The organism is Mesorhizobium wenxiniae (genome assembly GCF_002284535.1).
GTDB classification, from domain to species: domain Bacteria; phylum Pseudomonadota; class Alphaproteobacteria; order Rhizobiales; family Rhizobiaceae; genus Mesorhizobium; species Mesorhizobium wenxiniae.
Window position 1 is genome coordinate 442,778 of the sequence record NZ_NPKH01000023.1, and the last position, 57,671, is coordinate 500,448.

The 57,671-nt window shown below is 58.2% G+C and carries 47 protein-coding genes and 5 pseudogenes (2 of these 52 running past the window's edge); 24 read left to right on the forward strand and 28 right to left on the reverse strand.

Translation table 11 applies throughout. The features are described from left to right. The 9 genes from CIT31_RS18605 to CIT31_RS18640 all read left to right on the forward strand — a co-directional run. Nucleotides 1-97 carry the 3' end of a nucleotidyltransferase family protein gene (locus CIT31_RS18605; protein ID WP_165778493.1) on the forward strand. Its footprint begins 710 nt before the window's first position, so the window shows 97 of its 807 coding nt (coding positions 711-807); the start codon falls outside the window, past its left edge; it ends in the stop codon at nucleotides 95-97. 2 nt (nucleotides 98-99) lie between these two features. Continuing rightward, nucleotides 100-861 carry a TIGR04290 family methyltransferase gene (locus tag CIT31_RS18610; RefSeq protein WP_065006874.1) on the forward strand — a complete coding sequence of 254 codons (762 nt, stop codon included), beginning with the start codon at nucleotides 100-102 and terminating at the stop codon, nucleotides 859-861. Next, on the forward strand, nucleotides 854-1,786 hold the full coding sequence (locus tag CIT31_RS18615) for a glycoside hydrolase 5 family protein (RefSeq protein WP_095519791.1): 933 nt from the start codon (nucleotides 854-856) through the stop codon (nucleotides 1,784-1,786). Before CIT31_RS18610 ends, CIT31_RS18615 begins: the two co-directional genes overlap by 8 nt. A gap of 7 nt (nucleotides 1,787-1,793) precedes the next feature. Beyond that, nucleotides 1,794-2,645 (forward strand): PIG-L deacetylase family protein, encoded by an 852-nt coding sequence (locus CIT31_RS18620; protein WP_095519792.1) that lies wholly within the window; start codon nucleotides 1,794-1,796, stop codon nucleotides 2,643-2,645. Continuing rightward, complete coding sequence (locus CIT31_RS18625; RefSeq protein ID WP_095519793.1) at nucleotides 2,642-3,706, forward strand: glycosyltransferase; 1,065 nt, start codon at nucleotides 2,642-2,644, stop codon at nucleotides 3,704-3,706. Before CIT31_RS18620 ends, CIT31_RS18625 begins: the two co-directional genes overlap by 4 nt. A gap of 9 nt (nucleotides 3,707-3,715) precedes the next feature. Then, nucleotides 3,716-4,705, forward strand: coding sequence for a GNAT family N-acetyltransferase (locus CIT31_RS18630; RefSeq protein ID WP_095519794.1), 990 nt, complete (start codon nucleotides 3,716-3,718; stop codon nucleotides 4,703-4,705). Then, nucleotides 4,702-5,658, forward strand: a complete 957-nt coding sequence (locus CIT31_RS18635; protein WP_095519795.1) for a class I SAM-dependent methyltransferase — start codon at nucleotides 4,702-4,704, stop codon at nucleotides 5,656-5,658. The genes CIT31_RS18630 and CIT31_RS18635 overlap by 4 nt, the downstream gene beginning before the upstream one ends. A gap of 94 nt (nucleotides 5,659-5,752) precedes the next feature. Next, nucleotides 5,753-5,887, forward strand: coding sequence for a hypothetical protein (locus tag CIT31_RS35755; RefSeq protein ID WP_280950342.1), 135 nt, complete (start codon nucleotides 5,753-5,755; stop codon nucleotides 5,885-5,887). Between the two features lie 255 nt (nucleotides 5,888-6,142). After that, nucleotides 6,143-6,325, forward strand: a complete 183-nt coding sequence (locus CIT31_RS18640) for a hypothetical protein (RefSeq protein ID WP_095519796.1) — start codon at nucleotides 6,143-6,145, stop codon at nucleotides 6,323-6,325. Here CIT31_RS18640 and CIT31_RS18645 read toward each other — a convergent pair whose 3' ends face one another. Further along, entirely contained in the window at nucleotides 6,326-6,889 is a 564-nt protein-coding gene (locus CIT31_RS18645; protein ID WP_095519945.1) for a sigma-70 family RNA polymerase sigma factor, read from the reverse strand. A gap of 350 nt (nucleotides 6,890-7,239) precedes the next feature. Here CIT31_RS18645 and katE point away from each other — a divergent pair. Next, nucleotides 7,240-9,350, forward strand: a pseudogene (gene katE / locus CIT31_RS18650) (catalase). Between the two features lie 92 nt (nucleotides 9,351-9,442). On the opposite strand, the gene CIT31_RS18655 reads toward katE, so the two are convergent. From CIT31_RS18655 to CIT31_RS34305, 4 genes and pseudogenes are all read right to left on the reverse strand, one after another. Continuing rightward, entirely contained in the window at nucleotides 9,443-9,937 is a 495-nt protein-coding gene (locus CIT31_RS18655) for a hypothetical protein (protein WP_095519797.1), read from the reverse strand. Nucleotides 9,938-10,064: 127 nt separating this feature from the next. Further along, on the reverse strand, nucleotides 10,065-10,409 hold the full coding sequence (locus CIT31_RS18660) for an ATP-binding cassette domain-containing protein (RefSeq protein ID WP_245316368.1): 345 nt from the start codon (nucleotides 10,407-10,409) through the stop codon (nucleotides 10,065-10,067). A gap of 46 nt (nucleotides 10,410-10,455) precedes the next feature. Further along, nucleotides 10,456-10,698 (reverse strand): annotated as a pseudogene (locus CIT31_RS35235) (ATP-binding cassette domain-containing protein); the annotation flags it as partial. Beyond that, nucleotides 10,667-10,861, reverse strand: coding sequence for a 4'-phosphopantetheinyl transferase family protein (locus CIT31_RS34305; RefSeq protein WP_165778472.1), 195 nt, complete (start codon nucleotides 10,859-10,861; stop codon nucleotides 10,667-10,669). The gene CIT31_RS34305 and the pseudogene CIT31_RS35235, both read right to left, overlap by 32 nt. 269 nt (nucleotides 10,862-11,130) lie before the next feature. On the opposite strand from CIT31_RS34305, the gene CIT31_RS18665 reads away from it, so the two are divergent. After that, nucleotides 11,131-11,442 (forward strand): hypothetical protein, encoded by a 312-nt coding sequence (locus CIT31_RS18665; RefSeq protein WP_095519798.1) that lies wholly within the window; start codon nucleotides 11,131-11,133, stop codon nucleotides 11,440-11,442. A 416-nt stretch (nucleotides 11,443-11,858) separates the two neighbouring features. Here CIT31_RS18665 and CIT31_RS18670 read toward each other — a convergent pair whose 3' ends face one another. Both CIT31_RS18670 and CIT31_RS18675 read right to left on the reverse strand, forming a co-directional pair. Next, the gene (locus CIT31_RS18670; protein ID WP_065006888.1) at nucleotides 11,859-12,386 is read right to left on the reverse strand and encodes a YciE/YciF ferroxidase family protein; all 528 of its coding nucleotides are present in this window, start codon (nucleotides 12,384-12,386) and stop codon (nucleotides 11,859-11,861) included. A gap of 543 nt (nucleotides 12,387-12,929) precedes the next feature. Then, on the reverse strand, nucleotides 12,930-14,078 hold the full coding sequence (locus CIT31_RS18675; protein ID WP_095519799.1) for a DUF3182 family protein: 1,149 nt from the start codon (nucleotides 14,076-14,078) through the stop codon (nucleotides 12,930-12,932). Nucleotides 14,079-14,343: 265 nt separating this feature from the next. Here CIT31_RS18675 and CIT31_RS18680 point away from each other — a divergent pair, with 265 nt between their 5' ends. Then, nucleotides 14,344-15,333 carry a ribonuclease Z gene (locus CIT31_RS18680; RefSeq protein WP_095519946.1) on the forward strand — a complete coding sequence of 330 codons (990 nt, stop codon included), beginning with the start codon at nucleotides 14,344-14,346 and terminating at the stop codon, nucleotides 15,331-15,333. 67 nt (nucleotides 15,334-15,400) lie between these two features. Here CIT31_RS18680 and CIT31_RS18685 read toward each other — a convergent pair whose 3' ends face one another. Beyond that, on the reverse strand, nucleotides 15,401-15,925 hold the full coding sequence (locus CIT31_RS18685) for a metallophosphoesterase family protein (RefSeq protein ID WP_095519800.1): 525 nt from the start codon (nucleotides 15,923-15,925) through the stop codon (nucleotides 15,401-15,403). A gap of 209 nt (nucleotides 15,926-16,134) precedes the next feature. Here CIT31_RS18685 and CIT31_RS18690 point away from each other — a divergent pair. Then, nucleotides 16,135-16,248, forward strand: a pseudogene (locus tag CIT31_RS18690) (DUF982 domain-containing protein); the annotation flags it as partial. 92 nt (nucleotides 16,249-16,340) lie between these two features. On the opposite strand, the pseudogene CIT31_RS18695 reads toward CIT31_RS18690, so the two are convergent. The 5 genes and pseudogenes from CIT31_RS18695 to eglC form a co-directional block, all read right to left on the reverse strand. Beyond that, nucleotides 16,341-18,862: pseudogene (locus tag CIT31_RS18695) on the reverse strand (vitamin K epoxide reductase family protein). A gap of 424 nt (nucleotides 18,863-19,286) precedes the next feature. After that, nucleotides 19,287-19,559, reverse strand: coding sequence for a hypothetical protein (locus CIT31_RS18700; protein ID WP_095519801.1), 273 nt, complete (start codon nucleotides 19,557-19,559; stop codon nucleotides 19,287-19,289). 85 nt (nucleotides 19,560-19,644) lie between these two features. Next, nucleotides 19,645-20,955: an HlyD family type I secretion periplasmic adaptor subunit gene (locus CIT31_RS18705; protein ID WP_095519802.1), complete on the reverse strand. Its 1,311-nt coding sequence runs from the start codon at nucleotides 20,953-20,955 to the stop codon at nucleotides 19,645-19,647. Beyond that, on the reverse strand, nucleotides 20,955-22,697 hold the full coding sequence (locus CIT31_RS18710; RefSeq protein WP_095519948.1) for a type I secretion system permease/ATPase: 1,743 nt from the start codon (nucleotides 22,695-22,697) through the stop codon (nucleotides 20,955-20,957). Before CIT31_RS18710 ends, CIT31_RS18705 begins: the two co-directional genes overlap by 1 nt. A 105-nt stretch (nucleotides 22,698-22,802) precedes the next feature. Next, nucleotides 22,803-24,194, reverse strand: coding sequence for an endo-1,3-1,4-beta-glycanase EglC (gene eglC / locus CIT31_RS18715; RefSeq protein WP_095519803.1), 1,392 nt, complete (start codon nucleotides 24,192-24,194; stop codon nucleotides 22,803-22,805). Between the two features lie 185 nt (nucleotides 24,195-24,379). Between eglC and CIT31_RS18720 the strand changes: the two genes are divergently transcribed. Further along, entirely contained in the window at nucleotides 24,380-24,724 is a 345-nt protein-coding gene (locus CIT31_RS18720) for an EscU/YscU/HrcU family type III secretion system export apparatus switch protein (RefSeq protein ID WP_280950343.1), read from the forward strand. A gap of 61 nt (nucleotides 24,725-24,785) precedes the next feature. Here CIT31_RS18720 and CIT31_RS18725 read toward each other — a convergent pair whose 3' ends face one another. From CIT31_RS18725 to CIT31_RS18740, 3 genes are all read right to left on the reverse strand, one after another. Further along, complete coding sequence (locus tag CIT31_RS18725; protein WP_245316370.1) at nucleotides 24,786-26,021, reverse strand: SGNH/GDSL hydrolase family protein; 1,236 nt, start codon at nucleotides 26,019-26,021, stop codon at nucleotides 24,786-24,788. A gap of 367 nt (nucleotides 26,022-26,388) precedes the next feature. Beyond that, nucleotides 26,389-26,682: a hypothetical protein gene (locus CIT31_RS18730; RefSeq protein ID WP_095519805.1), complete on the reverse strand. Its 294-nt coding sequence runs from the start codon at nucleotides 26,680-26,682 to the stop codon at nucleotides 26,389-26,391. A gap of 684 nt (nucleotides 26,683-27,366) precedes the next feature. After that, a complete protein-coding gene (locus CIT31_RS18740; protein ID WP_095519806.1) occupies nucleotides 27,367-28,089 on the reverse strand; it encodes a Crp/Fnr family transcriptional regulator in 723 nt (240 codons plus the stop codon). A gap of 386 nt (nucleotides 28,090-28,475) precedes the next feature. Between CIT31_RS18740 and CIT31_RS18745 the strand changes: the two genes are divergently transcribed. Continuing rightward, nucleotides 28,476-29,843, forward strand: coding sequence for an exopolysaccharide biosynthesis polyprenyl glycosylphosphotransferase (locus CIT31_RS18745; protein WP_165778494.1), 1,368 nt, complete (start codon nucleotides 28,476-28,478; stop codon nucleotides 29,841-29,843). A 370-nt stretch (nucleotides 29,844-30,213) separates the two neighbouring features. On the opposite strand, the gene CIT31_RS18750 is transcribed toward CIT31_RS18745, so the two are convergent. The 7 genes from CIT31_RS18750 to CIT31_RS18785 all read right to left on the reverse strand — a co-directional run bounded on the left by CIT31_RS18750 (nucleotide 30,214) and on the right by CIT31_RS18785 (nucleotide 40,553). After that, a complete protein-coding gene (locus tag CIT31_RS18750) occupies nucleotides 30,214-31,365 on the reverse strand; it encodes a glycosyltransferase (protein WP_095519808.1) in 1,152 nt (383 codons plus the stop codon). A gap of 261 nt (nucleotides 31,366-31,626) precedes the next feature. After that, nucleotides 31,627-32,775 carry an acyl-CoA dehydrogenase family protein gene (locus CIT31_RS18755; protein WP_029356095.1) on the reverse strand — a complete coding sequence of 383 codons (1,149 nt, stop codon included), beginning with the start codon at nucleotides 32,773-32,775 and terminating at the stop codon, nucleotides 31,627-31,629. Then, nucleotides 32,775-34,337 (reverse strand): amino acid adenylation domain-containing protein, encoded by a 1,563-nt coding sequence (locus CIT31_RS18760; protein ID WP_095519809.1) that lies wholly within the window; start codon nucleotides 34,335-34,337, stop codon nucleotides 32,775-32,777. The genes CIT31_RS18755 and CIT31_RS18760 overlap by 1 nt, the downstream gene beginning before the upstream one ends. A gap of 8 nt (nucleotides 34,338-34,345) precedes the next feature. Next, nucleotides 34,346-34,606: an acyl carrier protein gene (locus CIT31_RS18765; RefSeq protein ID WP_029356091.1), complete on the reverse strand. Its 261-nt coding sequence runs from the start codon at nucleotides 34,604-34,606 to the stop codon at nucleotides 34,346-34,348. Then, nucleotides 34,603-37,176 carry an SGNH/GDSL hydrolase family protein gene (locus tag CIT31_RS18770; RefSeq protein WP_133116183.1) on the reverse strand — a complete coding sequence of 858 codons (2,574 nt, stop codon included), beginning with the start codon at nucleotides 37,174-37,176 and terminating at the stop codon, nucleotides 34,603-34,605. Before CIT31_RS18770 ends, CIT31_RS18765 begins: the two co-directional genes overlap by 4 nt. 1,064 nt (nucleotides 37,177-38,240) lie before the next feature. Then, nucleotides 38,241-38,978: a class I SAM-dependent methyltransferase gene (locus CIT31_RS18780; RefSeq protein ID WP_095519812.1), complete on the reverse strand. Its 738-nt coding sequence runs from the start codon at nucleotides 38,976-38,978 to the stop codon at nucleotides 38,241-38,243. Between the two features lie 477 nt (nucleotides 38,979-39,455). Then, complete coding sequence (locus CIT31_RS18785; RefSeq protein WP_095519813.1) at nucleotides 39,456-40,553, reverse strand: polysaccharide pyruvyl transferase family protein; 1,098 nt, start codon at nucleotides 40,551-40,553, stop codon at nucleotides 39,456-39,458. Nucleotides 40,554-40,990: 437 nt separating this feature from the next. On the opposite strand from CIT31_RS18785, the gene CIT31_RS18790 reads away from it, so the two are divergent. From CIT31_RS18790 to CIT31_RS18805, 4 genes are all read left to right on the forward strand, one after another. Continuing rightward, nucleotides 40,991-42,241: a glycosyltransferase gene (locus CIT31_RS18790; protein ID WP_095519814.1), complete on the forward strand. Its 1,251-nt coding sequence runs from the start codon at nucleotides 40,991-40,993 to the stop codon at nucleotides 42,239-42,241. Next, entirely contained in the window at nucleotides 42,238-42,423 is a 186-nt protein-coding gene (locus tag CIT31_RS18795; RefSeq protein ID WP_095519815.1) for a hypothetical protein, read from the forward strand. The genes CIT31_RS18790 and CIT31_RS18795 overlap by 4 nt, the downstream gene beginning before the upstream one ends. A 46-nt stretch (nucleotides 42,424-42,469) precedes the next feature. Next, entirely contained in the window at nucleotides 42,470-43,699 is a 1,230-nt protein-coding gene (locus CIT31_RS18800) for a glycosyltransferase (RefSeq protein WP_165778496.1), read from the forward strand. Between the two features lie 327 nt (nucleotides 43,700-44,026). Further along, entirely contained in the window at nucleotides 44,027-45,523 is a 1,497-nt protein-coding gene (locus CIT31_RS18805) for a lipopolysaccharide biosynthesis protein (RefSeq protein ID WP_165778497.1), read from the forward strand. Between the two features lie 194 nt (nucleotides 45,524-45,717). Here CIT31_RS18805 and CIT31_RS18810 read toward each other — a convergent pair whose 3' ends face one another. Further along, nucleotides 45,718-46,569 carry a sulfotransferase gene (locus CIT31_RS18810; RefSeq protein WP_095519818.1) on the reverse strand — a complete coding sequence of 284 codons (852 nt, stop codon included), beginning with the start codon at nucleotides 46,567-46,569 and terminating at the stop codon, nucleotides 45,718-45,720. Nucleotides 46,570-46,722: 153 nt separating this feature from the next. Between CIT31_RS18810 and CIT31_RS18815 the strand changes: the two genes are divergently transcribed. The 4 genes from CIT31_RS18815 (at nucleotide 46,723) to CIT31_RS18830 (ending at nucleotide 51,494) form a co-directional block, all read left to right on the forward strand. Next, nucleotides 46,723-48,777: a hypothetical protein gene (locus tag CIT31_RS18815; RefSeq protein ID WP_095519819.1), complete on the forward strand. Its 2,055-nt coding sequence runs from the start codon at nucleotides 46,723-46,725 to the stop codon at nucleotides 48,775-48,777. A gap of 277 nt (nucleotides 48,778-49,054) precedes the next feature. Next, nucleotides 49,055-50,335: an O-antigen ligase family protein gene (locus tag CIT31_RS18820; RefSeq protein WP_095519820.1), complete on the forward strand. Its 1,281-nt coding sequence runs from the start codon at nucleotides 49,055-49,057 to the stop codon at nucleotides 50,333-50,335. Next, nucleotides 50,332-51,297, forward strand: a complete 966-nt coding sequence (locus CIT31_RS18825) for a glycosyltransferase family 2 protein (protein ID WP_095519821.1) — start codon at nucleotides 50,332-50,334, stop codon at nucleotides 51,295-51,297. The genes CIT31_RS18820 and CIT31_RS18825 overlap by 4 nt, the downstream gene beginning before the upstream one ends. A 2-nt stretch (nucleotides 51,298-51,299) precedes the next feature. Continuing rightward, nucleotides 51,300-51,494: a hypothetical protein gene (locus CIT31_RS18830; protein ID WP_095519822.1), complete on the forward strand. Its 195-nt coding sequence runs from the start codon at nucleotides 51,300-51,302 to the stop codon at nucleotides 51,492-51,494. A 109-nt stretch (nucleotides 51,495-51,603) separates the two neighbouring features. On the opposite strand, the gene CIT31_RS18835 is transcribed toward CIT31_RS18830, so the two are convergent. The 4 genes and pseudogenes from CIT31_RS18835 to CIT31_RS35240 all read right to left on the reverse strand — a co-directional run. After that, nucleotides 51,604-52,740: a glycosyltransferase family 4 protein gene (locus tag CIT31_RS18835; protein ID WP_095519823.1), complete on the reverse strand. Its 1,137-nt coding sequence runs from the start codon at nucleotides 52,738-52,740 to the stop codon at nucleotides 51,604-51,606. Between the two features lie 403 nt (nucleotides 52,741-53,143). Next, a complete protein-coding gene (locus CIT31_RS18840) occupies nucleotides 53,144-55,018 on the reverse strand; it encodes a Wzz/FepE/Etk N-terminal domain-containing protein (RefSeq protein WP_095519824.1) in 1,875 nt (624 codons plus the stop codon). Between the two features lie 532 nt (nucleotides 55,019-55,550). Continuing rightward, on the reverse strand, nucleotides 55,551-55,802 hold the full coding sequence (locus tag CIT31_RS18845; protein ID WP_095519825.1) for an exopolysaccharide production repressor protein: 252 nt from the start codon (nucleotides 55,800-55,802) through the stop codon (nucleotides 55,551-55,553). A gap of 472 nt (nucleotides 55,803-56,274) precedes the next feature. Further along, nucleotides 56,275-56,425, reverse strand: a pseudogene (locus tag CIT31_RS35240) (molybdate ABC transporter permease subunit); the annotation flags it as partial. A 111-nt stretch (nucleotides 56,426-56,536) separates the two neighbouring features. Here CIT31_RS35240 and CIT31_RS18855 point away from each other — a divergent pair. After that, nucleotides 56,537-57,671, forward strand: the 5' portion of a protein-coding gene (locus CIT31_RS18855; protein ID WP_095519826.1) for a polysaccharide biosynthesis/export family protein. It continues 161 nt past the right edge of the window; the window shows 1,135 of its 1,296 coding nt (coding positions 1-1,135); the start codon lies at nucleotides 56,537-56,539; its stop codon lies off the right edge, out of view.

Genomic DNA, 57,671 nt, shown 5'->3' on the forward strand with positions numbered 1-57,671 from the left:
TGAGAACAACGACCCTACGTTGGAGGACCCGAAAAACCTCATGTTCGCGCTGCGAGGGCAGTCGCAGATACCAAGCCATCCAGGCGAAGGAGGCTAGCCATGTTGCATTCGAACGCGGAAATCCGTCGCCGCATCGATGCCCTTGGCCCGTGGTTTCACAACATGGAGCTGGCAGGCGTCGAAACCGCCCCCGACCATTTCCTCGGCAACTACCCGCTGATCAAATGGCGCAAGTTCGCCGACGCCATTCCTGCCGATCTGTCCGGCAAGGCCGTGCTCGACATAGGCTGCAACGCCGGCTTCTACTCGATCGAGATGAAACGACGCGGCGCCGGCCGCGTCCTCGGCATCGATTTCGATGAAGCCTATCTGGCGCAGGCGCGCTTCGCCGCCGAGATCGCGGACTGCGACATCGAATTCCAGCAACTGTCGGTCTACGACGTCGGCGCGCTGCGGGAGAAATTCGACATCGTCCTGTTCATGGGTGTGCTGTATCACCTGCGCCACCCCCTGCTCGCTCTCGATCTGATCCGGGAGCATGTCGCCGGCGACCTGATGATCTTCCAGTCCATGCAGCGCGGCAGCACCGAACTGCCTGCACTCGATGAGAATTATCCTTTCTCGACACACGATCTGTTCGACCGGCCCGAGTTTCCCAAGCTGCATTTCGTCGAGCATCGCTATGCCGACGACCCGACCAACTGGTGGATTCCCAATCGCGCCTGCACCGAAGCGATGCTGCGCAGCGCCGGCTTCGAGACCGTGCTGCACCCGGAGCAAGAGGTTTATTTCTGCCGCGCCGCCAACGAACCGGCCGGTGGAGGCGCCGTCTACCCGTCGAAAGGACAACTGCATGATTGAAGCTGCGATGATCTGGAACGAGCCGAACAACAAGTCCCATTGGGATCCCGAACTCGACCCCGACTGGAGCCGCTTCGCCACTATGGCAATGCTGGCCGCCGATGCGATCGCATCGGAAAACCCCACCGTGACCAAGATCCTGGGCGGCATTTCGCCGATCGATGCCGATTTCATGGCGCTCATGAAGCAGTACGGCGCGCTGGATCATGTCGATGCCGTCGCCGTGCACGGCTTTCCGCTCGACTGGAACCTCTGGCAGATTCAGGAGTGGCCCCAGAAGATCGGCGAGATTTCGACCGTCACCGATCTTCCTGTATGGGTCAGCGAAGTTGGTGTGTCGAGCTTCGGTGCCGAGGAGGTGCAGCTATGGGGCTTGCGCCGGACCGCCGAACTGCTGCTCGGCAACGCCTCGCGCATACAATGGTACAGCCTCTACGATCTTCCGCGCGAATGGGGGGCAACGACACGCCATCGCGAGGCGGAAGGCTCCTCCTACTATCGTCACTTCTACATGGGCCTGCTACGCGAAGACGGTACGCCCAAACCCGCGCTCGAGGAATTCCTGCGTTACACGCCCGAAATGGGACTGGTGCAATGGTTCCACTTTGAAGATCCCCGGCTGGATGACGCCGTCGCCTGGATGAAGCGGCTGGGCGTCACCAATGTGCGCACCGGACTTTCCTGGGCCGATAGTTTTAGGCCGAATGCGCTGGACTGGTACGACCGGCAGATGGAAGCGCTTGCCGACTTCGACGTGACCATCACCTTCTGCTTCACTCCCGAGCACCGCGGAGTGATGCCGCATCACACCAGTCCGCCGCTAGTGCCGGAGGAATTTGCCGAGTTTTGCGCGACGATGACCCGCCGCTACGCTCCCGCCATGGCTGCCTCGCCAGTCAGAGCGGTGCGGGCTTCGGCAGCGTGAGTGAGCAATGCAACACGCACCTGACAGATCCGGAACGCTTGCCGAATTCGCGGCCCTGCTGACAGGCGCTGCCCCGCACGGCTCTGACGGTGCTGAAATCATGATCGTTGTCGCGCATCCGGATGACGAGACCATCGGCATCGGCGGACATCTTGCCGGATTGCGCGGATCTCGCATCGTGCATGTCACTGACGGCGCGCCGCGAGACCTTGATGACGCGCGAGCGTACGGCTTCGAGACTTGGCAGGACTACGCCGAGGCCCGCCATAGGGAGTTGGAGACAGCGCTGGCGGCAGCGGAATTGCCGTCGACGACCATGATCAGCCTCGGTTATCCCGACAAACAAGCCGCCGGGAATCTTGGCGCGCTCGCACGGGAGCTGACCGGCCTTTTGGCCGATCGCGATGTCAGTTTCGTCTGTACGCATCCTTATGAAGGCGGTCACCCCGATCATGACGCGACCGCCTTTGCCGTACATGCGGCTTGCCATTTGCTGCGCCGCGATGGACGCCCGGCGCCGGCCATCGTCGAAATGGCGTTCTATTGCGCCGGACCTGAGGGCGCAGTCCTCCAGGACTTCAACAGCGTTCCCGGCGGTGAGTGCATCGAACTCCACCTTACGGAAGCGGCCTTCGAACGGAAGCAGTGCATGCTGGCCTGCCACCGGACACAGCAACGGACGCTGGCGCCGTTTACGGCGCGCGTCGAACGTTTCCGGGTGGCGCCCACCTATGATTTCCTGGCGCTGCCGAACAACGGCAAGCTTTATTACGAGGCGCTGCCGCTCGGCTTGGAACCGGCGGTTTGGCTCCACGCCGCCGCCGCTGCACATGAGGAGCTTGGGCTCGGCCGGCCATGACCCTCACCGTCCTGAACGTCGCCTACCCTCTCGCGCCAGTCGGCCCCGATGCGGTTGGCGGTGCCGAGCAGGTGCTGTCGATGCTCGACCAGGCACTCGTGCGCGCGGGACACGGCTCCATCGTGATCGGTTGCCAGGGCTCCAAAGCAGCGGGCGTCCTCATCGAGACACCTGCTGAACCAGGCGTGCTCGACGATGCGGCGAAAAAACGGGCACAGCGCTCCCACCGCGCAGCGATAGACGTCGCACGCGCCCGTTGGCCGATCGACGTGGTTCATCTGCACGGCATCGATTTCGATGCCTATCTGCCTGGCCATGGCCCGACGCTTGTAAGCCTGCACCTGCCGCTCGATTGGTATCCGTCCGATGCTTTGCGCCCAATCCGTGACGATCTATGGCTGCACGCCGTCTCGGCGGCCCAACAGAGGACCGCGCCGCCGGGTGCCAAACTGGTTGCGCCCATTCCAAACGGCGTCGATATCGACGCGCTGAGCGGTCGGCAGTCCAAGCGCAACTTCGCGCTGGTGCTCAGCCGCATCTGCCCGGAAAAGGGCATCCATCTTGCACTGGATGCGGCCAAACAGGCTGGTGTGCCGCTGGTCATCGGCGGCAAGGTCTACCCCTATGAAACGCACACTCTCTACTTTCGTGACGAAGTCCAGCCGCGCCTCGACAAGCAGCGCCGCTTCCTCGGTCCGCTCGGCTTCACCGCCAAACGGCGCTTTCTCAATGCCGCCCGGTGCCTGGTCATTCCCAGCCTTGCCGCAGAAACCAGCTCGCTTGTCGCGATGGAGGCGATGGCCTGCGGCACGCCGGTTGTCGCCTTTCCAAACGGCGCGCTGCCGGGCGTGGTCGAACACGGCAGGACGGGCTTTCTGGTCAATGACGTCCATGAGATGGCGGGAGCCATAGTCGCAGCATCCCGCCTGGATGCCGAGATATGCCGGGCCGAGGCGCGGCGGCGCTTTTCGCTCGACCAAATGATTTCGTCTTACATGAACGCGTACCATGCGCTGGCAGAGCTTGGTGCCGGCCGCAGGCGCCTCGCGCCGGTGCAGTGAGCGGTTTTCATGCTCCGCTCCGAGACCATCGACGATCCGGCCGCCCTTGAGGCCCTGGCGCCGCGCTGGCGGGAGCTCTGGGCGCACAGCCGGACGGCGACGCCGTTTCAATGCCCCGCCTGGCTGGTGCCGTGGTGGCGCACATTCGCGCCCGGAGAACTGGCGACGATCGCCGTCTGGCGTGGCGACGATCTGGTGGGATTGGCGCCGCTTTATCTAGAACACACAACTTCCGGTTCGAAATTGCTTCCGGTCGGGATTTCATTGAGCGACTATCTGGATGTCCTGTGTTTCCCCGGCATCGAAGCGGCTGTCGCCGCCGTCATCGCCGACCGGGCTCTTGCGATCAATTGGTCGCAATGGATTTTGCCGGATCTACCGGCGGGTGCCGCGGGTCTCGCCATAACGCACCCTGCACTGGAGGCGGGTCAACTCGTCGATCACGCTGCTTGTCCCGTGCTCTCGATTGCCGGGGACGAGGCGCTGGCGGTCCGCGTTCCGGCGCGGCGAAGACGCCAGTTGCGCCGCGCACATAAAGCCGCATGCAGGCGCGGCTGCGTTTCCATCATGTCGGCGCAAGCCGATCCCAAAACATTCTTCGATCAACTGGTCCGCCTTCACGGCGCGCGTTGGGCCGGACATGGCGACGGCGTGCTGGCCGACCCGGCTGCGGAAGAATTCCATCGACAGGCGCTTCCACTGCTTGCCGCGCAGGGCCTTGTGCGATGCTGGCTTGTTGCTATCGATGATGCGGTCGTCGGGGCCTATTACGGATTTCACCATCGCCACCGCGCCTACGCTTATCTTGGCGGTTTCGATCCGGCCTACGCCGATGAAAGTCCCGGCGCAATCCTCATTGGTCACGCGATTGCCGAGGCGGCTCGTGAAGGGGCGCGGGAGTTCGACTTTCTGCGCGGCCAGGAAACCTATAAGTATGGCTGGGGCGCCGTCGACCAATGGACAATGCGAAAGGTCTGGACGCGGAGCATCGCTCAATGAGCACGACCGGACGAAAATCATCGTCACAGGCCTCGACAGCAAGAATGGTGCTCGATGAGTGCATTGCCGACGGCGCCTGCGTCGAAGCCATCATCGCCAGACTGGCGCTTCGCTTCGCGACGGGGATCGATGCCGCAGAATTGGCTGATTTGGCGCTGGATATGCATTCGGCCGACCTTCGAAAACGAGACAGACTGGAGCGGATCGCCGACCTGCTTCGTCACCGGCCTGACATCTTTGCCATGCTGCGTGAAACAGGTGCGGCCGTTCGCCACGAGCGTAATCAGGAGGAAACGGATGCCGCTGTCGTCAAGCGGCTGGCCGCCGGGTTCGATGCGGCGGCGATGATTTCCCTGCCTGCAAGCGTGCAACTGTCCTCCCTGGGCGACGAGGAGAGGCTTTCAGCCGCTACCGATGAGATCGTCGAATGGCTGGAAAGGCATGGCTTCACCGGCGCCGATCGGGACATACTGGACATTGGTTGTGGCATCGGCCGATTCGAAAGCGCGCTCTCCAGCGCGGCGCACCGGGTCGTCGGCATCGACATATCTTCGAAGATGATTTCGATCGCTCGAGAGCGATGTGCCAAGCTGCGCAATGTGGAACTTCGGCCGACCTCTGGTCTCGATCTTGCCGATTTTGGCAACGCAAGCTTCGATTGCGTGCTGGCTGTCGACAGTTTCCCCTATCTGGTACTGGCTGGCCTGGCGGAGCGGCATTTCAAGGAAATTGCGCGTGTTCTGAGAACGTCAGGCATGGCAGCACTTCTGAATTACTCCTATCGCGGATCGCCGGCGCTGGATCGTGCCGATGTTCACCGCCTCGCCGAAGCCCACGGCATGCAGGTCGTGGTTGCCGGCGAGAAGCCGTTCCGGCTGTGGGATGGCAATGCCTTTCTTCTTTCTGCATCCGACGGAACATTACGGCCCAATGATTGTTCGGGCGTCAAATAGAAAAGGCACCTGTGAGTGCCCACAATCCGAAGGAGGACTAGATGGCATCCGGCGGTAGACATCACCTCTGCCGTCAGGGTAAGGCGCCGGCGCGATGACCGATTTGGCCAAGGACAAGGTCGAGGAAACGCGGCTTTGTCAGAACAGAGCCTCGCACACCGAGCGACGCCGGCTCGACGGCAATCGGATCAATTCCGATCAGTATCACGCCGCGGATCGGCTCTCTTAAGACTGACTGTTGCAACCGCTAACGCGAATCATAACCAGTGGCAGCAGAGGTCGCGAGAGTCGAATTATCGAGCGCACCCGGCAACATTGCCGGGGGAGAGGGAGGGGAAAGCATAGGCTTCCCCGACGAGATTAGCGGCTTCGAAACAATGCTGTGCAAGGGACGGCGCTGACGGCGAGGACGGCGCGTGAATCCTTGCAAACGCTGATTGCTGTCACCACACTGGTGAAGGGACCAATTCGTTAAGAGAACACTATGTCTCGCTCGAGCGACGATACCATCAGCCCGCAACTCCGGCTGGCAATAGACCGGAAGATTGCATCTCTGCTGACTGCCATCGAGCAGGAAAAGGTCCCCGGCCGTCTGACCAACCTTGCGATCCAACTGCAGAACGCGCTTGTCGAGAAGCGTCGATGCAAAGCAAAGAAAGTGGAATAGCTATCGACGCCTGTCGACTGCCAAGTTTCCCTGTGCTTCGGACAGGTGATTGCGTCTTTCTACCAATGTCTGCAACGAACTTTCGCCGAGGTGTTCCAGCACGCTGGCGCGCGCTCGGTTAAGGCGGCTTTTTACCGTTCCCACGGCGCAACCGCATATCTCGGCAGTTTCTTCATAGCTGACGCCAAGCACCCCGATCAGCATCAGGACCTCGCGCTGATGTTCCGGCAGCTTCTGGACTGCGCTAGAGACTTCCTTGCTCTGAACGGACCACTCCTGCGTCGCTTCCGAAATTGGGATTAGGGAGGCGCAGTCAAGCAGGCCGGGTTTTTCCCTGTCGGCGGCCTTAATGCGCGTATAATAGGTGTTGCGCATGATGGTGAAGAGCCATGACTTCATACGCGTTCCGGGCTCGAACTTATCGATGTTGGCGAGCCCTTTGGTCAACGTCTCCTGGACCAGGTCATCAGCATCGTCAGGAACACGGCAGAAGGTGCGGGCGAAGGCTCGCAAGGCAGGTATCAGGTCAACGATGGAAACGTCATCCGTCTCCTGGTTTGCCAAGGCGTAGCCCCTCGAGGACAATGGTCCAGCTCCCAGCAAGAATAAGTTGATGCACGCAGACCTAGCTAAATGCATGAAGGTTGGGTTCGTTCCGGACGTCGAAATAAGTCGCTAGAAAATCTTGGATTGGGCGAACGCACACCCGTCTCTGTGCGTTCGAGTTCTGTTGCGGTGAGGCCGCCCGATTAGAACACGGCCAGGGTCCGCCCGCAGTGGGCAGCCAGCGACGTCGATTCGCCATTGTTCCGCAAGCAAAGGCGCCAGTCTTTTACTGGAACAAAGCTGCGCATCGGCAGTTCGACGCCCTGAGCCGGTGGTTCCGGCCTTCATCCATCGAGGAGCGATAAACCATGGCCCAGTCCCGGCAGCGTTCAGAAACTCAGCCTGCAAGCAGTCGCGACCAAAATGTCGAGCGTGGAAACGGCGGTGAGTTTCACCAAACGGCGGAAGGCGAGACCCCTGTCCTCACCACTGCGCTCGGAACGCCTGTCTCGGACGATCAGAACACTCTGAAGATCGGCGAGCGTGGGCCATCGCTGATCGAGGATTTCCGCTTCCGTGACAAGATCTTCCATTTCGATCACGAGCGGATACCCGAGCGGGTCGTGCATGCTCGCGGCTACGGGGCACACGGCTATTTCGAAACCTATGAATCGCTCGCTAAATACACGCGCGCCGACATTTTTCAGCGTGCTGGCGAAAAGACGCCGGTTTTCGTGCGCTTCTCGACAGTCGCCGGCAACAAGGGCTCGTTCGACCTGGCCCGCGACGTGCGCGGTTTCGCGGTCAAGCTTTACACCAAGGAAGGCAATTGGGATCTGGTCGGCAACAACATCCCGGTTTTCTTCATCCAGGACGCGATCAAGTTTCCCGATCTGATCCATGCCGCCAAGCAGGAACCGGACCGCGATTCCCGCAGGCCCAAACTGCGCATGACAATTTCTGGGACTTCATCAGCCTGATGCCGGAATCGATGCACATGATCATGTGGATCATGTCGGATCGTGCGATCCCGCGCTCCTTCCGCTTCATGCAAGGCTTCGGCGTCCACACCTTCCGCTTCGTCAACGCGGACGACGAATCCACCTTTGTCAAATTCATCTGGAAACCAAAGCTTGGCATGCAGTCGGTAGTCTGGAACGAAGCGGTCAAAATCAATGGCGCCGATCCGGATTTCCATCGCCGCGACCTGTGGGAGGCGATCCAGTCCGGCAACTTCCCTGAATGGGAACTTACCGTACAGCTCTTCGATCAGGACTTTGCGGACAGCTTCGATTTCGACGTCCTCGACGCCACCAAGATTATTCCCGAAGAGATCCTCCAGCCGATCCCCGTGGGGCGATTGGTCCTGGATCGCATGCCGGATAATTTCTTCGCCGAGACCGAACAGGTTGCGTTCATGACGCAGAACGTGCCCCCCGGCATTGATTTTTCCAATGACCCGCTGCTGCAGGGACGCAACTTTTCCTATCTCGATACCCAGCTGAAACGGCTCGGCAGCCCGAATTTCACCCACCTTCCGATCAATGCACCGAAATGCCCGTTCGCTCATTTTCAACAGGATGGACACATGGCCATGCGCAATCCGGTAGGCCGTGCCAATTATGAGCCAAATTCGTGGGGCATGGGTCCGCGCGAAGAACCCCAGCGCGGTTTCCGTTCCTTTGCCGATGCCGAGGAGGGCCAGAAAGTGCGGCTGCGGGCGGAAAGCTTCGCCGACCACTACAGCCAGGCGAGGCAGTTCTTCAACAGCCAGACGCCTCCGGAACAACGCCACATCGCGATGGCTTTGACATTCGAGTTGAGCAAGGTCCAAACACCGGCAATCCGCGAACGAATGGTCTCCCATCTGCTGAACGTCGACGAGGCTCTGGCGGCCACTGTCGCCGACAAGCTTGGGATTCGAAAGATGCCCAATCCGGCAGACGCTGCCGTGCCGCCGCGAGTCGACCTGGAGCCATCGCCGGCGCTCAGCATCATCGAAAACGGACCGGAGAGCTTCAGAGGCCGCAAGGTTGGCGTGCTGGTCAGCGACGGCGAGGATGCCGCCATATTCGAGCAACTCCGGTCCGCGATCGAAACGGAAGGCGCGGTGATGGAGGTTGTCGCCGCAAAGGTCGGCGGCGTAAGTGCGGCTGACGGCACGCAAATCGAAGCGAGGCACATGATCGACGGCGGACCATCGGTCCTGTTCGACGCGGTCGTGCTTATGTTGTCAGAACCGGGCGCCGAACTGCTGGCCAAGGAAGCCGCGGCGAAGGATTTCGTTTCCGATGCCTTCGCGCATTGCAAATTCATCGGGTTCACGCCACAAGCCGAGCCACTCCTGGCCAGGGCAGGTGTCGAGGCGGATGCGGATGAAGGACCGATAAGGCTGGAATCAGAAGAGGCGGCTGAGGAATTTGTCCAGGCCTGCCGGAAGTTGCGGCTTTGGGCGCGGGAGGCGGCCGTCAAGCTCTGACGCGGGTGCATGCTGGCCATCTGTTTGCATGGTAGACGGGAACCCCGGCGACCATGCGGGCGCAAGCATCCGCGCCGCTCTTACTGGGCCGTCTATGACCGGGCGTTGTTCTTAGCCGTTTCCTCTCGCTGTTTTTTCAGGACTTCGTCAGTCCCGACCAGCTTTTTCGCCCCGCCGGAGATCGCTGTGGACACCACGGCAGGCGGGTCGCTCGCGGGAAAGGAATCCTCAAGTCCCGCCTGCAACTGGTCTTCCAAGGTTTTCGGCTCTTCCGACCGGCCAAGTGTCCTTCGGGTTTCTGCTTCCTCCAGCGGCTGTTTCATTTTCGGCGAACAACTGACCTCTCGAACGCAGGCGTAAAGCTGTTCGATGGAAAATTCCTTCATTGTCTCGAAATCTGCCCTTTCATCATTCATTGCCTCGATCTGATCGACCATAGTCTTCTCGAACCGTTCAAGGCTATCGCTTCCGCAAGCCTGGCAAAGACGCAATAATGCTTCGTGGAGCACTTTCGGACCAAAATAAGCAGACGCCTCGAGCTTGAGCCGCTGCAAATGCTCTGGAGTTACCGCTTGAATTTTTGACATATGCAGCCCTTTCGCCTGACGAGCATATCAACGGCAATCGTCGGCAGATGTTCCATTCACCGGCAGCGCTTGGCCGACAATGCAGCATACCGGTGTCCGGCTATCGGTCAGTCGCAGCGGCGGGTGCCTACCTCCGTGCTCGGCCGTCTTCGAGTTCGAGCGTCGAATCGAAGTAAGTCATCCAGCGCGTATCGTGAGTCACAACGCAGATCGCGACATTGCGACTGTCCGCCAGATGCCTGAAGACCTTCATCACCATCTCCGCCCGCGTACCATCCAGCGCAGCGGTGGGTTCGTCGGCCAGAATGACGGTTGGATCATTAGCCAGGGCCCTTGCGATCGAAACGCGCTGCTGCTCGCCGCCGGAAAGCTGGGACGGATAGTTGGAGCGGCGATGTCCCATGCCCAACGCATCGAGCAGCCTCGCGGCTCGCACCTGGGCCTGCTGCCGGCCGACATCGTTGACCTGCATGGCGATAGCGACGTTCGGCGGCCGTGAGAAAAGGGATCAAATTCGCCTTCTGGAACACGAAGCCAAGATGGGTCCGCCTGAAGGTCCGCAGCTCGTTGAGCTTAGCACCGGGACGCGAAATCACCTTACCGTCGAACAGAACCTCTCCTGTGGTCGGAGCCTCCAGCAGACCGGCGATCATAAGCAGCGTCGTCTTGCCCGAGCCGCTGGGCCCGACGATGCCGCTGACGACGCCGGGGCTCAAGGTCAGTGAACCTTCAGCCAGAGCGGCGTCGTTGATCGCGCTCAAACACGAACCGACTGCCCCTGGTCAATTCAGCTGGGCTAAGCGCGGTCAGGTCCATTTGTGAAATTGGAGTATCGAGGGCGATCCGCCATATATGGACATCGAAGCCGAGAACTGGCGTTGCCCGCGCGCCATCGTCTTGCAAGACAACACCGCTCTGCTTCATCTAACACTTTCCTCGCCGACAGAAGAGCGCGGCATGGCGTCGGCCCGATCGACGCCAATGGTAGCTGGTGATTAGCCATTAAGGAACGCTAGCAGATTTCGCCCGCAGTTTAGGATAGGGGTAAGCGCGCTCTTGGCGATGGCCATCCGGGTTGTAGAAAGCACGGGGCAAGTGCCGTGCCAGCAGGTGAGAAAGGAACCTTTTCTGAAACAGGCCGTTTGCCAGCAGGTCGTTGCATTAGCGACCAGTAACAACGGAAGGATCTTGTCATGAGCTACAAGATGATCTGTCTAGGCGCGATGGCGCTTTCGATGGTAAGCGGCGTTTCTCTCGCGGCAGGCCCCGACTCAGGCACGTCTGCCTTGGATGACCCCGCAAAGATGGAGCCGTTCTACACAGACTCTAGCATGACGACCATGCGGTCCGACGACGAGTTCACGGCAGCTTGGAAAGCGCTGACAGACGAGGATCGTACGGCAATGACAAAAGTCTGCGATGACGAGGCGGCAAACGCCAACGCCGCCAACACCCACCCTGAATTCTGCAGCAATGTCAAAAAGCTCGGCGGTGAGAGTAACTGAACCATGGAAGGCGGGCAACGGCCCGCCGTTTGATTACCGACTGTGAGGCCGGAGCGAATGGATAGCCGCATGGCGTGGGCTATATTGACCTGACCAGACCAATGATAAAACACCCGCGCGATGCGCTGCTGCCAGAGCCGCATCTTTGGTTGCTTCAGGGTCCACCCGCCAACCGCACTGGGCGAGCGCGTTGTGCGCTAGCACCAATGCGCCGGTGATTTTTGCGTGCCACCCAGTAACAGCAATTGCAGGGTTACCGATCCTCAAGCCGGCTCTGAATTGTCGGCTGACTCGGCAGTTTCAGGCAAATTTCCTTCAACTGCCGAATCAGTACTCGGATGGCAATGATACCTGCGTATCTGAGCGGAGCCCCTGGCGATTCCTGCCGGAACCCCGCAAGCCCATGTCATAGGGGATTACGCGGCCGCTTGAAGAGCACGTTCGTTGACGCCACCCTCGCCTAGACCCGTCAGCGCTTCGTCTGTCGCGACCTCTTCCTCGAGCGTCGCTTTGAGAAGAGAGACGACATCGGCCTTTCCCATCTGTTCTGCCCAGGCAATAAGAGTACCGTACCGGGCGATCTCGTAATGCTCGACGGCTTGCGCCGCTGCGACCAGTCCGGCATCGAGCGCAGGAGCACCTTCATATTCTTCGAGGATTTCCGAGCCTTCTTCAATGATGCCGTCGATCGCCGGACAGGTCTTGCCGCGTGCTGCCTTGCCAAATTTCTCGAACACCTCCTCGAGGCGATCGACGTGAGCTTCCGTCTCCATACGATGCTTTTCGAAGGCAGCAGTCACTTTTTCCGACTCCGCACCTTTCGCCATTTTCGGCAGGGCCCTCAGGATTTTCTTTTCGGCGTAGTAAAGATCTTTGAGTCCGTCGAGGAACAGGTCCTCAAGACCCTTGGTTGTCGCTTTCGCGGCTTTCTTCGCAGTTGGCATGGTCTTCTCCCGCTGGGGTTGGAGCTAGCCTCCCTAACTAGGAAGGCGTCCGATAACCCCGCCGGCCGGCAACAAGTTCCCTGATGATTCGAGCCGCTGGAAATTTTCCGAGGCCCCGGGTTCGCATAGTCAGGTGCTGCAAAGGGTTACGCTGGCGAGCGGAGGCGCAGCGCCGCCCTTTGGGGCCCGCCCCCGATCGGCCCGCGCCGGGCAATCGGCTCAATGATCCGTCTGATACGGCCCTTGTCGAGACGGAACACTCCATCCTGTCCGCCCTGCTTCTCAAAGTCGGTAAGCAGATCATCCCATGTACCCAGGAATTCGCCACAGTCGTCGCAAACGATCCTGTCCTCGGGACCGGCGTCGGCCGGAGGTCACTTCGCCCCGCTTGAGTTTTCTAATGGCTGCCGGAACAACTCAAGCCGCCCACGGATGTTCCCTGGTCCTTAAGCGTTTTGCGATCCTAAATTTGACGCTCATTGGCCGGCGCAAATGGCACAGAGTTGTGCGCGACCATCGATGGCGCGGTGCAAGTCTACGATGCTAATCGGCCGCTTTCCTTGGCGGCTCCCGGGTCGCATGGGTGACCACAGTATAGCGCGTAATCGGCCCGTCATCGGGGTCTTCTCCTTGAAAGTGAATATCCGCCTTCACTGGTAGCCGGCTGGTATTGCCGAACGCCTTAACTGCGGACGCACGGACGAGTTGGATGGCCGGGTCTTGCTTCATGATTTTTATTGCCGCAAGCTCGGCAGTACTGCTGCCGCCAATACGCCAGCTGGCTTCGAGCACGCCGGATCGCCAGGTACCCGACGAGTCGACCCCCTGGCCGATATCGTAATTGCGCCGCGAGGCGAAAAATCCAGGATACCCAGCCATCGCCGCGTCATAGGCCTTCGCCTGCGCCGTTGCCAAAGCTAGTGCGCGAGGAAGCTGAAGATCTTGGAGAGCTTCCCATCCGCCGCGCACAACAATGAGATCCGATCCGCCGTAAACGGATTGTCCCGCATTGTCGGTCGTCGTCCTTTGAGTGCCGTAGTAGGCGACCCTGATTTCATCGATCTCCGTTCTGCCAACACTCAACGTTACGATTTCACGAAGGTCCGCTTCGAGTACCAGACCGCACTCGTCCAGGTCGAGGAAGCGGTATCGCTCGAGCAGTCTCTCGACGTCAGCAACCGTGCGAACAATGTGCTGGTCCTGGCCTCGCGAGGAAAGCGGTGGCTTAAGTCGCGCCGGCCCGAGCCTCAACAGGCGTTCCGCTGCTCGCAGCGCATCATGCCGCGAAAATACCGTGTAGCCAGGCAATACTGCTGCGCTGACAGTTCTGCCGAAGCCGGTCGACCATTCTTTCGGTCGCTTGGCCAAGCCGTCGACCACTTCATGGGTTATCGCCTTGGTCATTGCGAAGCGCCAAGGCACCACGCCGCCGAAGAGATCCTGCGGCCCGTTGATGCCTAGCCGTGCCGCATCGGGAGCAAGCAAGCTGTCGTCCGGCACGAAATACAAGCCGTTGCCGCCGCTGTTGCCTAGACCCTGCTGGAAGGCAAATCCCTTGAGACTCGCAATCGTGCGGGCAACCGCAGCCATAGCTTCCCGTTCGTGAGCATAGAGGGGCTCGCAGCCCGGCGCGGAGAATGCGATTACGGTGCCTTTTGCCTCGCTCGGCTGAGTGCCTCTGTGCTCGGTCATCTCGTTCGTTCCGGTGCTACCTCATTGTGGCCGCGGATTGCCGATGTTTCGGCCCGCGATTCGGTCCGACCCAAGAGAACGCGCAAGATGGCAGAAACGTTCAGCCTGGGTTGGCCGGCTCGCCGTACTTCTGCGTCCTTTCGAACGATATACGTCGGGAACCGCTACCCCGAGCGCGCGATTAGAGGGGTAGACGTGAGGTCCAGATCGTGTCTGAAGGTGAGCGCCTGGTGGCGAAATTCGAAAACAGTATCGGGTGAATTCGGTGACGTTGCTGGCTCAGCCGCGCCTGGTCAACGACCCCTTCTCGGATGCGGGGCTCCTTCTGGATTTCCGATTCGGCAACCGGGCGATGCTCTTCGACATTGGTGATCTGTCGCCACTTTCGCCGCGCGAAATCCTGCGCGTCAGCCATGTGTTCGTATCACATATGCATATGGACCATTTCGCCGGCTTCGATCGGCTCCTGCGGTTATTTCTATACAGGAATAGAACAGTGCATTTCTTCGGCCCGCCTGGGTTGACCGCGGCCGTGCAAGCCAAGCTCAACGCATACACGTGGAATCTCCTCGACGAACAGTCCCACGATCTCATGATAGCGGCCTGCGACTGGACGCCGGGCGGATTTCATCATTGCCGCCTGTTTCGGGCGCGATCGGGCTTCGCTCGAGAGGATACTGCCTCGACCTCAGCCGAAGGAAATGTCCTGCTCGATGATCCCGATTTCCGTGTCGAAGCAGCAATGCTTGACCACGGCGTTCCATGCCTTGCATTCGCGTTTCAGGAAAAGATCCGGGTCAATGTGCAAAAACCGCAACTGGAAGCATTGGGTTTGCGCGTCGGACCTTGGTTGAGCGAAGCCAAGCGTGCGGTCCGGCGCGGGGCTGATCCGAAAACGACGCTGGCGGCAACCGCGGATCGGCATATCTCGGTCGGCGAACTGCTCGGTGCCGGAGCCCTGAGAACCGGTCCCGGGCAGAGGATTGTCTATGCGACCGATCTCGCCTTCAATGAGGCAAATCTTGCGCGTGTCGTTGCGCTTGCGCACGGCGCGAACCAGTTGTTTATCGAGGCGGGCTTCCTGCAGGAAGATCGCGAGCTGGCCGCAGCGAAGCGGCATCTCACGGCAGCCGAAGCCGGCACTATCGCCAGGCTTGCAGGTGTTGAACATGCCGTGCCGATGCACTTTTCGCCCCGTTATCTCGGACACGAGGATAAACTGCGTGCAGAGTTCATGGCAAATCCAGTCGCGTAAGCGCTTCTCAACCGCGCGACGCAGAATACCAGCCATTAGGCAACAGCCGGTATGATCTGCGTTTTGATCACTTGCGTTGAATATACCGGCCGACGGTTCGCCCCCGTCGGCTTGCAAGGATGGCGGAAAGGGTGACCGGGCGAAAATCCCAGCTGTCAACGCCCGCGTCGTACTGGCGTGTAACCGGGCTCAGTCTGCCGTGGGAATGGCCATGTAGATCGATCGATTTCTTGCCGATCTGATTCCAGGTGCGAAAAGGATAGTGGCAAAGGATCAGCAACCGGCCGTCTATCGTCAGCTCCTTATAATGTTGAGTGCTGGCCCAACCTGCGGCGCCGATGGTCGCTGCGCCATCGTTGTTGCCAATAATCAAATGCTTCTGGCCATTAAGAGAAGACAGTAGCGATGAAACGAATTCGGCCGATCCCCTCGCAAAATCGCCGAGATGCCAGATCTCGTCGTCCGGGCTGAGGGTTTCGTTCCAGAGCGAAATCAGCGCTCGATCGTGTTCTGCCAGCGAGCCGAACGGGCGACGATCGATGCGCAGAATGCGCGGATCGCTGAAATGTGTGTCGGCCGTGAAATAGATCATGGTCGTTTACAGCCTTTGCGGACAATGTCCGAACCTCGCCATACATTCGTCGAGCCTGTCGAGCGCGATGAGATAGTGCGCCACCGCGCTCTGGCCACCTCTGCTTGTGTTGGCAGAGGCCGGGGGCTTCCATCAAGGACCTTCGTGGCATTACCTTGAGATCGCAAGAACCTAGGCCGTGAGCGCCAGCGTCCAAGACGCGGCTCGCTGCAATCGAAGCCTGCCTTGCTGTTATCCGCGGCGAAAAGCCGCCAAGGGTCGCGCGCCAAGCATTCATCGTCGCGGCCAAGGATGCGAGGATCCTGCTCGGCGAACAAATCTAGCCGGCCGGTCAGGCCGAGCCTCGTTCAGGAAACTCGATCTCTTCCTTGACCTGCTCTTGCAGATCGTCACGCGCGCGCTCGCTATGAGTTACTCAGACAATCGCCCGATCCCAACCGCCATAATGTTGGTTGCTGCGCGTGCCGCGCGGCAGGCTGAGCACGATCAGCGCCAGACCGATCGCAACGTTCGCCACGATCGCGGTGGTCCCACCGCCGGAAAGCACGAAGGGTGACACCGCGATCCATGCACCAAGCACTACATTGAAGAAGCGCACCGGCCGGACAACTTCGGCCATGGCTGTGACTGCGACCATGACAATGAGACAGCCGACTACGTGATCGCTGAAGTAGAGTGGTGGTTCTGTGCCAATGATCAATGGCGTCGTCATCAACAAGGCGCCAAGTAGCGTGCTGGCGACCAGCGTCCATGGGAAACTAACGCCGCCGGTGACGAATTCCTTCAGCAACTCGGACACAGGGCGGTCGAGGTCGGTGTCAGGTGTCTGGTTCTCCGACAGCGCCGGTCCGCCCATCCAGAAGGTACGCCAGAACGGCTCGCCCGCCCTCGTGGCGCCCCAGAGATATTGGATGGTCGCCAGCACCTCATCGACCGAGTAAGGGATCAGCACCACCGTGACGGCGGCCTGGAGGATGCAGAGTGTGCACAGCGCGCCAATCAGCGGTGGCTGGATGATGATGAAGGACACACTGACCACGCCGAGCGGAACGATCAGCAAACCGAAGAGGAGCACCACCACGGCATGGTGCGCCAGCGCCGGCGATCGCCGACCGCGCCGGCGAGGATGTCGAGGCTATAGGCAAAAGCGCCGAGCCCGGCATCGGCGATTGGAAAACCCTTCGAGACCCATGACGTCACCACCGCCTCGCTGCCGTTGCGTATCGGCGCGCCGCCGGGGCCGAAGAACGGATCCCACAGCCCATCTATGTGGCCCATCTGGTAGGCGGCGAGATAGCGTGAAACGAATAGGCCGACAAAGGCCAGCGCCACGATGGGGATCCGCTGCGTGAAGGTGGATGGCGAATAGGTCCAGCCCAGCGGGCGGTCGTCGTCGGCCGCCAGCGCACGGCGGCTGACGCCGGGGGTCGGCGGGATCATTACAGCAAAGGCGACGATCAGCATGCCGACGAGCGTGTCGATGGCATAGGCCGCGGCGCTGGTCGTCCAGAACAGCAACGGCGCAAGCATCACCCAAAGACCGAGCGACGCCGCGACCCACTGCACCCAGCGCCAGCGCCGGAACATCCCCATCAACGCAAAGACCGTCACGAGCAGGCCCGAAACGATCTCGCTGACACCGAGACCGGCGTTGCGGAATTGTGGCTCCGCAATAGCGTGCCCCAGAGCGGGGGGTATTGCGGCTGCGACGGGGTCGAACTGTCATCGGCGATGTGGCCAGCCACAGTCCGAGCGCAGCGTTGGTCATCGGCGCCCAGAGCGTCCTCGACCGATGCCGCTTTATCGCCGCTTCGACGTCTTCCTTGCTTCGTTCGAGCGGTCCCTTAAGTCGCCTTTCGGCCTGCTCGATCTCAGGATCCGAAGCCGCGACAACGGGGGGATCAAGTTTGTTGGCCGCGTACCAGTCTGTAGGGTCCCGGTTCAGCCGGCGGATCATCTCCGGCAATGTGTCCAACAGGCTGTGTCTAGGCGCCCAGCCCAGCAGAGTTTTGGCTCGCGAGATGTCGATCTCGTAATGATCGTCCGAATTCTCGATCATCCACGGTTTGATGTCGGTGTCCTGATCGAGTACCTCCGTCTGCACCCAAGCGCCCAGCTTCGTCAGCTGCTTCGGCAACACTAAGGTGCGCCAGTCCTCGCCATGAATGAGCCGGCCGATGCGCTTCTGCATCTCCTCGTATGACGGTGTGTCTTCTTCGCCGATCAGAAGCACGGTCTCGGCCGGAAGTTCGGCGCGCCGGTCGACGGACGCACCACCGCATCGACGAGATCGTCCTTGTGCAGATAGGGCTGACCGGCGGTGATATCGCCGGCGAACAAATAGGCGGTCGGCAAGCGCTCGAAGATGCGAGCGATCTGCTGGGCAATAAAGGCCGCCCGGCAGTCTTCGTCATAGACGCCGGCGAGCCGCAGGATCACCGTCTTGATTTCGCCGCGCTGCCTCGAAATCAGCGCCTCGGTTTCGGCTTTCGATTTTGGGTGGGCCCAGGCCGGGTCGAGCGGCGAGTCCTCATTGATTTTCGTGCCCCTCCCCGGGCTTGGGGCATGGACGAGAAGCGTGCTGGAAAACACGAACTGCTCGGTCTCGATCGCCGTTAGCGCATTCAGGAGCCGGCGCGTGCCCTGCACGGTGACGGCGTCATATTTCGGATTGTCCTTGCCGGTCGTGTCGTAATAGGCGGCGAGGTGGATGACCGAGGCGATGCGACCGCCGCTGGGCTCGCGTGCCGCCTCCACAGCCCTACTCACGCTCTCATCGGAGGTGAGATCGATCCCGATCGTCTCCATGCCGGCGGGGGGATGCTTCGGTTTTGCAACATCGAGGCCGATAACCCGGTACCGGTCAATCAAACCTCGCGCAATCGCCTGCCCCAGGAAGCCGCTGCTGCCGGCGATAAGAACCGTCGGAAGGGTCATGCCGTGATTTGCCATAAGTCAGGCCCGTTCGCGTTGGAAGAGAGGCCCGATGACGCAATGCGCTTTGGCCTTCCTCGGCTCGCTCGGCACCTTCGAACTGGATTGGTCCTGACCTCCTCAAGCTCTGTCGTGGCGGTACTGTCACACTCCAAAGGAGGATCGCCTGAACGACAAGGAACTGCGCCTCGCGCCCACTCAGTGCGTTAAACACTGGCATGCCGGAATTGTTTCCGAGTCAGGCCAGAAAAATATGGCTCCCTCCGCGCAACGCTCTCCGCGGCCGAGGCTCAAGGCGTGACTGGCATCAAATGATTGTCGCCAAGCCCTATGCAGCGTTCGATTGGCCACTCCGCAGCGAAGCGAACTTGGTGCAGCGTCGCAATCGCCGGGCTCGCGATTTTCAGCTAGCGCCTCTTATGGGCGGCTAGTCTGTGTTGTTCCATCCCGCCTTGCGTGCCCGCGCTTCCTCGACGATCAGCTTGAACTCCCGCATCATCGCACTCTCAATGGCGAACGCACTGCTTGGCAGGACGCCGGGGTCTTCCTGATTATTCTGAAATTGAAAACGGGCCTCCAGTTGGGCCCATATTCGCTCGGAAGTCGCGTCGAGGCCGGCAAGCAGCGCGACGATCAGCGCCAGAGTCTCTCGCTGGGCGTTCAGCCGCCCCTCGATCTCTTCATTCGTCAACTCGGACATGTGGGATCGCTTCCAATTTCCGGCGAAACGGCAAAATCGCGTCCTAGTTCCGGAATTCAGCTCGTGGGGTCGTCCAGAGACGCAGCTACTCTTCCCTGAATGCCCGTTGGATTTGGTCCGCCAAAGGTTTCACGAGATAGGAAAGCATGGTGCGGCTGCCGGTCGAAAAGAATACCTCGACTGGCATGCCTGGCGCCAAGGTCAGGCCCTTGAGCCTGGTAAGCTCTGTGCGCGGCAAAACAACATGCACGGTATAAAAGCCGGCGCCTGTTTTCTCATCGAAATTGAGGTCGGCGGAAATCTTGCTGACGGCACCACTCAGTTCCGGCGTTGTTTGCTGATTGAATGCCGACAGCCGCAGGGTCGCGCTTTGCCCTGGCGTCAATTGATCGATGTCTTGCGGAGCCACGCGCGCCTCGACGGTCAGGTCGTCTGTCACCGGGACAATCAGCATGATGAGCTCTCCCGGAGAAATAACGCCACCGACCGTGTGCACGCCGAGCTGATGAACGACGCCGTTCTGCGGACTGCGTATATCGATTCGCTTGAGCTGATCTTCGGCCGAAACCTTGCGCTCGACGAATTCAGAGATCTTTGCCTGGACGTCGCGCAGCTCGCTCGCCACCTCGCTGCGCAAATCCTGGTCGACCTGAATGATCTGCAACCGGGTTTCCGCGATACGACCCTTCGCCTGCGCAATCGATGCAGTCAGTTGCCCGTGCTCACCATTAAGCCGCACGGCATCGCGTTCAAGCGCAGTTATGCGATCGATTGAAACCAGCTTGCGTTGCCAAAGTGCGCGCATGCCTTCGAGCTCAAACCCGATCAACTTGATTTCCTGGCTCTTGGCATCTCTTTGCTCGATCAAGCCGGAAACTTCTTCGGCAAGCTGCGCAATGCGCTCTTCCAACTGAGCCTTCTGACCGGCGCGGGCCTGTCGGCGAAATTCGAACAGAGATTGCTCTCCGGCCATCGCCCGACCAACCGCGGGGGCATCCTGCCGTGACACAAGCGAAGCTGGAAAGATGATGCTTCCTTTGCCGTCGCGCTCGGTCTCAAGGCGAGCCAGGCGCGCCTCGAATTCGTCCAGACTCTTGGTGACGATCGCCAAATTGGCCCGAGTGATCGTCTCATCGAGGCGGATCAAAACCTTGCCCGATTGCACGGCATCGCCTTCCCTGACGAAGATTTGGCCGACCACTCCACCGGTTGGATGCTGTACTTTCTTGACACTGGAATCGACGACCAATTTTCCCGAAGCGATAACGGCTCCGGAAAGCTCGGTGACGGCGGCCAAACTCCCCGCCCCGCCAACCAGCAGGATGCAGGTTGCGACACCGCCAAGCAGATAGCGTCGAATGGTTCGATCCACCGCGAATATCGTGGGTTGCGCCATCAGGATGCCGTCTCTTCAAGTCCGGAAACGACCTTCAAGGGCACGCCTGCTGGGCGAGTTATCTTGTTCAAGATCTCATTCTTCGGGCCAAAGGCCTGGATACGGCCGTTCGCCATCACAAGAACCTGATCCAGGCTCGCCAGCGCGCTCGGCCGGTGTGCGACCACGATGGCAACGCCGCCTCGCGCGCGGACACTTTGAATTGCTTCCGTCAACGCGGCCTCGCCGTCCGCATCGAGGTTGGAGTTAGGTTCGTCCAGAATAACAAGAAACGGGTCGCCGTAGAGAGCTCGTGCAAGCGCCACCCGCTGTCTCTGGCCCGCCGAAAGCGCCGATCCGGCCTCGCCGATCCGCGTCTCGTAGCCTTCCGGCAGGTGGATGACGAGATCATGAACGCCGGCCGCGCGCGCAGCCGCCAGTATCTTGTCCGAGGGCGCTTGCGGTTCGAAGCGCGCGATATTCTCGGCAATGGTGCCATCGAACAGCTGCACATCCTGCGGCAGATAGCCGACATGGTTGCCCAGCTCTTCCGGCGACCACTGGTCGAGCGTTGCGCCATCCAGCCTGACGGTTCCGCGAACTGGGAGCCATATCCCGGCAATAGCGCGCACGAGCGATGACTTGCCAGAAGCGCTCGGCCCGACAATGCCGAGGCCGACGCCCTTTTCCAATGCAAAGGTGGCGTCTTGCACGACCATACGACGCTCCCCCGGCGGCGTGACACTGATACTTTCGACCGAAAGAGCAGATACCGGCGCAGGCAGCGAGACACTTATCGCAGTTTCGGGAAGCAGGACCAAAAGCTGGGTCAACCGCGCCCAGGCCTGGCGGGCGGTGACGAAACCCCTCCAGTGGGCGATAGCCAGTTCGATCGGCGCGAGCGCCCGGCTCATCATGATCGAACTGGCGATCATGATGCCGCCGGTCGCTTCCTGATGGATGACGAGATAAGCGCCGATCGCCAGGATGCCCGATTGCAGCATCATGCGCAGGATCTTCGAGATCGTTCCGAGCGTCCCAGCAAGGTCGCTGGCCGTTGCATTGGTGTCGAGATAGTCAGCATTGATCCCCGACCAGCGCTCGGCGATGCGTGATCCAAAGCCCATGGCCTGCAGAACCTCGACATTGCGACGTGTCGCTTCGGCAAGTGTATTGCGCGCCGCCGCTTGACTGTTTGCCTTTCTGGCGGGCTCTCTCGTGCGAATTTCGGCGAGCAATGTCAGGCTGAAGAGAATGACCACGCCGGCCAGTGCCGTCATGCCGATCCAGAAATGGAACAGGAAGCAGATTGCGAGATAGAGAGGCATCCAGGGCAGGTCGAAAAGCGCGGTCGGACCGGCGCTCGACATAAACGAACGCACCTGATCAAGATCGCGCAAGGATTGAAGGCCGTCGCCGGCGAGTTTGGTGCGCAACGGCAAACGCATGAGGGCGGCGTAGACCTGTCGGCTCAAGCGCGCGTCCAGCGCCATCCCGATGCGCACCAGCAAACGCGACCGGATGAGTTCGAGAGCGCCCTGAAAAACGAAAAGCGTGCCGGCAAACACGGCGAGCCCGACGAGCGTCGGCACGCTGCGGCCGGGTATGACGCGATCATAGACCTGCAGCATGAAGAACGAGCCGGTCAGCGCCAGAACATTGACGACGCCGCTCATCAAGGCAATTCCCGCCAACGCTCGCCGGAAGGAAGCCAGAACCGCCGCGAGGGTCGTTCGCGGCTCGGATGGATGGGGATGCGACATCGCCTTCACATCAGTCACGGTTCAGTCTCAGGCGGCAATGACCACGCCCGAAATCAGGCCTGATGACGAACGTGTCCGTGCCGAGCCCCCCGTCAGGTGTTACGCCTAGATAACCCAATCGTTCAACGCATAGGCATGGATGTAGTCGATCTGCATTTCTGCAGGCGTGGCAAGCCCGTCGGCAGGCGTTCCCGCCATGCCGCCAACCGCCAGATCGACCAGCATATACATTGGCTCGTGCATGTCGGCAGGCGTTGCGGCACGGGCAACTTCGACGTCGTCGAAATACCAGACGAGTTCGTCTTCTGTCCACAGCACCCCGTATGTGTGGAACCCTGCGGTATCCGCGACATAGGCGGTAGAGGACACTTTTGTATGAGTCCCCGTCTCGTTCGAGTGGCCTGTCAAAATGAGCTTGTTCGGATCCTGCCCGACCATCTCGACGACGTCCAGTTCCGGCGGCCAGGAACCGTCCGCCGGGAGAAGCCAGAAGGCAGGCCATACCCCTTGTTTTTCGGGCATGTCGGCCCGAATTTCGAAATAGCCGTAGGTCTGCGCGAACGATTCGTAGGTCGTCAGCAGACCTGACGTGTATTGGTAATTGTTTATGTAGGGCCGGATCGCCTCAGGAGCCCGGGCGGCCGTAATCGTGAGAACACCGTCCTCAACGCTGAACGGATTGACGGAACTTGTCGGGGCGTAGTTGGTATCGATATACCATTGAAGCTCTTTGTTGCTCGTGAGCGAGCTGCCGTTTGCGGCCCCCCACCAGAAATTCGAGTCCCAGGTGCCGCTCGAACCATTCCACAGGTCCAGCGTGTCGAACTCGTCCGAAAAGGTGAGTTCCAGAGCCGACCTGTCCACGGCCAGCTTGAACTGGCTTGCGGTGAACTCGCCGATGGTCTTGTTGGCGAAGACGAGAAACTCGCTGTCGGACAGATTGAGTCGGACGTTCGCTCCTGACTGCACCATGTTGGCGCGCACCTCCTCGAAGGAGGTGAAGCCGTAGCTCCCGACGCGAACGGTATCCGTTGCACCAAAGTCCAGGATCAGATCACTGCCGTTGCCGGGGTTTACAACGAAAATATCTGCCCCCGATCCGCCCTTCAAAACGTCATCGCCCCGTAAGCCGTCGAGCGTCTGTTGGCCGGAGCCGCCGGTAATGATGTTGTTCAGCTCGTTTCCGATAGCATAGCGTTTGTCGCCCGTGACCGTCAGGTTCTCGAAATTGGCTGGGAGCTTATAGCTCATCCAGGTCGAGATGGTGTCGACACCCTCGCCGGGCCGCTCGACCGCTTTGTTTTTCGGGTCATACAGATAATAGATGTCATCGCCCTTGCCGCCATACATTGTGACGGTGACACTGCCGTCCCCATACATCGAGTCGTTGGACGTGCTGCCATAAAGTGTTGGGCCGGAATTCGTCGCCGAATACCACTTTACGGAGGATCCGCTGTAGGGAAGTGGAACGCCCTTGGCGTTCAGTACCGTGGCCATCCCGGTCTTTTCTCCTTTGTCTCGCCTTGATGGCAGCCCTAACATTTATCGAGGGTAAAAGGAGCCAATATGTTTTGGCCTTTGGCTTAGGAGAGTTACCAAAGACTTAACACGTCGTGGGACTATTTTGTCGGCCTGAAGCCAGATGAGCTGCTAATAGACCTTGAAAGCCCCCGCATCGGCTCGTGCATCCACATCGGCGGCATGAACAGCAGCGACAGCGGCGTGAGGCCGTGATGCAACCTGCGAGGCTGGGCGTAAAAAACGCGGTCATCGTCCTCGTGTCTGGCGACCGCGCAGTGGCGTTGCGTTACGTCAAGGGTGAAACGCCGGTGCCGACGGTCGTCGGCAAGGGCCAGGGCCGAGCGGCCGACGAGATGATGGCTCAAGCACGCAAGGCAGGTATTCCCGTGGTCGAGGATGCGGCCGTCGCCAGCCCACTCTTCGAAAATGCAAATACCGGAGCTTACATCGGTCAGGAGATGTTCTCACCGGTCGTGCGCCATCTCGTCCGGCTCGGGCTCACTTGAGGCATGGTCGAACCGACCTTGCCGCGCAATACCTGAGCAGCGCGGCAAGGTCAGCAGCGACCTATTTAGCTGAACCCAATAGGACGTCGAGATCGACCGCGTCTGCCATCGCCTTGTATCCCGCGTCGTTGGGATGAAGGTTATCGCCGCAGTCGTATTCGTCGCGCAGATATCCCGGTTTGGCCGGGTCTTCCATCACCTTGTCGAAGTCGATCACGCCATCGAAGCCGCCACCGGCGCGTATCCATTCGTTCACAGCGACGCGTATCCTTTCCTTCTCGGGTGTGTAGTAACCCTCGGTGGGAAGTCCTTTGAAGGTGTCGGCGAAGGGGGTCAACGTCGCGCCTACAATGCGTATGCCATGGGCATGCGCGCGGTCGATGAGCTGTTTGTATCCGCTGATGATGTCTTCGGCGGTCGGTTCCTTGTCGTCCGGCGTGATTGCATTTTCGCCGGGCCAGCCGATATCGTTGATGCCCATCATTACGACGACGGTCGAGACTTTGGGATGGCTCAGTATATCAGAATCGAAACGCGCCAGAGCATTGACGCCCATACCGTCGGTCAACACGCGATTGCCCGAAAAAGCTTCGTTAACCACCGCGACCTTGCGGGCGGTCTCCTGCAATCGCTTGGCGACAAGGTCTGGCCAGCGATTGTTGGCGTCGGGGGTCGAGCAATTCCCATCCGTGATGGAATCCCCGAAAAACACGATCGCCTGGGATTTCGGCGCGGCGTCAACCCATATATCGCTCAGAAAAAGGCGTGATTTGAGTGTGCTGTCAGCCTTGAACGTCGCGTCGTTTGTGAAATTTCCCGGGCCAGAGATGTAGGCGGTTTGCACACCATCCCAATGCACCGACGACAGCGCCGTCTTCTTCGGGAGGAAGATGCTGACGGATATTTCGGAAAGCGCTTCTGCCGGGAGGGCGACGGGGTCGCTGAGGATCGGGGCTCCCGGCGGAACGACCACAGAACTCTTGCCTCCCCAGGTCAGGGGCTTCAGGGTCGCCTGATCGACGTCGCCGTCCTTGCCTGCTATTCCAACGCTGCCGGCACCGATGGTCAGTGGCTTAGCGCCGAAAGCATTCGATAGGACGACCCGGACGGTATTGCCGCCGACGCTGATGCGGGCAACTTGGCGGACGGTCTGATTCTCCAGCACTTCCGGCACTCCGAAAGGCGCAGGAAGATCATCCGACCAGCGCGGAGCAGGTGTGGCAGCCCAAGTGGTGATCCAGGCTTCCTTTTCCGCGCCTTGTGCCCCGAAACCACCGGTCGCGGAGCCGGCCGCCACAGCTGCACTTATCAGGATAATCTGACGCAGACGCCGTTTCCTCCCTGCTGCGGGAGAAAGCGCCGATGAAACCTAAAATTGAAATACCTGGTGAGCCGCATTTTCATCTCCTCCTCGAGACATGCTGGTACTGCCGCCGCCGCCCCTATTATGACGGGCTGCACAGGGAATGAAATTGAACTTCCGTTGCGATCTTGGACCAGCGCCAGGGGCAAGATGTCCGACTTGTGCAGAGGGATGCCGCCCGCCTGTTTCGGCGAGCGGCGGACTGGAGCAGGCCGTTCGACCGTGACCGCGGTACTATATCAAAGGTCATCGCTGCGTTCGAGTGAAGGCCCCCAGAACCAGACTTGGCGTGCTGAAGGCGTCAGCTATGCCCCAAAAGTGCACGCGCCAACTCTTGCCATTCCTCATCAAGCGTCAAGGTCGACGGCGCGGCGTCGCAGCGACGATACCAATATTCCGCATTCGATTGATCGCCTTCCTTGCGATGGAGGTAGGCATGCACGCGCATACCCGCCGTATCGTCGCGCACCTGCGCGCGCTCGTGCGCCTTATCCCAATCGCCCTTTGCATCCCACCACAGCGCCTGCAGGGCGGGGCTCAAGCCGGCGGGCGGCCGTGATTTCGCAATCGAATCTCTGAAAGCTTGCAGATCCATTTTCCACCGACGTGATATACATGGGTGGCCGATAATAATCCCGGATTCCCCAACAGCAAAGTCGCATCGCGCACAGCAAAAATGGCGGTGCTCTCTGCGTGCCATTGGCAAGACTCCCAACTATCAACTGATCGTTATCTCTGTACCGACATGGTGATGAGGAGATGGTAGCGTGGAACCAGGCTCAAACCTCGGACATGATCTTCACCCAACCTGTGATCCACGAGTTTGGCAATATCTCCGTGCCGACAACGCTGATCATCGGGGGCAAGGACCGTACAGCCCCGGCGGCAATCGCGCCAGCGCCGAGGTCGCGAAGACCCTCGGCCACGTCCACTCGGACGCGCCGCAGCCGCGGCCATTCCGAGCGCGACGCTCGTAGAATTCCCAGAGCTTGGCCATTCGCCCCCAGCGAGTTCCACTCAGCACTCCTGGAAGCGATAAAGTAGCGGCCTCCGGACTTTAGCTGGATATTTAGGAACTCCGATTGTGTAGGTGAGTGAGGAACCGCCCGTCCCACGGCAGTGAGCGGTGTCTCGTTACCTACGAAGGCGACGTGTCGGTGCGGCGAGACGACGCCGACGTAAGGACTTTACCGAGCGATCCGAGCACGACCGGCACCACTTCCGGTTCATTAACTTCCCGGAGAATGGCGTGGAGATGCCCGAGCACACAGGAAAGGCATCATTGAACGGTCAAACGCGAGTAGCCAAGAGCAACAGACTCTAATGCGGTGCGATTGAGAATTGTCAGCGAGCCGTGGTCGTATTGGGTCAGATACCGCCGTTCCCATTCTCTCAGGCAACGATTCACTTTCGCTCGAGACGCCGGGATCATTGCCGCGAGGTCGGTCTGCGAAATATGGATTCTCTGAGCTCCATTCACGGTAGCCGTACTGTGCGGGGTCTCAGTCAATCGCAAGAGCGTGCTCGCCAATCGAATGGATAGGGCATTGGACGCACTGTGGATCACTCGCTCTTGCGCGTCGTGCGTAGCTTGGCATAAGTACGGGATCACCTTCAGTGCGAGATCTGGGTGCTTGTCGAAGACACTAGCCATGAAAGCTGCTTCGATTTGGAGCAAGTCGCTTTCCACGATTGACGCAGCGTTCATGTTACTGTGTCGCGCGATGAACAATCTAGTCAAGTCGAAAGTGTCACCGGGACCGAGATCGGAAAAGATGAATTCTCGGCCGTCTGAGAGGGGAACACTAAGACGAACTTTTCCGTGAATTATGTAGTAAATATAACGCGGGATGTCTCCAAGGTGAGTTAAGACTTTATTCTTTGGAACCCTCCGTATAATGGCTGCTTTCGCCATTTCACTAAGAGTATCTTGCCCAAATTGCCGAAATAAGCGTATTTTGTTCAGTTGTTTGACTCGAACCTCAGCGCCATTCTCTGCCATGGCTCCTCTCCCTGATAGGGTAAGCGCCCCGGCCCCCTAAAGCGTTGCCTTGACCACCTCTTTGAACGAGTCCGACCTCCAATCCGTTCTCGCTCAGACACGTTAAGGCACAAATATTAGCACGTTAGGATACGATAAAATAGCGACTCGTCTGTGCCCGGGGTAACAGCGGCATGTCTCTGAGACATTTAAATCAAATCTAACCGACTGGAAGCCGTTGGGATAACCCCCTCCTTATGGGATGGCGTGTGCCATGCGCCAGGAAGGAGAAGGGATCAACAGGATTCGGGGGGTTCGTCTCTATGCGGCATGCACCAACCGAGGCGTCTCGTGCGCTCTGGAATCGAAGGGTAGAGCCGCTACGGCTTCCTGTGGGAGCAGTTTGCGTGTTTCTCGCAACTGCTGATTTCCTCCTTGGACAGACAATACTTCTTGCGTCAATTGAGCTCTACCATAGGGCCTTCGGCGTGAGGCCGCCAGATATCTGGGATTCGATCTGCCTAAGTGTTACCGCCGGTCTGTTGCTGGTCGCATTCATGACCGCCAGGGGTGCCTACACGGTTAGTGGCATCCTGGACGATCACTGCAGGATCAAAACACTCATCAGCGGCTGGCTGTTTGTTTTCTTTTCAATTCTCTGGCTCGCCTTTCTCACGAAGACGACGTCGACGTTCTCGCGCGGCTCCTTGACGCTGGCGTTTGCGGTCGGATTCCCAACCTTGCTGCCTGCCCACGCGGTTCTAGCGCGTGGGCTGAAACGGCTTCTGGCTGCTGAGAAACTCGTGTTGCGCACAGTTTATCTGTTTTACTCTGGCGTTCCTGGAAAGGAACAGGGGATAATCAGCAAGCTTAGGCAACAGGGCATCGCGGTTTGTGGTGTTTCGAACATCGAGAACGATGATGGCACGATCGCAGCACGATCGGTGCATGCCGCCGCCGCAGCTGCACAGGCTGCGTTCCGTAATGGCTCGTATGGGGCAGTTTATCTCTTTTGCTCTTGGGACCAGCGGAAGTTGATCGACCGCATTCTGGAGGAAATGTCCCGCCTCCCGCTGCCGATCTATCTTTTCGCCGACGCCTACATAGATAGAATTCTGGCTGGAAGCCCGCTGCACACCGGCTGGCAGCGAGCCTTCGAAGTCCAGCGTATCCCGTTGAGGCCTGCCGAACGCCTGCTCAAGCGGTTGTTCGACATTGCTGTTGCATCCCTGCTACTGCTGTTCCTATGTCCGTTGATGGCGTTGGTCGCATGTGCCATAGCGCTTGAGAACGGTCGCCCTGTGCTGTTCCGGCAGACGCGACGAGGTTTTGGTGGTAAGCCGTTCAATATTTACAAATTCCGATCGATGACGGTGCAGGAGAACGGTACACAAATTCGCCAGGCTCAGCGTAATGATGCGCGGGTTACCCGACTTGGCCGAATATTGCGCCGGTCAAACATCGACGAGCTGCCGCAATTATTCAACGTGCTTCGGGGAGAGATGTCCCTGGTTGGACCCCGACCTCACGCCATCGCTCATGACGATACCTATAGTGTGATCATTGCGAGCTATGCTTATCGTCATCATGTAAAACCCGGTTTGACAGGCTGGGCTCAGATCAATGGCTTTCGAGGGGAAACGAAGGAACTCTGGAGGATGGAAAAACGCGTTGAGCACGACCTCTGGTATATAAAATCCTGGAGCATGCTTCTCGACATTAAGATAATTTGGAAAACCGCACTACTGGTCTTTTCGGATCGTAATGTCTACTGATGTATATAGCAGCTTCTCAGGGAAGCTAACTGATGTAAGTAGTCCATCCTCTGACCGATTGAACGGCTGCTTCGGGCGATCCCGCCGCCTGCGAGTACATCGAGCCTCATAATCGGGTTCGCGCCGGTTCAGTCGCCGGACAGTGCCGTGTCTCGCAGGCTAAATTTAGCTCAATTCGAAAATCAACATGCGAAAATCAACGCGACGCGGGGAGATGGTCGGAGCAACGCATGACGGAACCTCAGCAAAAAGCCGGGGCAGTCGGGTCTTGCCATTTAACGGTTCAGGACGGGCCACGGGCTCATTGCGGCGAACGGAAAGCAGGCTTGCTGGCGGCGCAGCCGCCCTCAACAAGAGAAGCTATGCAGTCCTACCAGCTTCCGCTCGAAGCATTCCGGCTCTTGATTTCCTCTAGAATGTTGGTTGCGCGTGCGGTGCGGCTGTACCTGGCCAGAAAGTCTGCCTTCGCCTGCTGACCAATCTGATCCCGAAGCGCCTTGTTTGCGCGCAGGCGCTGAAGAGCTTTGACCCAGTCGGACGGGTTGTCTGGCGACACCAGAATGCTGTTGACGCTATCCCTCAATACTTCTCGTATAACTGACAGGTCGGAGGACACTATGGGTTTGCCATGCGCCATATATTCGAAGAGCTTGAGCGGCGACATTCCCTCAGCGATATTTCGACCGCCGCCCTGGCCCTCTACATCTCTAAGATAGGGCGCGAGTACAACGTCCATTTCGGCCAAGTAGGCACATGTCGCGGCGTGAGGAACGTAACCGTGAAATACTGTGTTCGGGCATTTGGCCAGCTTCGATGTCCAATACTCTATATCACCTGGTGTTCCCCCGACGATGTGAAATGTCGCCCAGCCGCATCGAGGCGCAATAGCGCTTATTATCTCCATGCCTTTTCCCTTATACAGATGTCCGACATAACCAACCTTGAACGTGCCGCTGAGGCTGCATGGCTCGACATTCGGCGGAACAGGATCCGCGCCATTGGGCGCGATCAGAAATTTTCCCGCATGTTGAGGAAAGAGGCGGATGCTGTCGTCCCGCAGACGTTGCGACGTGACGACCAGCATACGGAATGTCTCTAGGCCTATCAGTTTCGCAAGGCGCTGACGCTGACGTCTGCTCAAACTGCCAATCGGGTCGTGAAGCTCAAAAACAGTCGTGAACCCGAAAAGTCCGGCGGAAACAAGCGCTACAGTAGCCGAGCGTGTAAAGACGACATGCGGCCGCAGCCAGACCGCAGCAAGAAGCGCCAACACAGCAAAAAAAAGCTCCCGGCCGGGCACAGGCCAAAAGGGTACAGGGAGAACGCGGAATGGGAACTCGGTACCGAATCCGTATTCGCGCGCGATCTTCTCATAATGATCCCGTGCATTCATGGAGGCGCGTGGAAGCGCTAGTACAACCTCCGCTCCGGCAACCCAAAATGCATGGCACATTTTTGCGACTTGAACCGCATTGGCGGCCGGCGCCGGGACGTGCGCAGAATGTATATAGAGAAGCCGCATCCACAAAGCCTATATTTCACGCGTCGCGGCTGGTCTGGTTCTTCGCCTCTGAGCCGCAAGTTCGGAGATCATGGGCTGGGCAGACGCACCCAAGTCGAACGACAAAAGCGCTCTCCGCCCCGGTGCCTCGATGGGTTGCGATAGTACCACTTCTCCGGTTGCCTCACCAAAATCGAGCGTCGCCCTTTTTTCGCGAACTGAGGGCAGGCCCAGCGACAGCACACGCCGCCCTTCACGGACAGATTCTGACCACAGCCGTCATCAAAGCCCCAGCCAGCCAGCAATAATGTTGCGCTGTATCTCAGACGTTCCGGAATAGAGTTTGCTGCCGATGGCATCACGCACGGCACGTTCGACGTCGAATTCGCTCAAGAAACCATAGCCGCCGAAGACCTGGACGACATCGAGCGTGGTGCGAACCAGCGATTCGCTCACAAAGAGCTTCGAAACGGCGGCGTCGAGGGATACGGACTGGGAGCGCTCAAGGCCCCACGCCGCCTTGTAGACGAGCAGTCGGGCCGCCTCCACCTGCATCTTCATGTCGGCAATCTTATGGGCGACCGCCTGGTGCTTGGAGATGGCCTGGCCGGACTGACGTCGGGTGCGCGTATAGGCCACTGCCTTTTCCAGAAGCCGCTCCATAGTGCCTATATGACTGGCGAATAGGCACGCCCGCTCCCAGTCCATGCTATGAGCGAACAGCCTGGAGCCGCCGCCCACTCCACCGAGAACAGCGTTCTTCGAAACAAATACGTCCTCGAAGACAAGCTCCCCGATCGGAGACGTCCGCAGTCCCATTTTTTCGAACTTTTGCGCTACCAGATAGCCGGGCAGCGCGCGGTCCACGAGGAAGCTCGTGATGCCGCCGAAATACCCCTTGGCGCGGTCAGTGACAGCAAAGACGACGGCAACATCTGCCACCGGCCCGTTGCTCACGAAGGTCTTCGTGCCGTTGATTAGAAAGCCGTCGCCATGAGGCTCCGCCCGGGTTTGCATCGCAAATGCATCGGAGCCCGACTCCGGTTCGCTCATCGCATTGGCTGCGATCAAAGTGCCATCACAGAGCCCCGGAAGATATCGATTCTTCTGCTCTTCAGTGCCGAACTTCCAAATCGGCACCACGCAGGCCAGAAGGTGGGCGCAGATCGAGAAGACCAAGCCGGAATCCTCGCAGCCGTAGCCAAGCGCATCGATTGCAACGGCCGTGGACAGGGAATCGAGACCGGGTCCCCCGTAGGCCTGGGGGACTGGCAGGCCGGTCAGGCCCATCTGCGCGCAAGCCCCCCACAACTCGCGCTGGAATACTTGGTCTCGGTCGCGCTGCCTGACGTCTTTATTGAGCTTATCTTGCGCGAAGCGAAGGATCTGGCCACGCAGGATACGCTGCTCCTCGTTCAGCGCGAAATCCACTACTCCATCCTCATCAGATGCTGGTAGTCGATTTTATCTGTCGATGTCTTGGGAAGTAATTGCTGATGCGAGAACCAGTCCGGGGCCATGTAGGCCGGCAAGTTGTGGGCGCAGAACCGCTTCAGCTCGATGAGCGACAGCGCATGGCCGTCGCGCGAGGCATAGAACACCTTAATGGAGACGCCCGACTCCTCCGAGCGAGCGATCGCCGCCACCTCGGAGATCGCTGGATGGCGATAGAGCGCCGTCTCGATCTCGCCGAGTTCGATCCGATATCCCCGTCTCTTCACCATCCGGTCGCGTCGACCGCGGAAGGTGTAGACTCCGCCATCGCCTTCGATCACTACATCGCCGGTACGGTACCAGCGACCGCTTGAATCGACATGAAAAGCGGCGCTTGTTCGCTCAGGCATGTTCCAATAGCCCAGCATCACGGGAGCACCGCTGATTGCGAGCTCGCCTTCCTGGCCTCGCGGCACGTCGCGACCATTCGCATCGATCACGCGTGCCTTAACATGCGAGCAGGCGCGCCCGATCGGAAACGGCGCCGAGCGGTCTTCGGCGATCGTCTGCGGGATTTCGTAGTAGGTACAGACGTTGGTTTCGGTTGGGCCATAGAGATTCAGGTAGCGTGCGCGTGGGGCCACAGCCTTTAGCCTGCGCAGATGCTTGACCGGAAAAACCTCGCCGGCAAATAGAATGAACCGAAGAGCGTGGTCGTCGCGAGCATCAAGGCTGCCGTGCTCGACCAGAAGCGTGAGTACGGAGGGCGTGGAATACCAGACGGTCAACTGCCGCTCGGCGATCACCGACGCCATCCGGGTGGGATTCTTGCCGAGCTCCTCACCGATGAGGAATACGGTCGCGCCGTGCTTCAACGGTACGAAGATGTCGAGAATAGACAGGTCGAAGTGGAAAGGCGCATGGGAGGAGAAGCGGTCGTTCTCGTCAGGGGCGAGGATTTCGGAACACCAATCCACGTAGCTCGAGCCATTACGATGCGTCAGCATCACGCCCTTCGGCTGGCCGGTCGAGCCCGAAGTGTAAAGCACGTAAGCGAGGTTGTCCGGCCCCGGCCGCGCCGATTCGTCCTCCACCGCCAAGCCGTCGGCCTCTACGCGAGCCAGGTACGTCGCGAGCGGCGAGGGACTGTCGGACCAGTCGAGCGATAAGAGACAAGGTCCCGCAGCCAAGCGCGCCAACTCACAGCGCAAAGTTTCGGCTCGGGACGCCTCCACGAAAATCGCGCGCACGCCGCAGTCGTTAAATATGAACGCGTTACGCGCAGGCGGTGCCAGAGAGTCGACAGGCACATAGGCCGCGCCCACCTTCAAGATGCCGAACAGAACAGCGAGCGAGGCGATCGATTTTGGAAGGCAGATGCCGACGCGGTCCGCCGGCCGGACGCCGATCCGACGTATATGGTCGCGGACTTGGTCCGACAGCGCGTCGAGCTCGCCGTAGGTGATCTGCCGCCCAGAGCTCGCCTCGACAGCGGCGCACCTCTGGGGATACCGCCTCGCGCTCTGTTCCAGATACTCGTGTAAGGCAGCGACCGTCATGGCGAGCTCTATGTGGACGCCTGCTTCGACTGGACGAAATTGGCAATTTGGGCGATGGAGTTCAGGTTCTCCGGCACGAGTTCGTCAGGGGCGATTTCGATGCCGCAGGATTTTTCCAGGTAGGCAACCAGCTTAAGCGTCGCCAACGAGTCGAGAATGCCGTCAGTTATCAGCTCTGTTGAATCCGTCAGATTCTCCGGCCTTTCACCGGGCAGAAATTCCTTCAATATGAAATCCTTGGCCATCGTCCTGATCTGGATCGCGTTCATTGTTCCTCCTCTTGTGGAGCAACCGCAAAGTTCTGGGGAACCAAAACCTGGTGTTGCTGCAGCACTTCGTAAAGCTTGTCGGCGACGAGCCGGTGGCCGGCGGCGTTGGGGTGATCGTCCCAAGGTGCTACAAGAAGCGTCCGCCAGTCATAGCCGTCATACACACCGGAAAGATCGAGAACGTTAAAGCCAGCCTCGGCAGCGAGGCGCTTCTCCAGCTCGGTACTGGTCCTCTCGTCTGGTCTGGGTAGATAAATCCAAAAGACCCCGACCCCTTCTCGCTTCGCAGCTTCCACAATTCGGGAATAGATCGCACGCAGAAGTCTGTCTCCGTAGGGCGTGAGCTTTCTTTGAAGTACCTCGGGGTCGGCACGGGGATCGATCCCGCTCTCGCGTACAATGTCGCGCACGAAGTCGTAGCGAAATGCGGAGCCATTCTGGATTGCTTTCCCGAGACGCTTTAGCGTTCTTGGAACAAGCGCGCTGTGCTCGAAGTAAAAGATGTACTTTGGTTTGAATGCGAGCACTCGATCCTCGATGATGGCCAGAATGTCCGGAGGAAGATAACCCCCAACGGCAAAGTTCAGCACCTCGTAGCGTCGATACCCGCTGTCGGCTGCCTGCGCATTCAGCCGCCGCTCCAACAGGCCCTCGAAAGTCTCGTCATCCGCGACGCCCTCGCCAAAGACATGCGAAGAGCCGACCATTGCGAGTCGAGTGATGCCGGGATCAGGAATCTTTTCGTAGTCCTGATCTCGCATGCCCCAGCGGTTGATGTGGACCCGCGTTCCCTTAAAGTCTGCTTGGGAGAGTGGTCGCAGATAGGTCGTGGGAAGCGCACCCGTGAACTCGCTCAGCGGCGTCTTGTCCAAATTGTTCCAACCGTCACGTCGTTGGCCATAGACAATCCAGAGTTCTGGGTTGAATGCGCCGACATTGACGAGGTTCTCGTAGTAGCCGCGCTCCAGGTTCGCGTTGTCGCGGCTATTGAGGTTCGGCACTCTAATGTCGGCCATTGCGGTACTGACCGTCTCCCCGAGGCGATCGTGAACCACGGGGAGCGAGATGCAAACCGCGATCAACCCGCACAAACCGACCGACGCAACCGACCGTCGGAAACTGTACTGGCGGTCGGCGCCGCCGCGCGCGAGCGCAAGCGCAGGAATGCCAATGATGGCTGCCACCGCGACCAATACGAGGGCGGGCGTCATTTTGCCAGGGGCTTCCACGCCCACAGTATCGAAGACCGACAACCATTGCGGGACCGAGCTCGCGCTCCAAAACGACCAAAGGAGGCAGATGACGACAAATACCCCAATGGTCCGGCTCGCAGTTTGCAGCGCACCGTTCCAGCTTAGTGCCCCGCCACGCAGGCGCCGCGTGCGACCGTGCCGCATTTCATAGTGGGCGTTGAACGTCACAAGCACGGCCAGGATCATCCAGAAGAGGAAGTCGTTCCAGGTGAACACCCAGGTGCCACGTAACCAGAACCACTGATAGTTGTGCAGCAGCCAAGTCGCGAGGAACGCGAGGAGGGTCGCGCTGACCAGCGCTACGCTCTCTCCCCAGCGTCGAAAACGAAAATACAACGGGTAGTATACAATTTTCATTATGAAATCCTTCCAGTATATGTTTATTCGACGCCAGAAATCTGTGAAACTTGAGGAGAGAAAGTACAGATTGTGGGTTTCTGGAAGGTTGAATCCAAATAAATGCAAAATCCCTGTGATTATGTGAAAAGTACCTGAAACCTTCAGATAAAGTAAAAACGGCCATATGACAAATTGCAAAAGCTCAATCTGATTGTGTACGTCCGCAGCATCGATCACAAACCGCTGGTACACGATACGGTAGCATATTAAATGGATAGCGCCGCGAAACATCCACTGAACACCTGTTTGATAAATATAATGCCGGTCAGCATTGTAGTAGCTGCTACGGAAAGTTCTAAAATCTACGACCGGAAAGAGCGGGAAGCACACGTTCGGCAACATGAAAAAATACGCGAGACGTTCCGAAACCGTCGCCATCCTCTGGTCACGCCGCGTTTCGTACGCATAGACAATGAGACGGAACATGAACATTGAAGCGAGCACGGGCCAGACGGCGCGCGTCCACGGGATCGCAATCCAGTCCATTCGTGCGGCGGCGAGCCCGCAGCCGGCGCCAACCAGCGCCAGCACTCTCCATCCAAAAGCGATCGGTAGGTGGACAATTCCGATCAGTACGAGCCCAATGGCGACGATCCAGGCGGCATCGATGAGGCCCTCAAATCTCCAGTGGTGCCAATTGGGCCCCACGTTCGCGAAAACTGCGGCGATAGCTGCGAACGAGAGCAGCACGAAAAACGGCAGCCGGTAACGCTGCGGCAGGAAGTAGTGCACGCACCAGCCGGCGAGGGCAACGAGCAGGACGCGGACTAGCGCAGTAGTCTCGAGCCTGAGGAGATAGACCAGCGCGATGAAGAGGGCCAGCTCGCCGGCTATGGCGGACCAAGCCAGGATGCTTCTCGACTCGGTCCCCGTAGGATCCGCCGACCAGGGAAAAGACAATGTCTTGATCGAATGCACGGTCGCGCGCCTCAATCAGCTGCCGGCGGACATCGACAGGAACTCGCTTTGGGGCACGCGAAAGATCCGCAAGCTGCTGGTCCCCCTCCCATGGCTCCCATCCCTGACGGGCAAAGCGCCCGGTCCTTGGAGCGTTGCCTTGACTTCTTTGAACGAGTCCGGTTCCGCGCAAACGCAGAAGTACCCAAGTGTATCAGAAACAAATCGCTCCGCTGTGCCCGGGGTAACAGCGACCCCGTCTCCAGATTGGAAGCCGATTCCGAATGGGGTCGATCTGCCCACAAGCCGCGCCGCGAGCCGAACGCCGATGGCCGCCGACGCCCTATCTGCCGTGGCCACTTAATCGGGCACGCTCGAGCACGTTTCGCCGAGTTCACGGCACTTCCCGCCGAGGCAAAGGCGCAACTCACCGTCCTGGGCGATGACCAATGCGCGCCACTTTCGAGGAACAGGCAGCCCGGTTGGGCCTTTCCAGCAGGGTCACCTTCGCCGGCGCGTTCGAAGATGTCTTTCCCGTCTGCGGGAGGCTGATTTCTATCTTTCGACCTTGGTGTCGGAAGGCATGTCAAACGCCCTGCAAACAGCCTCTCCTCGTTGAGGATCGTTGAATGGATTCCCTTTGGCGAACGGGCATGCGAGTCTGATGCATCCGCACAGGAATTTTCTTCACCGTTTCGCCGATGCGAGCCAATCGAGACCAAGTGAGCCCCGTCGATCTTGAACCGCCTGCCCCGAGAAACGCCGGAATCTCTCCTTTGAGCCAAAGGCTCACAGCGCCACAGGGAACGCCGCCCGCGTTTTAGCCGTCGGGGCATCAGCGGGGGCGTCCGCCACCCCGTTCGCGGGCTCTGTTGGATCTGCTTGACCCTGGACAGGAAACTCCGCGCTGTATCGCGATCATGACCGCACTCGCAAAGCCAGCAAGCTAGGCACATTCGTCGATCGTTAAGCAGCCATTTTCAGGCTATACTTCGTATACCGACATTAATGATGAGCTGCGTCATGAACGCCAAGGAGAAATGGAGTGCTCAGGATCAAAATACCTCACGGCATCCGGGTACACTTCACGCTGTCAAAAAGTCCGATCCATCGCCTTTGTGCGCGTAGTATCTTTCTCTAAGCCGCACGCTGAGCTTCGCCAGAAACGTACTATTGCGTTCTGCGGGCAAATGGTTGAACGGCCTGAGTTCCGATCCAATCTCAGATGTTTTCCTGAGCATCGCAAGGCCGGTACTACCGAAGTCTACCGTCATCTGAAGCTGGTCTAAGTTGTCGTAGAAAACGCTTCGAACTACATAAAAAATCCTTCGGTTAGCAATCTCAATTTTGGGATTGTCCTTCCTTCGCCCTCGCATATATGGGTTCGGATCAATGTCATCGAAGCAGATTGTGCCTCCTTTTCGAACCAGGCTGAACCACGTATACACTTCATTCAACACGTGTTCTGGCGTGTGCAGACTATCGACATAGACTAAATCGATCCCATCCTGCAGAATGGGCGCTTTGTTTAGGATGGTCTTGCGATCTGTGGAGTCTGCCTGAACAAAGGTCCAGCGACAGCTAACTGCCGCAGTCGAGCAATCCCGGATATCGACCGAGACCAGGTTCCCGCCGTCCTTCTCGCAGGCAGCAAGAATCATTTTAGTGGCCTGCCCCCTATCCGTCCCAAGTTCTAGAAATGTGCCATTCGGTCGCGCAGCCGCTGCGTCGTACAGCCGAACCAATTGCAGGGCTGCAATGGCCGCCTCACCGCACGATTGGGTCCGCTCCTGGGTTGCTCTAAGATATGAGATGACTTCCATTTGTCCTTCCTCACCAAAGCTGATCGTGTAGTCACACCGCTACGATCGTTTAAACTGGCGATCCGTTGTTGGAACTCGCCGCGCAACACATTTAAGACCACAAGAAGTAGCTTTGGGGCACGCGAAAGATCCGCAAGCTGCTGGTCCCCCTCCCATGGCTCCCATCCCTGACGGGTAAAGCGCCCCGTTCATTAGAGCCTTGCCTTGACTTCTTTGGACGAGTCCGGTTCCGCGCAAACGCAGAAGTGCCAGCAGAAGTACCAATAGATAAGTATATCAGAAAAAAATTGCTCCGCTGTGCCCGCGGTAACAGCGACCCGTCTCTAAGATTGGCAGCCGATTCCGAATGGGATCGATCTGCCCCACAAGCCGCGCCGCGAACCGAACGCCGATGGCAGCCGACGCTCATCTGGCTTCGCTGCCTCGATTCGGAAAAACGCCTGAGCAACATGATCGGTGCGCTCGAGGCAAAGAGCCTTATTGCAGATGATGCACGGAACGGGAAGAAGCTCCGAGTACCCCTTCAAGCGACCGTGACAGTCGTGTGTAGTGCTGCATCGCATTTTCTACAATCACGGGGTCAATAGCCTCGCTACCGTCCCGTATGATCTTTTGTATGGCGCCTGGAAAAAGAAACAGAAAAAGCAGCTTATGAATATCCCCGATCCTCCAGAAAAAAGAGGCTCTGTTGATACGCTTGTACAAGAGTCTTGTTTTCTCCACTCCCGAATATGCAATACATGGCACGCCGTAGCTCATTGCAATTACGCCAAAGTGCAGTCGAGTAGTAATCAGCAGATCAAGCGAAGACGCCTCGCCACATGCATCTTCCACGTCAGTTAAAATTTTGCTGCTGCAATTATCTTGTGACAGGTTGGCGCAAAATGCTCCGAAATATCCATCTTTCTTTGGATTGATTTCATAGAAAATGAAATCTATATCTTTGCGAATTCGTGTTACAATCTGCAGTATGCGCTTCGCCAACCGAGACCGACGGGACGAACCAAGGTAGATATTGAGCCCCACACGTAGACGCGAGCGCCCTTTGTCATATCTACTTCCAGAAATTCTGCGGGAGGTCGTCCATACGACGTCATCCAAGAACTCGCCTTCGGTGTTCGCTTGTTCAAGGAGTTTTAGATCTTCGCGATTTCTCAGTGTTACATAGTTTAGGCGCCTTATAAGTTCTTGGCGTGCAACGGGTACAATTTCATCGATGTCTTTTCCTGCGCCTCCTATGGAAAAGGCAAATAGCTTGATAGATTTTTCTTTAGTGTATTCCAGAATAAGTCCGAGATCATCGTTGAAATCCTTCACAACTTCGGAAGGTTGCTGTCTCGGTATAAGTAAACCGCCTCCCCCGAATATAACTACATCGACCGTCTCGACAAATTCTTTGACATCAGAGCATATCTTAAAGCCCCAATCCATTTTTTCGAAGCGCCGCTTCGCATAAACTATTGGATCATGCCCATCATCTTTTACACACTTGGAAAAAAGATAGGCCATGACATTGTCGCCGAGATTCTGATAGCTGTAAAAGCCAAATATCCCGACCCGGAGAACCGGCGTCATGCTGCGCTCCTCTGAAGTGCTCGGCGCTCGGGCTTATGCGCGAACGGGGAGCGACTACTTTTTTGAACGAGTCTGGTTCCGATCCGAATTTCGCGCACACGCGATAGGGCAGAAGTATTGGTACAAGGTATACCACAAAAAATCACTCCGCTGTGCCCGGGGTAACAGCGGCAGTTCTCTGAGAAGTTTAAATCCAACAAGTTAGATCTGATCGACTGGAAGCCGTTGGAATAACCCTCCTTGCGGACTGCAAGTGCTGGCCCAAGAAGGAAGGGCACACTTAGGACTCGGGGTTCATCTCCATACGGCATGCACCCACCGGGGCGTGGCATGTCACTCCAATGCAGTAGCGGCGATATCGGGACACATGGACCAAAAGCGCGGCTGGGCGTGGGAACGCACCCAACGGCTAAATTCAGCGCGATCGGTGCGGCGACATGAAAGTACAGGGTGCGGAAGGCAAGATTGAGTTGGGGCGTCGACTGCGTATCGCTCATGTCATCACCCGTCTCATCAATGGCGGTGCTGATGAGAATACTGTCCATTCCTGCAATTGGGCCGCGCAAAGGGGGCATGATGTTGTCCTGCTGCATGGCGAGACGGTCCAGCCGGAAATCATAGCTAAACTGGACCCGCGGGTGGAACTCATTGGCGTCCCGGGCCTGACTCGCTCCATTTCGCCTGTCTCCGACATGAGGGCATTGTTGGCGCTCACCCGGAGATTCCGCGCCTTGAATGCCGACATCGTGCATACGCATACCAGCAAGGCAGGCATTCTCGGGCGTCTCGCCGCATGGGCGGCGGGCGTTCCAGCGATCGTTCATGGCGTGCATATCGTGCCTTTTGTCAATGTCGGCGTCGCCGAGCGGTTTGCTTATCTCGCCTTGGAAAGGCTGGCAGCGCCGATCACCAGCGCGTTCATCAGTGTGAGCGAGGGCATCCGCGACTTATGCTTGAGCGCAGGAGTGGGACATCCAGACAGACATTATGTCGTCCAATCCGGATTCGATCTCGATCGTTTTCGCAACGCCGGTCCGCCCGACGGTTGGCGCAATTTGTTGCGCTTGACCCCGGACGCGCCGCGCCCGTCCGTGCTCTTGATGATCGCGGCTTTCGAGCCACGCAAGCGACACACGGAATTTCTGGACGCTTTCAACAAAGTCGCCGCCCGGTTCCACGACGCGGTGCTTGTGCTCGCGGGCGACGGGCCGCTTCGCTCGACCGTGGAATCGCGTGCCAAGCAGCTTGGGCTCGAGCGGCAAGTGGTCTTTACCGGTTATCGGGACGACCCCGAGCGGCTGATCGCGCTCGCGGATCTCTGCCTGCTCTGTTCCATGCGGGAGGGATTGCCCCGCGTGGTCATGCAATATCTCGCCGGTGGCAAGCCTTGCGTCGCTTGCGATCTGCCAGGTCTTCGTGAAGTGCTCCGCCCTGGTATCAACGGTGTGATTACACCCCCGGATGATTTGGCAGCCATGGCCGACGCCATTGCCGCCCTCCTGGAGGATCGTGCAAGACTGGCCTGCCTCGCCCAAGGTGCCGCCGCGGCGACGGATCTTTCGAACTGGGACGTCAAGCTGGTGGGCAAGCGGACCGATGCCATTTACCGGGAGGCTCTTGACCAGCATCGGGCAAGCAAGGGAGTGTCAACAACACCTCCTGTCCGAAATGTGGCGCTTCCGCGGTGAACGGTGCAGCCTATGGTTTGACGGTGATCGGGCAGCTTGCCGGATTGGTTAGCGGTGCAAACTTTGCCGATTTCGGAGATGAGGTGGAGTGCGTCGATCTGGACGACAAGGGGATCGATGCGCTGAAAGGCAGTGAGATGCCAAAGAGGCATCTTCTTTTTGCACATGGGACGGGGTTGTAATCTTGGTGGCCGCCTTGGCTCCAGGAACGTTATCCGGCGGATTGATATGATTGAAGCAGAAGTTGCCTCCGCTTATCCGACGAAGACCCCGCGAGCCGAAGCTCTTCCCAGCATACGTGTTCTGCTCGTGCTCCCAACCTATTTTCCTGAGTCATATGGCGGCGGCGAACAACAGGCGCGGCGATTTGCTCGGGCGCTGGTTGAGAGCGGCGTTTCCCCAACCATTTTGGCACCCAGACTGTCGCACTCGACCCCGAAACGGTCCGCCATCGACGGGGTCCCTATCCATCGCCTTCGTTTGCGCGCGGCTCCGTATTTGGGCGGGCGCCATATGCTGTCGTTCCTGTCGTGGTGTGTTCAGGTTTTGATCTGGATGCTGCGCCGTCGCGACGAATTCGATGTCGTACATATCATCCATGCCCGACTTCACGCTGTTCCGGCGGCATTGGCAGGAGCCCTCCTGCGCAAACCGGTTCTCGCAAAATTGGCCCGGGGCGGACGGTGTTTCGATCTCGACGTTGTGCGCGAAAAGAAGATCATCGGTCGCTGGGCGTCCGCCTTGATTAAACGTCACGTCACGGCCTTCATGGCCAATAGCCGCCAAATCGCTAATGATCTGAAGAAGCACGGCATCGACGCAGATCGCATTCATATGGTTCCGAATGGGATCGATCTGCCCCGCAAGCCGCACCGCGACTCGAGCGCCGATGGCAGCCGACGCTTTATCTGCCTTGGCCGTCTCGATCCGGAAAAATGCGTCGAGCACATGATCGATGCGTTCGCGGCACTTCCCGCCGACGCAAAGGCGCAACTCACCATCCTGGGCGATGGCCAGTGCCGCGTCGCTCTCGAGGAACAGGCGGCCCGGTTGGGCCTTTCCGGCAAGGTCACATTCGCCGGGGCGGTCGAAGATGTGTTTCCCTTTCTGTGGGAGGCTGATTTCTATCTTTCCACCTCGGCGTCGGAAGGCATGTCAAACGCACTGCTCGAGGCCATGAGTTGCGGCGTGGTCCCTATCATCACCGATGTCAGCGGTGCGTCCGACGTTGTGGAGCATGAGCACAGCGGCTTCTTGGCTCGCTCGCAGGTGGAGTATTGCGGACTCCTTCGTCGCGCGCTCGGCCTATCGGAAGCCGAGCGCGATGAGATGGCGCGGCGCGCAGTACAAACAGTCACTGCGCGATTCAGCATGGAAATTGTCGCAACACGGCAAATGAGGTTGTATGCCACTCTTGTGGGACACTGCCACCCAGGTCGTGAGGCGATAGGTTATTAAGGAGCAACCCCGAAGCCGGCCCAAGCAATGACGACTATTGATGCCGGAGAGCGGCGCTGAACGAGATTCTTGATCGCCTACAGCGCAGCAAAGAGGCCAAGTAATTAGCCATGACGGTCGACCTTCGCGAAAAGCTGAGCATCGTGGCCAGGGAACGGCAGTATCCGCTGCCATAATGACTTAGGTTATGAAGCGATGGAGAAAACAGAGAGCGCCTGAGGGATCCACCCCGCGAGGCGTTGGGCGAGAAAATAGCTCATGAGGTTGGAGCACGCTTGCATGCACTGAAGCGTGGCAGTCCAATTGGACAGTCCGGAGCAGGTCAACTTGGACGAGGTAACTGGACATAAAAACCTGACACGAAGGGCAGCCAACGGCCTCTCGTGGTCGGGTGCCACATTGCTGGCCCGAACCTTTTTGAATGTCCTGGTCACGGCCGTTCTCGCGCGCCTGCTTTCCCCACAGGAGTACGGCGTTGCCGGCGTTGCGCTAATCATCGCAGCCGTCGGCAATAACATTGCCAATCTCGGCATGTCGCAAGTCCTGGTCCAGCGACGGGACGTCGACGAGCGCCATATCGGAACCGTAGTTTTCTTGTCCATGATAATCGCTGCCATTCTCGGCTTGCTTCAATGGGTGTTTGCACCGCAGATTGCCGATTTCCTTCATGTGCCGGAATTGGTCCTCATTTCGCGCCTCCTTGCGGTGATGATGGTCGCGAACGCGTTCAATCTGACAGCCGAGGCTATTTTGTCGCGGCACCTGAAATTCAGAATATCCTCCACAGCGAGTCTGGTCGCTTGGATTGCTTCCCATATCGGGCTTGCCATTCCGCTCGCCTATTTTGGACTCAGCTATTGGGCCTTGGTGGTCGCGTATATGGCCGAGGCATTGATCCTGGCCAGCATCTATTTCTTCATCGCCAGGGACTATCTCGTGAGGCCCAGTTTTGACATGCAGTCCTTTCGTGATATCCGCAGACAGAGCCTAGGCTATTCGCTGGCTGGTATATCATCCGTCACCGCCAAATATATCGATAATGTCATTGTCGCGCGGTTGATCGGCACTGCAGAACTGGGCATTTACTCGCGAGCGTATTATCTGATTGCTATGCCAGCAAGTCTGTTCGGCAATCTGAACAAGAGCGTGATTTTCCCGCTCCTGTCGAAGGTTCATCACGACAAGGCCAGGCTATGCAGCGCTCAGCTCAAGGGGTATGCTTTGACGGCGGCGCTTGCTCTACCGACTAGCGCATTTCTATGTTGTTTTGCAAAAGAGATTGTTCTGACAATCCTCGGCCAGAAATGGACGGATGCCGTCGCTCCCATTATCATATTCTCTGCAGCAATTTATTTCCGCGTGGGTTATAGAGTGTGTGCAGCCGTGACGCTTGCGACGGGCCAAAGTTACCGAACGGCCTCCATGCAGATCATTTACATGGCCCTTGTCGCTTCATTCGCGTTCTTCTCGGCGCCCTATGGCGTGAACGCAGTGGCCTTTTCAGTGTCCGGCGCCATTGCGACGAGTTTCTTCCTCTATGCGGCGATGACTTGTCGGATGACGGGATTATCAGCTCTGGATTTCGCGCTCGTCCATGCGCCGCCTGTCGCATTCGCCGCTGTGGTGTTCGCCACCGGCTCGGCGGTCAAAATGCTGCTTGCCGGATCGCCCGACTATCTTGTGCTCGCGACCGGACTTCTCGTTATAGGTACATTGTCCGTTGTCACTGTCTATCTGAGAGCGTCGCTACTCTTCGGAAAACATGGCGCGGAAGTCTTGCAGACTCTAACATCCAAGAAAACGAAATGGATTAGATTTGCATAGCCAACGATACCCTGCACACTCGGCGCCTCTCCGACTGCCCATCCGACGATTTGGGGTGCGCAATCACATCATATAAGTACGGGGATTGGAGACACAGTCGGCGGCCTTGAGACGGTTGGTTTCCTTGACGAGGAGGCGATTGCCGTTTTCTCTCACCGGAACGGCTGCTCCTCCAAGCCGTTACCCGCACAAAGTCAGAAATTATCACCTCCATAATCGAACAATTCCGCGGTTGCGCGGGTGCCTTCCCAAATCCGCTGTCGTGCTGAACGATCGAGGCGGGCAACCGCTCGGGTGTTGACGTCTGATGCGATGTGATCGGATGCTTCCTCCAATTTTATCCGCAGCTTTTCGCCAGTTGCGGCGTCTGCGTTTGCCTTTCGCGCCGTCCCAAATGATTTAACCTTAAACCTGATCTTTCCGTCCTCCGCTGCCGCTATGCCGAGCGCGTTGTAAAGGCTTCTAACAAACGCATCCGGTGATTGGATCAAATCCTCGAATCGAAGCGATAGCGCATCACGCTTCCTCGAGGCTTTGAACATCAGGCTAGTCACATCATTGTACCATTTGATCGCGCTCGCCTCGCTGAGACCGCTGCGTATCAGCCCTTCGCACATCGGCAATGGATGCCGCATAAGCACAAGGTTCCGCGCTTCCACAAAGCCGCGCGCAATCGCGTCGTCGAATGCGATGTAGTAGTCCATCACCTTCAAAACGACGTAGCGTGCTTGGGCCTTTTCGTTGCGCTCCCCAGGGAGGACGGTCTCGGCAGTCGCTGCGCGCATATGCCGCCAAAAGACTGGAACAGATGCCCAGTTGACGGCCCCGCCAATATGGCACGCAGCCTTGCGCAGCTTGTGGAAACGTCCGAACACTCCCACATGCCATTCGTACTTTGGCATCAACACATCCGGCGAACTGCCGATGATATTCCAGACAATGCTTGACCCACCTCGGCCAAAGCAATTCAATAGAAGTGCATTGGGCGGAAGAGCCTTGCCCGGCCTAGTGAGAGGCGAAGCATCGATCCTGTCGGCGGTCTGCATCTGCTTTCTCCGTTATAGCATCAGGCGCGACACACTTTCCCTGGCTGTCGTTGAAAGGCTAAACCGAAACCTATGATATGCTGCGGAGCTTGTGAGGAGAAGCGCGATATTAAGAAGTCACATTCCGAAACCAGCAATTATTGGCACACGACAATGACCAACCAACTTTCTCGCCGGGACCTGGCGCGGGCCGCATGCGCCGCCCTTGTGCTGACGGCATCCGGTCGCCTGGGGCGGGACGCTCGCGCCGCCGGTCCGGCGCAAGGCTCGCAGCCGAACGCTCACTCCTGGCATCCTGGTCTGTTCCCGGAAATGATTGTGAAATCCTGGTTTCAGGAGGATTTGGCCGAAGGCGAAGTCCCTTCGTGGCAATCGGGCGGCGTGAAGCCGGTGGCTGCGATGCAAGCCGAGCCCTCCCTGCGCCCGACAAAGCTTCCGAATAACGGCGGCGTTCTCTTCAAGAAGGGCACGAAACAGGCATTGACTTGGCCCGCCGATAACGATGCCCCGTATCTTCACCGCTGGTGGTTGGTGATCGCCCGGTGCAATTCGGCAGTCAACGCCGACGCGAATAACGTTTCCGTTCTTTGCGTCAATGGCGCGGAGGGTGGCCCGGTGCATCGCCAGCCCCAAGTCTGTTTCAAGCCCTCGGCCGGCACATTCGTTTCGCGGCTCCATGACGGCAAGCTCAAGAGCGAGGAAGGGCTATGCTCGACGGATTTTGGCGACTGGAATGTCATGGTCGGGTACCGCCGCGGATTCGTGATGCAGGCTGTGGTGAATGGGATCAAGACGGCCGGCCAGACGATTTATGCATTGGCACCCAACCGGATGAAGTCGCAGAGCTTCATGGGCGATGTGAACAATCCGATGAGGGCAGATGTCGCGATCGACTGCGTTATCATCGGACAAAGCGAACTAAATGACTCCCAGATCGAGAGGCTAATGGGATGGGGCATGTGGCGCGTTGGCCGGCAATCCGCCCTGCCCGGCGATCATCCCTATCGCCAGAGCCCTCCTTCAGCTGTGGATGCGAACGACAAACCGGAACGTTATGCGTTCGATTCAGCCTCGTGGGCGTCCTGGGCAGCCATCGGCGATGAGCGATATGCTCATCGTGGTGAGGCGGCGCCCCCGATCCGCGCTTACACAACGGTTTTTTTTGACGACTTCGAATCCAACTCGGTTGTCGATGATTTCACAGGCGCGCAAGGCAGCATCTGGTATGCGCCGACCCATCTGACGACCGTTGGTGTTGACGCCGCTACCCCGCCGATCTCGGCGTCGCCCTCCTCCTATGTGCACGACGCCACCAGCCACACGTTGGCGCTCCGGCTCTTGCATAAGGGCCGTTGGAGAACAGGTGCGTTCTCTTCCGTGAACAACAATGGCCAAGGGCGGTGTTGGGGAAAGGGGATCTTTGAGATCCGCGCCAGACTGCCGAAGATACTCGCGCCCCGCCCTGGATTTTTCCCTGCTTTCTGGGCGTATGGGAAGGAGCATCTATTCTGGCGGACGCGCAATCGTCTTGAGACGGACTTTTGGGAATATGACGGTCTCAATGGGGCCTATATCAACATCAGCCAGCACGTGCACAAACCCAGACTCGGCTATGCAGATCCACATATCACGCCACGTGACGTGCGCCGGAAAATCGCCGGCTATCAAGTCGATCCATCAAGTGGTTTTCCTAGCACGATCGACGTATACGATGGCGAATTTCATACGTGGTATGCGCAGATCGAAGATGATTATACTTATTTCGTGATCGACGGCTATGAAGTGGCGCGCCTTCCGACGACACCGGAGCTCGCAGTAAAAAAATACATCATCGTGGATTTCGCTTACGATAAAAAAAAGGGGCGCGCTCAACCGGACCCGTCGCAGACGTATGACATGGTGATTGACTATATACGGGTCCGGCAGACGGAAACGGAACTGGCTAGGGTCCCGACGGGCTTCAGCGCATTGCCGGCCTTCTCGGGCCGGGCTTCACCGGGCCAGGCGCTGACCGTCGTACCGAACGTTATTGCGTCGCAAATAGAATGTCTATGGTATCGTGACGGCGTTCCGATCGTGGGCGAAATCGGCACAAGTTATGAGCTCAGCTCGCGGGATATCGGGCATAAGATTCGCTGCCATGTTCGCGCGGTTTCTGTGCTCGACCAGCCAGAAGCCTGGACCCCGGAGAGCGAGACCGTCGGCTAGAACCTATCGACTGCGCGACACCAGGATGCGTCATCACTCTCGTCGGACTGCTGATGAGCTCTGCCACCAGTAAGCCTCCCCGCAGCCGAGGAGGGTGAGCTTTCCCAACAGGCGGAAACCTCTTCGATATGCGATTGCCACAGCGGGCGGAACGATGGGGTCGTCGGCTGGAGCAGCGTGAAGTGTTTCTCCGCGGGCTGGCATTGATACATCCAACAAGTTCTGTTTCCGGGAAAGAGAACGTGCTAAAAGAATATCGCGCCGCGAGGGGGCTGTGATGCGTTATCTCCTCACATTCGCGATACTGAGCCTCTTCCTGCCAATCAGGCTCGAGACGGGTCTTGTATTGCTGCGTCCGTTCGAGCTGATCGCATTGCTGATGCTTTTTTTTGGCCTGGCGACGGGCCGTTGGCGAAATTTGGCTTTTTCAGCCGGTTTTCTACTGCTCCTGCCCTTCTTGGGCTGGCACATGGTCTCGGCCTTCAGCGTGGACCCAGAGAACGGCTTGCGCGAGCTGTTGCAGATGTCCACCGTGGGCGCCTTTGCGTTCGCCATCGCACAGGAGGGTAGATGGCTCGAGACGCAGAAGGCCGTCAACATCTTGCTTTTCGGCATGATGCTAATTCTCGCCTATACGATCACCTGGCATGTCGCCCATGGCTACTTGGTCGGTTGGAAGCATCTGGTCGATCCGAGGCTCGCGTTCACCTTCCTTCCAATTGCGCTCGCAGGGCTCCTCCTCTTCGTCAACCGGGGCAAGCGGCGCACCCTTTGGTTGGTATGGGTAGGGATACTTCCCCTGCTCCTGCTATCCGGGGAACGCAAGGCGTTTTTGATCTACCTCTTTCTGACCGCCGCGCTTCTGATGCGCGGACGGCTCGCTGCGATGGTGCCAGCGATCGCCGCTGGCTTCGTGGCACTTTTCGTGCTGTCGACCACGATCAATAACGCCTATGTCGAGAAGCAAATGCAGACCATTCTCGATCCGCTGAGCATGGGGCAATACGAATATCTGGCCGCGAAGGGGAAATATGCCCCCGGAGACACCCCGAGCAATGTACAGCGCGCGTTTGCTTTCACGCTGTCCAGACAACTCATCTCCGAATATCCACTGATGGGCGTGGGTACGAACCAATTCAAGAATATTATCGAGACGGATTTCAGCGAACTTCCTGACGAGTTGCAGCTTGGGATACATGGCGAGTTTCAACGTATCCTCACCGAGAACGGCATCATTGGGCTCAGCCTCTATGTTCTCATATGGATTGCTGCATGGTTTCGCTTAAGCCGTACTCTGAGCCGGGCGCTTTCTCTCGGATTGATCGGAGCGGTCCAGGCACGGCTTCTGCCCCTCGTGCTCCTTGTTCCCTGCGCCTTTTACGTTGGAACCGAAGCCTCCGGCACACGAGCTTTCGTTACGCTGAGTCTTGTCTCGCTCCTGCCTGAATTGACGCGGCACGGGCTTTGCCTATCATTGCACAGGATGCGGAGGAGCCACCCCAGGAGCATGAGACATCCTCGATTTCTCGCGAGCCCCTTGCCAGGAAACACGAGATGAGTGTTTCGGTTATCATGACATGTCACAATGAAGAACGCTTCATCGTGCAGGCAGTGGAAAGCGTGATCAATCAGACCGCGTCGAGCCACATCAAAGAGATCATCATTGTCAATGATGGCTCGAAGGACGGCTCGTCGGAAGTGATTGCATCGCTGGGTCGCAGGGAGCCGCGCGTACATGTCCTGACGACGGCGGGTATCGGGCTTTCCTCAGCGAGGAATCTTGCCCTCAGACATGCTACCGGCGATCTTATTGCAATTCTCGACGGCGATGACTTCTGGGCCGAGGACAAGCTTGAGCGTCAATTAGCCGTCTTGGGCAATGGCTGCAAGGCAGGTCTTGTCTATGGCGATTTTGTCGATTTTTCCGCTCCGGATCTGTCCGATGCTCTACACGTCGCTGTGCGCCGCTATCGCGCGGACCAATCCGATACGCTGACGACATATTTTCTGCTTGATGGGCCTATTGTTCCTTCCAGTATGGTTATGCGGCGGGAGATGGTCGAAGATATCGGGTTATTCAACGAGGCATTCAGGGCTGGAGAGGATACAGAGTTTTGTATGCGCGCAGCCGAGCGTTGGACATTTCAACATGTGGCCGGAGCACTCGTCTATAAACGGCGCCATGGCTCGAACATAACCCGCAGACTCGATGCGCTTCTGCCGGTAGGCGAAGGCCTCACGCGAGAATGGGCCATGCGACGGCGGGAACTTACGCACCTCGCGCGTCGGCGCAACGGGCGTTTGTACGCAAAGGCGGGCAATGATTGCGTGGCTCAAGGCGAAAAGAAACGCGGAGCGCGCTTGCTGATTCGCGCGATGTGGCACAATCCATTATCATGGCGGGTGTACGTTTACTTTTTTCTTTGCGCCCTGCCAAGGGGCATGGATCCGCAGGTGCGCCGTGCAGCCAAGCTGTTGTTCTACCGCGCCTTGCGCAAAGACTTTGCTGACGGCTCTTAAAGATGCAGGCGAAATGGCGAGAGTTCGAGCAACTCAGGCGGCAGCCCTGGAATCCTTCCGTAGCGATTATTCTGTACCGCGACGGCAGCATTGTTAACAAACGCGTCAACGAGTTCGAACGTGTATCGGTGCAGCTCGCCGAGCTTGATAAAACTCTCGCCAAACAATCTCTCAAGGATCACGAGCTCTCCGGTTGATGACGATACCGGGCGAACTTCCGTGGTTGCTTCAACAATCCTTTCATCTTTTGGCGATATTCATTTGTTCCCGACTCCGGAAAAGCTGAGCAGCTACTTTGGCCTCGGCTCAGCCCCATTTCAGCTCAGGAAACGTCGCGCCTGCACAGGTTGCCCAGTCGAAGGTGCGTGCCCGTGATTTGGCAAGTGCACCGTCGCGCTCACGCAGTTCTGCATTGGCCACATAGGTTGCTATCGCGCGGGCCATCGCGTTCACGTCCTCCGGGGGCACCAGCACACCAGTGGAGCCCATGACCTCGGGTATGCCGCCGACGGCCGTCGCTACCGAAGGACATCCTTGCGCACCGGCCTCAACCAACACTAGCCCGAAGCCCTCGATCTTTCCCGGTAGCTCTCGTGCGAACAATGTGTGGCACGCCGCACGGCGGTATAAGCGCTTTAAGTCGTCGTCGGACAGCCTACCGGTAGCGATCACTGGAACACGAGCTCGTGCCGCTTCATCCAATATCTTTGAGGCATAGGCCTGATCTTCGGCCCGTCCAGCCATCACAAAGATCGGATTGTCTAATCCGTATTCATCGCGCGCGCTCGCGATAGCCCGGACAGTTTCCAACTGGCCCTTCCGAGGCTCGATACGTCCCACTGCGCAAATGACGCTTGCAGCTTGTGGTACAGCTGCAAGTTGCGGGTGCTCAAAATTCCCATGGATTGGCTGAAACCACATGGGGTCCACGCCGAGATACGTGACGACACCCTTCCGGGGCATTCCAAAACTTTCGGAAAAGATCCGCAGCGTCGCATGTGAGTTGGCGAAAACGACCTCTGCTCCTTCGTAGGCGCGGCGCACAAACCGAAAAAGGATGGAATCGGCCCTGAATTTGCTGACTTCGCTGCCATGAATCATCGCTCGATACCCTCTGCGATGGAATGGTCGTAGCACAAATGTCACAAGTACACTGCGTATGTCGGCGGCCAACAACAACCTGTCCTTAGGAACGTTGCGCAGAATAGAAAGCGCCCGCAGCGCCCCGAATGGAGAAATTTGATGATGCCGCAGAATGCGATGGGTATCCGGCTCCTGGGGAACGGCAGGAAGGTCAGGATAGGCAGGCGCTATGACGGTCGCAGCGTGGCCACCAGCGCGAACGACGTCGACCAACCGTCCGGCGTATGTTCCGATGCCACCAGGAAATGGATGATATTCGTACGTCATCAGGATGATGCCGCGCGGAGACTGAGATATCATGGGTCAAGAACTCCCAACGCCGCCCGCCTCGCCTTTGGCCGATATGAGGGGATACTGTAGGCGGGCCGAGAGAACAGTCCCGCGATGATCAGCGATGCCATGCTCTGCAATTGCATGCGTTCAACTGATCGGCGAATCGCAGAAAACCGGGCCGCTAGCCGGCCGATCGTGAATTCTGACTGCTCGGCATCCCACCTGTCCGACATGGTTCTCAACCTGGCCCTTCTCCCAGTCGATGCCAGCGTGCAGTCCACCGGCTGGAGGAAGCGACGATGAATCGCTTCGCCGGTCCTTGCCGACGAACACCACATGTTACGTCTCGCGGGAGAGGCCCGGACGGAGTTTTTTCGTCAAAGCCCTCCTTGGGCTATCTGCTCAAGACAAAACAATGCCTGCTCCACAACTAGGCCTGGTAATACTGATGATAACGTTCACTGTAAAATTCGGCACTGCCGAACTTTTGGTACCGCTTGATTCTTTTCATATCGACCTTGTTGAGCAGAACGCCGATGCATTTATCCGCCAGGATCGGGTTGTTGTCGAGGATTTCGCGCACGAATGTACGAGCGGTCACACCCCATTCAACAACCAGAACAAGGCCGTCGAGGTGCTGGACAAAGGACCTCACGTCCGCGACTGGAGCCAACGGGGGCAAATCAACGACGACGTAATTGAACATAGGGCCCACCTTGAGCAGAAAGTCGCCCATTTTCTCGATAGGCTCCACGGTGTTGGCGAGCTTTTGTTGGCTCTGGTTCACGCCGGGCAGGAACCTCAATGGCAATGACTGATGGGCCAGCACGTCTCTCGGATTGAGTTCTCCAGCCAACAAGTTGGCCAGGCCTCGTTCCCAGCCGTTGGCTAACATAGGTGACAATCCAGGATTGTGGATATCAGCATCGATCAACAATGTCTTACAACGCTGCATAGCAAGAACCATCGCTAAATTAGCAGCGACCAGAGACTTCCCTTCTCCCGGGAGGCAAGAAACGATGCCGAGCGCCTTGGTGCTCTTCCTTGGTAACTCGACGTCAACAGCGACTTTCACAGTTCGCATCGCTTCGGCGAATTCCGAGCGCGGATGTTGTTCTACCCAGTTGAAAGCGCTGTTCCCCACCTCGATGAATGACGGCTCTCCGGCAGCGCGATCGTGCTGGTTTCGCCGAATTGGCTTCCCGTCCAGCAAAGGGATCATTCCGAGCGTCTGAAGTCCGAGCTCATCGCGCACTTGAGCCGTCGTGCGGAAAAAGCGCTCACGGTACTCCCGAATTCCGCCCACACCGGCGCCAACCACGCCGCCGAGCACGACGCAGAACGCCAACGTAAGACTGCTGTTCGGAGAACTCGGACTGCCGGGGTATGGTGCCTCCGAGATAGTCCGCGCCTCCGTCAACGCTATCGAAAGGTTCTGCAGGCTCGCTTGGTACTGCTGCAGAATCTGTTCATATTGCGACTTGAGAGAGGACGCCTCAAGTTCGAGCTGGCGCAAGGTAACCAGCGTCTCCTTGGTCAGCGTATTGTCTGTTCGGAACCTGTGGATTGCGAGCTCGGCATCAACCGATCGCTGCCGCACCGTCTCGAGCTCTTCCGCCAGTGCGCTGCGAGCTCGGATAATCGACTCGTCTTTGGCTCCGACTTGGTCAGCGATATAGATTTCTGCATATTTACTGGCTATTTTTTGCGCCATTTCGGGGCTAGGCGACCGAAATTGGACTTGCAGAATGTAAGAATCTCCTACGCGATCTACCGTTATATTCTCAGCCAGAATGCCAAATGCCTGCCATCGAGGATCGGATCCTCGCGCGGCACTCGATTTCACCGGCGCTCCGCTTGCTTCGGAACTGCCGATGAATGGCCAAACCAACCGAGCGACCGATCCTGTGAGACTGTTGAGCAATGAATATGGCGCTGACAAGAAAGAGCGATCGGTAGCAAGACCGAGGCTGTCAACGACCTTTAGCCCGATGCGGTCGGACCGCAACAATTCGACCTGACTCAGCATCATCGGGTCAAGCGGTGCGGAGCTTCCGCTCTCTGTTAACTTCGTCACGACGGATGGCTGGTTCTTGTCGATCAGGATTCTGGCGGTCGACTCGTACAAGGGCACCTCGGCCCAAAGATACGCCAGCCCCAGCACAAGTCCTGCGAGCGCGCATGTAAGGACGAACCTCAACTGCCGTTGCGCTGCCGCCACGAGTGTTTCGAGATCAATCGTTCCCCACTGAGGATCGCCGAATGTGAAGGCAGAATCCGGGTGCTTTTCAACTTCTCGGAGCATACGCCTTCAAACCCGTGCGATGATACTGGCAGCGCATTGGTAGTAACAAGGACCTTACCACATTATCTGACTAAATGTCTGCAAATTCAACATCGACGTCCGCGGAGCCCAGGGCACGCCGCTCGGGGCGGGCATCAGCCCGCTCGTCGCCAAAGGCGCAAACTCCTAACCTCGATGCTATGAACGAAACCTCACGCGGCCCATGCTCCGACTGCCGCAATTTCGCTGCATGTCGTAAGCTCCAATTGAAGGAAGGAATCGAGTCGTATTGCCAAATGGCAAAACATCTGAGCAAGAGATTTCGGGCTCACGTTGAGCCTGTCCTGCGGGAAACAGGAATGGCTCGTCGATCACAGACGCGCGATAACGATCACCGCAAGTGTCCTGCGCGCATCTGGCGCCTCGCGGAAAGCCTCTCCGGTGCCCGAATAAGACAGGCTGCAGTCACATTTTGTTTCGTGGTGTGGGGTGTCATCTTGCTGATCGTCCTGCTCTAGCAGCCAGAGCCTATAAAGGCGGAGAGTGGCCCGCCTTACTTATTAAGTGGCTCGGCAGTTGCTCCGGACTCATCGCGCGATGTGTGAAACTTCGGAGTCACCGATTCCTTGGAGACCGAGCGCCACACTAGCAGCATGACAGCAACAAAGTACCCAATCTGTATCAAGATCCCACAAATTAACGTTTGGACAAATGTGGCCCAGAGGGAGTCGGTGAGCAAATATATACTGATGGCGAATGCCAACAGTACTATAAGAAAGCCTCGCAAAAAAAGCAAAAAGGACATCGCCGTCCCACTCGCATCCGCTGGTGTGACGCGCTTCTTGGCTATCCAGGCCTCAGCGCGTTAACCATCATAACATATCGGAACGGGTCAGAGCGACCAATATATTAGCAGGTGCGAATAAAGACGCCCCAACCTGTTCCCGGACGCTTGCTTCCAGGCGCGACCACTCCCGTTCGGCGGCCTGAAGAGGTTTGCCACGCGGATTGGCCATGCTGCGATCTGGACTAGGCAGAGGCTGAGTCGAGGTGTGTGCGCCCAAGTTGAGCAAAAAGGGGGTGGCTTCGACGTTGGTGTGTCCGCCGCGCAGCTTCCGTGTTTAGCGGAGCGGCGGACATGGCCGCCGCGCCTCAGGCGGACAATGCCGCTCAGGCCACCAGGAAGACGAACGCGACTGCCATCGGCAGCAGGTAGCGCGCGACCGGCTGTTCGCTGGCCGGCGGTGTCGCTTCCGGCCGACGACACGCCGGTGACGTCAGCCGTAGCGTTTGGGCTCCACGACTGCACCAGATCGACGACCAGGAGCGTCGCGAACGATAGCAAAACCATGATCGACGCGATCGCGGTGGCCGCCGGATAGTTGTATACTTCCAGCCGGATGACGATCAGAGTGGCGCGATCTCCGAATATCGTCTGCCTTGTTGCCGTTGTTCAGAGCGTAAATTCGCCTCAAAGGAATGGCGTTGTGAGAAAGGTCTGCGTCGACGTCATGCTTAAACATTGCGGGGTGATCGCGAATGTTGAATAGATCGGTGCGCTGGATGCGGGCAGGCAGCTGCGCTGCGCTCGCATGCGTGTTTTTGTTTTTCGCATACGCGAATCCGTCGAATGGCCTTGCCCTAGCGGAGGAGTACAATGTCGGCGAGTACCGTCTGCAGACTGGCGACGTGATCGGCTTCGCTGTCTTAGGCTATCCCGAGATGCAAAAGCGAGCTGTCATCGACCAAAGCGGTGTAATCGTGTTGCCGGTCCTGGGCCCCCTAACTGTTCTCGGGAAGACAATAGAGGATGTTCGCAAGGAGGTGATTGAGGGTTTAAAACCAAAATCCCTTCCACAACGATCCGCCGACGGCACTGAGACTTGGACTGGGTTTTACCCGGATCAGATTGTAGTTGATATTGAGGAATACAGACCGGTCTATATTGACGGGGACATTGCCTCTCCTGGGACTCAGGCCTTCAGACCAGGCATGACTGTCCGACAGGCTGTGGCGGCTGGCGGCGGCTACCAGCTCGGTCGCGGTGAGCTTCAAAACCCTGAAATGACAGCAGCGGACCTTGGCGGCCGCCTCCACATTCTGCGCATCAAGTACCAGGAAAGCGAAATCAAGGCTGCTCGCATAGAGGCGCAGCTGAGCGGCGCCAGAGCGATTGAGGTTCCGGACACAGAACGTGACCCGAGCCTCGAACCTCGTCGCGACGAAGCTTTGCAGCAGGAGGGGAAGCAACTTGAAGCTGTCTATGCGGATCAGGAGAAAGAGCGCGCTTCGATTAAGTTGGCTACAACCAAGGCGGCGGAGCGAATGGGCTACCTGAAGGAGCAGCAGAAGGCGGATCAAGCGGGCGCAGCCGCAGATGCAGCGGAACTTGATCGCCTCAAGAAGCTCTTCGAAAAAGGTCTGATCCAGATCACGAGGGTCAACGATGCTCAACGCGCAGTGCTCTTGTCAGCGACCCGCGCGTTGCAAACCAACGCTGAGATCGCTCGACTTGAACGCGACCAAGGGGACTTGCAGCGCAGTCTAGATAAGCTTATCGACCAGGGTCGAATTGACCTGTTGGCTGACTTGCAGGCTGAACGCGCGGCGATGACGCAAATGCGCGCTGAGATGGATTCATTGACCAAACAAATCGCCTACGTGATGCAGATGC

What these genes read in the sequence shown, in the direction of transcription:
- CIT31_RS18610 (WP_065006874.1), top strand. Translation starts at nt 100, where the DNA reads ATGTTGCATTCGAACGCGGAAATCCGTCGCCGCATCGATGCCCTTGGC.
- CIT31_RS18615 (WP_095519791.1), top strand. Translation starts at nt 854, where the DNA reads ATGATTGAAGCTGCGATGATCTGGAACGAGCCGAACAACAAGTCCCAT.
- CIT31_RS18620 (WP_095519792.1), top strand. Translation starts at nt 1,794, where the DNA reads ATGCAACACGCACCTGACAGATCCGGAACGCTTGCCGAATTCGCGGCC.
- CIT31_RS18625 (WP_095519793.1), top strand. Translation starts at nt 2,642, where the DNA reads ATGACCCTCACCGTCCTGAACGTCGCCTACCCTCTCGCGCCAGTCGGC.
- CIT31_RS18630 (WP_095519794.1), top strand. Translation starts at nt 3,716, where the DNA reads ATGCTCCGCTCCGAGACCATCGACGATCCGGCCGCCCTTGAGGCCCTG.
- CIT31_RS18635 (WP_095519795.1), top strand. Translation starts at nt 4,702, where the DNA reads ATGAGCACGACCGGACGAAAATCATCGTCACAGGCCTCGACAGCAAGA.
- CIT31_RS35755 (WP_280950342.1), top strand. Translation starts at nt 5,753, where the DNA reads ATGACCGATTTGGCCAAGGACAAGGTCGAGGAAACGCGGCTTTGTCAG.
- CIT31_RS18640 (WP_095519796.1), top strand. Translation starts at nt 6,143, where the DNA reads ATGTCTCGCTCGAGCGACGATACCATCAGCCCGCAACTCCGGCTGGCA.
- CIT31_RS18655 (WP_095519797.1), bottom strand. Translation starts at nt 9,937, where the DNA reads ATGTCAAAAATTCAAGCGGTAACTCCAGAGCATTTGCAGCGGCTCAAG.
- CIT31_RS18660 (WP_245316368.1), bottom strand. Translation starts at nt 10,409, where the DNA reads ATGCAGGTCAACGATGTCGGCCGGCAGCAGGCCCAGGTGCGAGCCGCG.
- CIT31_RS34305 (WP_165778472.1), bottom strand. Translation starts at nt 10,861, where the DNA reads ATGAAGCAGAGCGGTGTTGTCTTGCAAGACGATGGCGCGCGGGCAACG.
- CIT31_RS18665 (WP_095519798.1), top strand. Translation starts at nt 11,131, where the DNA reads ATGAGCTACAAGATGATCTGTCTAGGCGCGATGGCGCTTTCGATGGTA.
- CIT31_RS18670 (WP_065006888.1), bottom strand. Translation starts at nt 12,386, where the DNA reads ATGCCAACTGCGAAGAAAGCCGCGAAAGCGACAACCAAGGGTCTTGAG.
- CIT31_RS18675 (WP_095519799.1), bottom strand. Translation starts at nt 14,078, where the DNA reads ATGACCGAGCACAGAGGCACTCAGCCGAGCGAGGCAAAAGGCACCGTA.
- CIT31_RS18685 (WP_095519800.1), bottom strand. Translation starts at nt 15,925, where the DNA reads ATGATCTATTTCACGGCCGACACACATTTCAGCGATCCGCGCATTCTG.
- CIT31_RS18700 (WP_095519801.1), bottom strand. Translation starts at nt 19,559, where the DNA reads ATGTCCGAGTTGACGAATGAAGAGATCGAGGGGCGGCTGAACGCCCAG.
- CIT31_RS18705 (WP_095519802.1), bottom strand. Translation starts at nt 20,955, where the DNA reads ATGGCGCAACCCACGATATTCGCGGTGGATCGAACCATTCGACGCTAT.
- CIT31_RS18710 (WP_095519948.1), bottom strand. Translation starts at nt 22,697, where the DNA reads ATGTCGCATCCCCATCCATCCGAGCCGCGAACGACCCTCGCGGCGGTT.
- eglC (WP_095519803.1), bottom strand. Translation starts at nt 24,194, where the DNA reads ATGGCCACGGTACTGAACGCCAAGGGCGTTCCACTTCCCTACAGCGGA.
- CIT31_RS18730 (WP_095519805.1), bottom strand. Translation starts at nt 26,682, where the DNA reads ATGGATCTGCAAGCTTTCAGAGATTCGATTGCGAAATCACGGCCGCCC.
- CIT31_RS18740 (WP_095519806.1), bottom strand. Translation starts at nt 28,089, where the DNA reads ATGGCAGAGAATGGCGCTGAGGTTCGAGTCAAACAACTGAACAAAATA.
- CIT31_RS18750 (WP_095519808.1), bottom strand. Translation starts at nt 31,365, where the DNA reads ATGCGGCTTCTCTATATACATTCTGCGCACGTCCCGGCGCCGGCCGCC.
- CIT31_RS18760 (WP_095519809.1), bottom strand. Translation starts at nt 34,337, where the DNA reads ATGACGGTCGCTGCCTTACACGAGTATCTGGAACAGAGCGCGAGGCGG.
- CIT31_RS18765 (WP_029356091.1), bottom strand. Translation starts at nt 34,606, where the DNA reads ATGAACGCGATCCAGATCAGGACGATGGCCAAGGATTTCATATTGAAG.
- CIT31_RS18780 (WP_095519812.1), bottom strand. Translation starts at nt 38,978, where the DNA reads ATGGAAGTCATCTCATATCTTAGAGCAACCCAGGAGCGGACCCAATCG.
- CIT31_RS18785 (WP_095519813.1), bottom strand. Translation starts at nt 40,553, where the DNA reads ATGACGCCGGTTCTCCGGGTCGGGATATTTGGCTTTTACAGCTATCAG.
- CIT31_RS18790 (WP_095519814.1), top strand. Translation starts at nt 40,991, where the DNA reads ATGAAAGTACAGGGTGCGGAAGGCAAGATTGAGTTGGGGCGTCGACTG.
- CIT31_RS18800 (WP_165778496.1), top strand. Translation starts at nt 42,470, where the DNA reads ATGATTGAAGCAGAAGTTGCCTCCGCTTATCCGACGAAGACCCCGCGA.
- CIT31_RS18810 (WP_095519818.1), bottom strand. Translation starts at nt 46,569, where the DNA reads ATGCAGACCGCCGACAGGATCGATGCTTCGCCTCTCACTAGGCCGGGC.
- CIT31_RS18815 (WP_095519819.1), top strand. Translation starts at nt 46,723, where the DNA reads ATGACCAACCAACTTTCTCGCCGGGACCTGGCGCGGGCCGCATGCGCC.
- CIT31_RS18820 (WP_095519820.1), top strand. Translation starts at nt 49,055, where the DNA reads ATGCGTTATCTCCTCACATTCGCGATACTGAGCCTCTTCCTGCCAATC.
- CIT31_RS18825 (WP_095519821.1), top strand. Translation starts at nt 50,332, where the DNA reads ATGAGTGTTTCGGTTATCATGACATGTCACAATGAAGAACGCTTCATC.
- CIT31_RS18830 (WP_095519822.1), top strand. Translation starts at nt 51,300, where the DNA reads ATGCAGGCGAAATGGCGAGAGTTCGAGCAACTCAGGCGGCAGCCCTGG.
- CIT31_RS18835 (WP_095519823.1), bottom strand. Translation starts at nt 52,740, where the DNA reads ATGATATCTCAGTCTCCGCGCGGCATCATCCTGATGACGTACGAATAT.
- CIT31_RS18840 (WP_095519824.1), bottom strand. Translation starts at nt 55,018, where the DNA reads ATGCTCCGAGAAGTTGAAAAGCACCCGGATTCTGCCTTCACATTCGGC.
- CIT31_RS18845 (WP_095519825.1), bottom strand. Translation starts at nt 55,802, where the DNA reads ATGTCCTTTTTGCTTTTTTTGCGAGGCTTTCTTATAGTACTGTTGGCA.